The organism is Acidobacteriota bacterium, assembly GCA_016196035.1.
Classification (GTDB): domain Bacteria; phylum Acidobacteriota; class Blastocatellia; order RBC074; family RBC074; genus JACPYM01.
In genome coordinates this window covers 1-57,671 of record JACPYM010000040.1, presented here as the reverse complement: position 1 = coordinate 57,671, position 57,671 = coordinate 1, and the positions used below count along the sequence as shown (strand labels likewise).

The 57,671-nt window shown below is 56.7% G+C and carries 53 protein-coding genes and 1 pseudogene (1 of these 54 running past the window's edge); 32 read left to right on the top strand and 22 right to left on the bottom strand.

The genetic code is table 11. The features are described 5' to 3' along the window. The 7 genes from HY011_13980 to HY011_13950 all read right to left on the bottom strand — a co-directional run. On the bottom strand, nucleotides 1-799 hold the 5' portion of the coding sequence (locus HY011_13980; protein MBI3424039.1) for a response regulator transcription factor. It extends 17 nt beyond the left edge of the window; only the first 799 of its 816 coding nucleotides appear in the window; it begins with the start codon at nucleotides 797-799; the stop codon falls past the left edge of the window. Continuing rightward, on the bottom strand, nucleotides 778-1,965 hold the full coding sequence (locus tag HY011_13975) for a histidine kinase (GenBank protein MBI3424038.1): 1,188 nt from the start codon (nucleotides 1,963-1,965) through the stop codon (nucleotides 778-780). The genes HY011_13980 and HY011_13975 overlap by 22 nt, the downstream gene beginning before the upstream one ends. Before the next feature lie 380 nt (nucleotides 1,966-2,345). Next, on the bottom strand, nucleotides 2,346-2,867 hold the full coding sequence (locus HY011_13970; protein MBI3424037.1) for a hypothetical protein: 522 nt from the start codon (nucleotides 2,865-2,867) through the stop codon (nucleotides 2,346-2,348). Between the two features lie 175 nt (nucleotides 2,868-3,042). Beyond that, the gene (locus HY011_13965) at nucleotides 3,043-3,789 is read right to left on the bottom strand and encodes a TlpA family protein disulfide reductase (protein MBI3424036.1); all 747 of its coding nucleotides are present in this window, start codon (nucleotides 3,787-3,789) and stop codon (nucleotides 3,043-3,045) included. 21 nt (nucleotides 3,790-3,810) lie between these two features. Further along, entirely contained in the window at nucleotides 3,811-3,957 is a 147-nt protein-coding gene (locus HY011_13960; protein MBI3424035.1) for a hypothetical protein, read from the bottom strand. Nucleotides 3,958-3,962: 5 nt separating this feature from the next. Continuing rightward, entirely contained in the window at nucleotides 3,963-4,967 is a 1,005-nt protein-coding gene (locus tag HY011_13955; protein MBI3424034.1) for a hypothetical protein, read from the bottom strand. Nucleotides 4,968-4,996: 29 nt separating this feature from the next. After that, nucleotides 4,997-5,542, bottom strand: a complete 546-nt coding sequence (locus HY011_13950; GenBank protein MBI3424033.1) for a protocatechuate 3,4-dioxygenase — start codon at nucleotides 5,540-5,542, stop codon at nucleotides 4,997-4,999. A 195-nt stretch (nucleotides 5,543-5,737) separates the two neighbouring features. On the opposite strand from HY011_13950, the gene HY011_13945 reads away from it, so the two are divergent. Beyond that, on the top strand, nucleotides 5,738-7,081 hold the full coding sequence (locus tag HY011_13945; GenBank protein MBI3424032.1) for a hypothetical protein: 1,344 nt from the start codon (nucleotides 5,738-5,740) through the stop codon (nucleotides 7,079-7,081). A gap of 128 nt (nucleotides 7,082-7,209) precedes the next feature. Here the strand turns inward: HY011_13945 and HY011_13940 are convergent, their stop codons facing one another. The 3 genes from HY011_13940 to HY011_13930 form a co-directional block, all read right to left on the bottom strand. Then, a complete protein-coding gene (locus HY011_13940) occupies nucleotides 7,210-8,046 on the bottom strand; it encodes an amidohydrolase (protein MBI3424031.1) in 837 nt (278 codons plus the stop codon). 74 nt (nucleotides 8,047-8,120) lie between these two features. Next, nucleotides 8,121-9,794, bottom strand: a complete 1,674-nt coding sequence (locus HY011_13935; protein MBI3424030.1) for a S41 family peptidase — start codon at nucleotides 9,792-9,794, stop codon at nucleotides 8,121-8,123. A 438-nt stretch (nucleotides 9,795-10,232) separates the two neighbouring features. After that, nucleotides 10,233-11,132, bottom strand: a complete 900-nt coding sequence (locus HY011_13930) for a phosphatidylserine decarboxylase (GenBank protein MBI3424029.1) — start codon at nucleotides 11,130-11,132, stop codon at nucleotides 10,233-10,235. Nucleotides 11,133-11,216: 84 nt separating this feature from the next. On the opposite strand from HY011_13930, the gene HY011_13925 reads away from it, so the two are divergent. From HY011_13925 to HY011_13880, 10 genes are all read left to right on the top strand, one after another. Next, nucleotides 11,217-12,437: a 5-(carboxyamino)imidazole ribonucleotide synthase gene (locus HY011_13925; protein MBI3424028.1), complete on the top strand. Its 1,221-nt coding sequence runs from the start codon at nucleotides 11,217-11,219 to the stop codon at nucleotides 12,435-12,437. A 261-nt stretch (nucleotides 12,438-12,698) separates the two neighbouring features. Continuing rightward, entirely contained in the window at nucleotides 12,699-14,099 is a 1,401-nt protein-coding gene (gene lpdA, locus HY011_13920) for a dihydrolipoyl dehydrogenase (GenBank protein ID MBI3424027.1), read from the top strand. Between the two features lie 69 nt (nucleotides 14,100-14,168). Continuing rightward, entirely contained in the window at nucleotides 14,169-14,423 is a 255-nt protein-coding gene (locus HY011_13915) for a hypothetical protein (protein MBI3424026.1), read from the top strand. Further along, nucleotides 14,423-14,827, top strand: a complete 405-nt coding sequence (locus HY011_13910; protein MBI3424025.1) for a PIN domain-containing protein — start codon at nucleotides 14,423-14,425, stop codon at nucleotides 14,825-14,827. Before HY011_13915 ends, HY011_13910 begins: the two co-directional genes overlap by 1 nt. A gap of 196 nt (nucleotides 14,828-15,023) precedes the next feature. Then, nucleotides 15,024-16,451 (top strand): 2-oxoglutarate dehydrogenase, E2 component, dihydrolipoamide succinyltransferase, encoded by a 1,428-nt coding sequence (gene sucB, locus HY011_13905; protein MBI3424024.1) that lies wholly within the window; start codon nucleotides 15,024-15,026, stop codon nucleotides 16,449-16,451. Between the two features lie 135 nt (nucleotides 16,452-16,586). After that, nucleotides 16,587-17,273 carry a lipoyl(octanoyl) transferase LipB gene (gene lipB / locus HY011_13900; GenBank protein MBI3424023.1) on the top strand — a complete coding sequence of 229 codons (687 nt, stop codon included), beginning with the start codon at nucleotides 16,587-16,589 and terminating at the stop codon, nucleotides 17,271-17,273. Between the two features lie 16 nt (nucleotides 17,274-17,289). After that, nucleotides 17,290-18,777, top strand: a complete 1,488-nt coding sequence (locus tag HY011_13895; protein MBI3424022.1) for a cation:dicarboxylase symporter family transporter — start codon at nucleotides 17,290-17,292, stop codon at nucleotides 18,775-18,777. Nucleotides 18,778-18,803: 26 nt separating this feature from the next. Next, nucleotides 18,804-20,918 (top strand): DPP IV N-terminal domain-containing protein, encoded by a 2,115-nt coding sequence (locus HY011_13890; GenBank protein ID MBI3424021.1) that lies wholly within the window; start codon nucleotides 18,804-18,806, stop codon nucleotides 20,916-20,918. 188 nt (nucleotides 20,919-21,106) lie between these two features. After that, nucleotides 21,107-22,045, top strand: a complete 939-nt coding sequence (gene lipA, locus HY011_13885) for a lipoyl synthase (GenBank protein MBI3424020.1) — start codon at nucleotides 21,107-21,109, stop codon at nucleotides 22,043-22,045. Between the two features lie 6 nt (nucleotides 22,046-22,051). Then, the gene (locus HY011_13880; protein ID MBI3424019.1) at nucleotides 22,052-22,303 is read left to right on the top strand and encodes a ferredoxin; all 252 of its coding nucleotides are present in this window, start codon (nucleotides 22,052-22,054) and stop codon (nucleotides 22,301-22,303) included. Here the strand turns inward: HY011_13880 and HY011_13875 are convergent. Both HY011_13875 and HY011_13870 read right to left on the bottom strand, forming a co-directional pair. Beyond that, nucleotides 22,304-22,505, bottom strand: a pseudogene (locus tag HY011_13875) (type II toxin-antitoxin system HicA family toxin). 4 nt (nucleotides 22,506-22,509) lie between these two features. Continuing rightward, a complete protein-coding gene (locus tag HY011_13870) occupies nucleotides 22,510-22,719 on the bottom strand; it encodes a type II toxin-antitoxin system HicB family antitoxin (protein ID MBI3424018.1) in 210 nt (69 codons plus the stop codon). 147 nt (nucleotides 22,720-22,866) lie between these two features. On the opposite strand from HY011_13870, the gene HY011_13865 reads away from it, so the two are divergent. Next, nucleotides 22,867-24,213 (top strand): PQQ-binding-like beta-propeller repeat protein, encoded by a 1,347-nt coding sequence (locus HY011_13865; protein MBI3424017.1) that lies wholly within the window; start codon nucleotides 22,867-22,869, stop codon nucleotides 24,211-24,213. 21 nt (nucleotides 24,214-24,234) lie between these two features. Here HY011_13865 and HY011_13860 read toward each other — a convergent pair whose 3' ends face one another. Beyond that, nucleotides 24,235-25,581 (bottom strand): 1-acyl-sn-glycerol-3-phosphate acyltransferase, encoded by a 1,347-nt coding sequence (locus HY011_13860; GenBank protein ID MBI3424016.1) that lies wholly within the window; start codon nucleotides 25,579-25,581, stop codon nucleotides 24,235-24,237. Nucleotides 25,582-25,729: 148 nt separating this feature from the next. Between HY011_13860 and HY011_13855 the strand changes: the two genes are divergently transcribed. The 6 genes from HY011_13855 to HY011_13830 all read left to right on the top strand — a co-directional run bounded on the left by HY011_13855 (nucleotide 25,730) and on the right by HY011_13830 (nucleotide 31,878). Beyond that, nucleotides 25,730-26,170: a MarR family transcriptional regulator gene (locus HY011_13855; protein ID MBI3424015.1), complete on the top strand. Its 441-nt coding sequence runs from the start codon at nucleotides 25,730-25,732 to the stop codon at nucleotides 26,168-26,170. 73 nt (nucleotides 26,171-26,243) lie between these two features. Beyond that, a complete protein-coding gene (locus HY011_13850) occupies nucleotides 26,244-26,690 on the top strand; it encodes a DoxX family protein (protein MBI3424014.1) in 447 nt (148 codons plus the stop codon). Between the two features lie 25 nt (nucleotides 26,691-26,715). Continuing rightward, a complete protein-coding gene (locus tag HY011_13845) occupies nucleotides 26,716-27,411 on the top strand; it encodes a pirin family protein (GenBank protein MBI3424013.1) in 696 nt (231 codons plus the stop codon). Between the two features lie 439 nt (nucleotides 27,412-27,850). Then, complete coding sequence (locus HY011_13840) at nucleotides 27,851-29,518, top strand: thiol-disulfide isomerase (protein MBI3424012.1); 1,668 nt, start codon at nucleotides 27,851-27,853, stop codon at nucleotides 29,516-29,518. 115 nt (nucleotides 29,519-29,633) lie between these two features. Continuing rightward, nucleotides 29,634-30,086, top strand: a complete 453-nt coding sequence (locus HY011_13835) for a GNAT family N-acetyltransferase (protein ID MBI3424011.1) — start codon at nucleotides 29,634-29,636, stop codon at nucleotides 30,084-30,086. 106 nt (nucleotides 30,087-30,192) lie between these two features. Beyond that, nucleotides 30,193-31,878, top strand: coding sequence for a thiol-disulfide isomerase (locus HY011_13830; protein MBI3424010.1), 1,686 nt, complete (start codon nucleotides 30,193-30,195; stop codon nucleotides 31,876-31,878). Nucleotides 31,879-32,075: 197 nt separating this feature from the next. Here the strand turns inward: HY011_13830 and HY011_13825 are convergent, their stop codons facing one another. Then, nucleotides 32,076-34,961 carry a lamin tail domain-containing protein gene (locus HY011_13825; protein ID MBI3424009.1) on the bottom strand — a complete coding sequence of 962 codons (2,886 nt, stop codon included), beginning with the start codon at nucleotides 34,959-34,961 and terminating at the stop codon, nucleotides 32,076-32,078. 338 nt (nucleotides 34,962-35,299) lie between these two features. Then, nucleotides 35,300-35,836, bottom strand: coding sequence for a BON domain-containing protein (locus HY011_13820; protein ID MBI3424008.1), 537 nt, complete (start codon nucleotides 35,834-35,836; stop codon nucleotides 35,300-35,302). 257 nt (nucleotides 35,837-36,093) lie between these two features. Here HY011_13820 and HY011_13815 point away from each other — a divergent pair, with 257 nt between their 5' ends. The 6 genes from HY011_13815 to HY011_13790 all read left to right on the top strand — a co-directional run bounded on the left by HY011_13815 (nucleotide 36,094) and on the right by HY011_13790 (nucleotide 44,276). After that, nucleotides 36,094-37,128 (top strand): gluconolaconase, encoded by a 1,035-nt coding sequence (locus HY011_13815; protein MBI3424007.1) that lies wholly within the window; start codon nucleotides 36,094-36,096, stop codon nucleotides 37,126-37,128. Between the two features lie 13 nt (nucleotides 37,129-37,141). After that, nucleotides 37,142-37,981, top strand: a complete 840-nt coding sequence (larE, locus tag HY011_13810; GenBank protein MBI3424006.1) for an ATP-dependent sacrificial sulfur transferase LarE — start codon at nucleotides 37,142-37,144, stop codon at nucleotides 37,979-37,981. 129 nt (nucleotides 37,982-38,110) lie between these two features. Next, nucleotides 38,111-39,331 carry a Glu/Leu/Phe/Val dehydrogenase gene (locus HY011_13805; GenBank protein ID MBI3424005.1) on the top strand — a complete coding sequence of 407 codons (1,221 nt, stop codon included), beginning with the start codon at nucleotides 38,111-38,113 and terminating at the stop codon, nucleotides 39,329-39,331. A 296-nt stretch (nucleotides 39,332-39,627) separates the two neighbouring features. Beyond that, nucleotides 39,628-41,970, top strand: coding sequence for a PKD domain-containing protein (locus HY011_13800; protein ID MBI3424004.1), 2,343 nt, complete (start codon nucleotides 39,628-39,630; stop codon nucleotides 41,968-41,970). 138 nt (nucleotides 41,971-42,108) lie between these two features. Further along, nucleotides 42,109-43,707: a TIGR03663 family protein gene (locus HY011_13795; protein MBI3424003.1), complete on the top strand. Its 1,599-nt coding sequence runs from the start codon at nucleotides 42,109-42,111 to the stop codon at nucleotides 43,705-43,707. A 200-nt stretch (nucleotides 43,708-43,907) separates the two neighbouring features. Further along, nucleotides 43,908-44,276 (top strand): sulfurtransferase, encoded by a 369-nt coding sequence (locus HY011_13790; protein MBI3424002.1) that lies wholly within the window; start codon nucleotides 43,908-43,910, stop codon nucleotides 44,274-44,276. A gap of 122 nt (nucleotides 44,277-44,398) precedes the next feature. On the opposite strand, the gene HY011_13785 is transcribed toward HY011_13790, so the two are convergent. The 7 genes from HY011_13785 to HY011_13755 all read right to left on the bottom strand — a co-directional run bounded on the left by HY011_13785 (nucleotide 44,399) and on the right by HY011_13755 (nucleotide 52,414). Then, nucleotides 44,399-45,583: a tetratricopeptide repeat protein gene (locus HY011_13785; GenBank protein MBI3424001.1), complete on the bottom strand. Its 1,185-nt coding sequence runs from the start codon at nucleotides 45,581-45,583 to the stop codon at nucleotides 44,399-44,401. A 115-nt stretch (nucleotides 45,584-45,698) separates the two neighbouring features. Further along, on the bottom strand, nucleotides 45,699-46,841 hold the full coding sequence (locus HY011_13780; protein ID MBI3424000.1) for an MCE family protein: 1,143 nt from the start codon (nucleotides 46,839-46,841) through the stop codon (nucleotides 45,699-45,701). Nucleotides 46,842-46,967: 126 nt separating this feature from the next. Next, nucleotides 46,968-47,774 carry an ATP-binding cassette domain-containing protein gene (locus HY011_13775; GenBank protein MBI3423999.1) on the bottom strand — a complete coding sequence of 269 codons (807 nt, stop codon included), beginning with the start codon at nucleotides 47,772-47,774 and terminating at the stop codon, nucleotides 46,968-46,970. Nucleotides 47,775-47,779: 5 nt separating this feature from the next. Next, the gene (locus HY011_13770) at nucleotides 47,780-48,544 is read right to left on the bottom strand and encodes an ABC transporter permease (protein ID MBI3423998.1); all 765 of its coding nucleotides are present in this window, start codon (nucleotides 48,542-48,544) and stop codon (nucleotides 47,780-47,782) included. A 221-nt stretch (nucleotides 48,545-48,765) separates the two neighbouring features. Continuing rightward, a complete protein-coding gene (locus tag HY011_13765) occupies nucleotides 48,766-50,442 on the bottom strand; it encodes a S41 family peptidase (protein MBI3423997.1) in 1,677 nt (558 codons plus the stop codon). Nucleotides 50,443-50,533: 91 nt separating this feature from the next. Further along, a complete protein-coding gene (locus HY011_13760; GenBank protein ID MBI3423996.1) occupies nucleotides 50,534-51,364 on the bottom strand; it encodes a DUF72 domain-containing protein in 831 nt (276 codons plus the stop codon). A gap of 54 nt (nucleotides 51,365-51,418) precedes the next feature. Then, nucleotides 51,419-52,414, bottom strand: coding sequence for an integron integrase (locus HY011_13755; protein ID MBI3423995.1), 996 nt, complete (start codon nucleotides 52,412-52,414; stop codon nucleotides 51,419-51,421). A 155-nt stretch (nucleotides 52,415-52,569) separates the two neighbouring features. On the opposite strand from HY011_13755, the gene HY011_13750 reads away from it, so the two are divergent. The 8 genes from HY011_13750 to HY011_13715 all read left to right on the top strand — a co-directional run bounded on the left by HY011_13750 (nucleotide 52,570) and on the right by HY011_13715 (nucleotide 57,646). After that, the gene (locus tag HY011_13750) at nucleotides 52,570-52,944 is read left to right on the top strand and encodes a hypothetical protein (protein MBI3423994.1); all 375 of its coding nucleotides are present in this window, start codon (nucleotides 52,570-52,572) and stop codon (nucleotides 52,942-52,944) included. 120 nt (nucleotides 52,945-53,064) lie between these two features. Next, nucleotides 53,065-53,628 carry an ATP-dependent Clp protease proteolytic subunit gene (locus HY011_13745; GenBank protein MBI3423993.1) on the top strand — a complete coding sequence of 188 codons (564 nt, stop codon included), beginning with the start codon at nucleotides 53,065-53,067 and terminating at the stop codon, nucleotides 53,626-53,628. Nucleotides 53,629-54,264: 636 nt separating this feature from the next. After that, entirely contained in the window at nucleotides 54,265-55,179 is a 915-nt protein-coding gene (locus tag HY011_13740) for a tetratricopeptide repeat protein (GenBank protein MBI3423992.1), read from the top strand. Nucleotides 55,180-55,315: 136 nt separating this feature from the next. Next, nucleotides 55,316-55,729 (top strand): hypothetical protein, encoded by a 414-nt coding sequence (locus HY011_13735; GenBank protein MBI3423991.1) that lies wholly within the window; start codon nucleotides 55,316-55,318, stop codon nucleotides 55,727-55,729. Nucleotides 55,730-56,014: 285 nt separating this feature from the next. After that, nucleotides 56,015-56,254, top strand: a complete 240-nt coding sequence (locus HY011_13730; GenBank protein ID MBI3423990.1) for a hypothetical protein — start codon at nucleotides 56,015-56,017, stop codon at nucleotides 56,252-56,254. Nucleotides 56,255-56,259: 5 nt separating this feature from the next. Further along, a complete protein-coding gene (locus HY011_13725) occupies nucleotides 56,260-56,484 on the top strand; it encodes a hypothetical protein (GenBank protein MBI3423989.1) in 225 nt (74 codons plus the stop codon). Nucleotides 56,485-56,783: 299 nt separating this feature from the next. Then, nucleotides 56,784-57,248 carry a hypothetical protein gene (locus tag HY011_13720; protein MBI3423988.1) on the top strand — a complete coding sequence of 155 codons (465 nt, stop codon included), beginning with the start codon at nucleotides 56,784-56,786 and terminating at the stop codon, nucleotides 57,246-57,248. Then, nucleotides 57,245-57,646 carry a transposase gene (locus HY011_13715; protein ID MBI3423987.1) on the top strand — a complete coding sequence of 134 codons (402 nt, stop codon included), beginning with the start codon at nucleotides 57,245-57,247 and terminating at the stop codon, nucleotides 57,644-57,646. The genes HY011_13720 and HY011_13715 overlap by 4 nt, the downstream gene beginning before the upstream one ends. The last annotated feature ends 25 nt before the right edge of the window (nucleotides 57,647-57,671 follow it).

Below are 57,671 nucleotides of genomic sequence, written 5' to 3'. Positions count from 1 at the left end.
CCAGCCATTGCTCCAGCCAGTCTTTGCGGCTGCGGCTCAGCTTTAACTCTGTGCCGTCGCGCAAAATAACCAGGTGCTCGCCATTGAAATGCGGATGCAGTTCCTTGATGCGATCCAGATTGACGATGGTCGAGCGATGAATCCGCGCGAACTGTTCGGGGTTCAAACTCGCCTCCAATTCGTTCATCGTCTGGCGCAACAGATACGCTTTGCCGCCGACGTGCAGCCGGATGTAATTGTCATACGCCTCGATCCAGTCAATTTCCTCAGTGCGCACAAAGATCACGCGGCCTGTCGTCTTGACCATCAGCCGTGTCAGGTAACGCGGCGCATCTGTTTTGAGTTCGCGCGTACCCAGCAACTGCATCAGCTTCTGTCCGAGTTCGCTCGCGTCCTGTTGCGCGATTTGCCGTTTCGCTTGTTCGAGCGCCTTGCGAAAGCGTTCGTCGCTGAACGGCTTGAGCAGGTAATCGAGCGCGCTGACCTCGAAGGCCTGCAACGCATATTGATCGTATGCCGTGACAAAAATGATGACCGGCAGCGGCTGTCCGGCTAGTTGATCCAGCACGGCGAACCCGTCCAGTTCCGGCATCTGCACATCCAGAAAAATCAAATCTGGTTGCCAGGCGCGAATGCTGGCAACGGCCTCTTTGCCGTTGCCGCACTCTTTGACCCACTCAATTTCAGGATCGCGTTTGAGCAGCGCGCGCAAATTGCGCCGCGCGGGCGGTTCATCATCCACGATCAGCACTTTGAGCTTTTTGTCGTTGTTATTGCTCACGATGTTTGCGCGGCGCATTCAGCGGCAGCCCGCCACGGAATAGACACGCGCGCCTCGACGCCGCCTTGCGTGCGATTGTGTATGTCGAACTCGAAGTCCGTGCCGTACATTTGCCGCAGTCGCGCTGCTGTATTCGCCAGCCCCAAGCCTTGTGCTGTTGCCAGCCGCCACTGTTCGGGCAAGCCGACGCCATCGTCGCACACGCGCAATACCAGCCGCCCGTTGGTTCGCTGCGCTGTCAACGAAACCGAACCGGGCGCGGCGCGCGGTGCCAACCCGTGCCGAATGGCGTTTTCAACCAGCGGCTGCGTGATCAGATTCGGCACCAGCGCCTCCAGCGTTTCCGGCGCGGCCTCAACACGCACCTGCAAGCGATCCGAAAAACGCATCTGTTGCAGTTTCAAATACAGCTCTAGCCATTCCAGTTCCTCGCGCAAACGCACTTCCTGCTTGCCCGCGTTATCAAGCGTCTGGCGCAACAGGTCGCTCAACCCCACCAGCATTTGCACCGCCGCCGCATTATCGTTGTCGCGCACCAAGCCTGTGATTCCGTTCAAGGTGTTAAAGAGAAAATGCGGATGCAGTTGCATCTTCAACATCTGCAACTGCGCCTGCGCCAGTTGCGTTTCAAGCTGCGAGGCGCGCAACTCGCGTTCGCGGAATTGCCGGTAGTAATCGAGCGCGCTGGCAAGGCCCAGCACTAGCCCATAAAACAGCGCGCTAGAAGGCATGGTTGATAACCACGAAGCTGCCATCCGCAAAACCAACATCCGCAACGGCAGGCCGCTGTTCATTTGCAGTATCAATTGCGCGATCACAAATCCCAGCACCACTTGCATCGCACACAACCCCGCTACCGCGAATACGTGCACAGGCACCGCCCATCGCAACGCAGTTCGCTCCAAGGGGAACCGGCGGCGCAGGCCCAGCACAATTGGTACCAGCGCTACCCACAAGGCCCAGGCAGACCATTGCGAAAGGAACAGCCACGCCGGCAGGTTGGCCGTTCCAGCCGGCAACGGGCCTCTCGTGCGAGGCAATTGGATGAAGGCGCCCGAAGAAGAAAGCGCCCCAAGCACGAACCAGCCCAACAGCAGCCAAACCCAGATGCGCCAACTCGCGCGCCCAAACCGTGAACTGGACGATGCGTTCCCCAAGCTTTGGTTGTTGTTCGATAATTTCATGTGGTGTTTACCGTTTAGTACGGCTCAAAAGATACCATCGGGCGGCTACGTGCGGTGTGGCTTTGTGGCGAGTGGCGGGAATTTTGCCGCGAAATGCAGCGGGCCAAGGCGTCGGCGGCTTTACTTCACCTTCATCACCAAAAACGTCAGATCGGCATAGGGTGCGCTGCTAGAAACCTTTTCTTGCTGTAAATCTTGCCGGGCTGGAAAGGGAACAAATGTTCAGAGTTCACGCTTCAGCGTGTCTGCTGGCCGCCACGCACACGCTGAAGCGTGAACTCTGAACTGCCGTCACCGGAAAATTTACCGCAAGAATCTTTTTGAAATAGTAACGGGGGGGCGAGCGAGCTGAGCTTTCAATCTCTGAGCCTTACAGTTGCTCATGCTCCCCGCACCGTGTTCTCACGTTGCCGCGCCAGCATCCAACACACCAGTAACGCCGCGCAGATCAAGGCGCCAAACCAACGCGCCGCGCCCCTTTCAAAGACCACCGTGCCGTTGAACAGAATAAAGACAAAGAAGCCATGCCATGCCGCCGTCAGCCACACCGGACGTTGCGCATAACTCGCGAGTCCTTGCGTCCACCAGATCAGCACATCCAGCATCCACAACAGCGTGAACGCATAGCTGACATACACGCCGCCGCCCCAATACCACCCAAACGTCGCACCGGTCTGCCGGGCGGTTTCGCGGTACGCCGCCCAATGGCTCCAGGCGTGATAGAACTGGAAGGCGCAGGCGACATGCACCAGAAAACAACCGCACCCCAACGTCCACGCCCAGCGCGCCGCGCGCAGCCAGGCTGGCCGTCCGTTGCTCAACAAAAAGGCCGCCGCGCCAATGGTGTAGCCGCTCAGCGCGAGCCAAATAAACACGCGTGTCAGGAGTTCGCCGGTTTGCATAGTGCCGGGGATTTTACACGAAACCTTGATGAAGCCGGGGATGAAGCCTGGGTACGCACCGCTTCCAGCGTGCAGACGTGGCGAAGGACGGATTAGGGCCAACAGGGTGACCTGCGGGCCTTGCTCCGCCTCTGCCCACGCCTGCACGCAAGGATGCGTGCGTACCCAGGCGAACTCAGTTCTTCAGCAATGTGCCCAACAAGCGCCCCACCTGGGCGTGCAAATCTTCGGGCGCGCCATAAAAGATGGATACCGTCTGGCCGTGCCGATCGAAGACGTACATTGTCGGCACGCTCGTAATCGTGCCGAAGGGTTTGATCAACTCTTCCTTGCCCAGCACGAATTGCACGGGCAGTTTGCGCGGCCCCATTCGTTGTTCGATGAGTTGCCGGACTTCGGCCTCTTCCGATTCGACCGAGATCGCCACAACGCTGATCTGATCGCCATAACGCTGTTTGACCTCGCCCAGCCATTGCAGCGTCGAACGGCAGGGGCCGCACCAGGTGGCCCAAAACTCTACGATCACGACGCGGTTGCCGAGCGTCGTGGAATCCACTGTGCCGCCGTCCAGGCTAGGCGCGGTGAAAGCAGGCAGCGCCGTCAATTCGCCCAATTCGGTAGAACCGTCAGACGGATTTTGCCCGGCGCGTTTGAGCGCGGCACGATCACGTAGAGCCAGCTTGAGCATGCGCGTCAAATCCTGTTTGAACTTTTCGTGGTTGGCCGGTTCGCGCCAGGGCGTGTATTTGCCTTGCTCGCCCATCCAGCCGAAATCGTTGGGCTTGGCAATGAGCACGTCGTCCACAAAAACAACCGGGTAGCGTTTGATGCCGAAGCGCGCGGCGAGTTTTGACGTGCCCCAATTCTCGTTCACGAAGCGCGCCTGACCGGGGAAATCCTGCAAGACGGTCTTGACCAGCAAACTTGCCGGGTCAGAGAGGCTTCAGGTGTACGGCCAGCGCACCAGCGTGACAGTGATGGGTTTGGGCGTTGCTTTGACGCCGGGTTTTTTGCGGTTGGTTTGAGCAGGGGCGGCCAGACTGAACGTCAGCACGGCGGCCAGCGCCAGCAGGATGGTTCGCAGCTTCATTCGTGTTACTCCGGGATTAGTTGGAAATAGCGCGGCAGCACTTCGTGCAAAAGTACGGCGGCTTGTTTCAAGTTGTCGGGCGAGGCCGTGGACAGCGCGCTCTGGGCGACTTCCCAATACATCTGCGCCAGGCTGTCATCGCGCTGGCGCGCGGCCATTTGCGTTTGGAAAGCCGCGCTCTTGGTTTGCAATTCGACGAGCGTCGGCGGTGTTTCAAGTGCTTTGAGCACGCCCAACACGCGGCGCGCTTCCAGGTACTGAAGCAGCGCGCCGGCGTAGCGCCGTTCCTGATTCAGTTCTTGCGCGGTTTTGAGCGTGGCGTTGAGCTGGTTGTACAGATCTTGCTCGGCGGCGACATTGGCTTGGCTATAAGCGGCGAGGATGTCTTGCTCAAGCTCCGCCAACGCGGGTGCGAGCGAGCGCGGCGTAAAGGCCGGACGTGTTTTGCTGTCTGGCAAGGCAGCGCTAAAACGGGCGAACGCCAGGCTGCCTAGCGCCTGGCCAAGGTAATACAGGCCCGAGGCGATGCTGTCTTCGCGCGAGAATAACCGCCCGGCTAGATAGAGCGGCTTGATCTTGGTGAGCGCGGCTTCGCTCAAGGCGCGCGCGGCCAGACTCGCGTGCAAATTGGGCCGCGCCGCCAGGCGTTTTTCACCGGCAGTCAACGCCGCGCCCGCGCGTTGCCATTCGGCGTCAAAGGCCGCCAGTCCGCCCTGGGCGAGAGCTTTGTGCGTCGCGCCATATTGCAAGGCCAGCAACTGCGGCGTGCCGCGCTGCAAGCGGAAGAGCGTGGCGAAGGTACGGCCTGCTTTCAGGTCCTGTTCAGCTTGCTCCAGCATTGGCCGAAACGCGGCGGCGTCATTTTCAGCCAAGCCGCTTAACGCCTGCTTCAAGCGGGCGATTTCATCCGCGATAGGGTTGCCGCTGTCCTGCGCGGCGCAAGAAATACCCAGCCACAGCGCGAGGCAGGCCCCGCAGATAGGTTTACGGAGTAGATAAATACACTGCATTGAACGCTCCTTCATTGCTGCTGATTGGCTTACTTCCGCAGCGTGACGTTTTGTGTGCAACGCCAGCCGCCTTGTGCTTCACGTGCCAAGGGGCGGATGGAAAACGCGCTGTCTTCCTGCGCGGCCCTGGTGCGGATGTCGGCGCTGATCTTCGGATCGCCTTCAAACACGATCTCGAAGACGCGCTCCTGATAGCCCGGCGCGTTGACGTGGTAATGAATATGCGCGGGTGGGCCATTGCCCGGATAGGGCGCGGGTTTGATCGTGCTGTATTCGTAACGGCCTTGCGCGTCGGTGCGCATGTAGCCGCGCAAACGCGGATTGCGGTTGTCGTCTTTGGGGCCGGGCGTGTAATGCCCGTTGACATCGGTGTGATAGACATACACCGAGGCATTCGCTAGCGGTGTTTTGCCGTCCGCGCCAAATATCACGCCAGACACGGTCAACCGCTCGCCCGGCTCTTCTTTGGTCGCAATCGTGATCTTGGACGGCGCATTCTTTTCCGCCACGGTGGGCGCTTGTGGAACGGTAAAAAGTGACAGTGAGAACACCATCAGCAGCGCAAACAATTTCATAGATGCCTCCGAAGTTTCTCCTGGATGGAAATACACGGTTTTGGTTGCGGGTCAGGCGCGCGAGCCAGGCTTGCCGCTGGCTGTGAGACGCAGTGCTACGAGGGGAACTGAGCCGACCATTGCATTGGCGCATGTGCGCCAGTTGCGCTAGTCTATCGGCTCAATTCACAGCTTCATAATTCGGATGTACGCGGTATGTTTGCAACAGCAGTTTGGAGATCGCTACTCATTACGGCCACCCTGCTCGCCGGGTTTCAATCAATTGCGGCGCAGGAAGACCCCAACGGACAATATGTGGTCATCGCCTCGGCGACGCTCAATGGCGAGACGCGCGAAATCAGCGCGCCGATTGAACCGAGCGTGTTGCGGCTCTTTTTCAACGTCCAGACCCAGGGCGAAATCAAATGGGAAATCATCTCGCCCCTTGGCAAACCGGCGCAGTTGAATGGCGGCAACGTCAGCAGCAGCGAAGCTAATGGCAAGCGTTCGGTGGCCATTTGGGATCCGCGTCCGGGTTTGTGGAAAGTGCGGCTCACCGGGACGGGGTTCTATAGCCTGAACGTCATTTCACAGAGCGAAATCTATGCCTGTTGTATGAATGTCGTGGGGCGGCAATTGCAACCGCTCGAAAAAGTGCAGGCCGCGCGCGGCAGCCGCTTGCAGGCGAACGTTTATGTTTCGGGCGCCAATCTGGAACTGGTGAATTTCATGCTGGTCAACGAACAGAATGAAATCATCGGCCCCTTGCGCTTTCGCCAGGGAGATTTTTCCAACCCCACCAACTTCTTCGTGCTGATCGAAGTCCCGGCGCAACCTTGCCGCGTGATGGTGCGCGGACGCGAACAGAGCGGCGCCAGCTTTCAACGCATCTATCCGCAATTGATCGTGCCCACCGTCACGGCCAGCGCTACGCCCGAAGCCGCCTCACCCACGACCACGCCCGTCGGCGTTGCTGTGGCGGAAGCGCCGGAACGCATGACTGAAGGGGATTACCGCATCATTCGCGCCCAGATCGTGAGTTATACCGACGAACTGCTGTTGACGGAAAGCGGCAACCCGGTGGGTATGCGTTTGCGCTATACCGTGCGCTTTCCGGTGGATGGCTATTATGCGCCGCTGCCGAATCTGTACCCCGAACGCATCGGCAACGGTTATACGGGAGCGCTGAGCATGCGCTTGATCCGCAGCACGGTCGCGCCGCAACCCGAAGGCATCACGCAACCGCAGCAGGTGCTCTATGCTGGGCGCACCATTTACAAACGCGATCAGCCTTATGAATTCACCGTGGATTTAGTCCCGAATTATGTGGTCTATAACGAACAGCAGAAGAAATACTGCTTGCAAACGCGCGCCTTCTCGCAGGGCGACATGCGCGAGCGCTTTGACCGTGAAGTGAAAGGCGAGGCGCGCCTCCGCTATCGTTTTTCGATTTCGGGGACGGATTACGACGGTCGTCAACCGACGTTGACCGAAAAAGGCTATGCGCCGGGCGTGTGGTTTACGAGTTTGTTGAAAGAGGGCGCGGTGGAATGCCAGTGAGGCTCAGACTTCAGACCTCAGACCTCAGACCTGATGCAGGTCATTTCTAACTCAATACTTTTGAGCATCACTGATTTTTGACGGATAAAAGGTCTGAGGTCTGAGGTCTGAAGTCTGAGGTCTGAGGTCTAAATCCTATAAATTCGCTCGGCATTCGTTTTGAAAAGTTTCTGCCGCTGTTCTTCGCCTGCGTCTTTCGTCAAATCCAGTAATGCATCGGCCCACTGTTTCCAGGTTCCCTTGAGCGTGCAGACCGGCCAGTCGCTACCGAACATCACACGATCCCAACCAAAACAATTGATGACGCTTTCGATAGCCGGGCGCAACTCTTCCGCCGTCCAGTCGGGGCTGGCGTTGGTGATCGCGCCGGAGACTTTGCAAACGACGTTGGGGTAGCCAGCGAGTTCAGCCAAGTCGGTGCGCCATTGCGCCAGGTCGTTTTCGGCAATGCTCGGGTTGCCGATGTGGTCGAGGATGAAGGACACGCCGGGACATTCTTTGACCAGCCGAATTGCCAGCGGCAGTTGACGCGCCAACACGCAAATATCAAACGACAGATGGTGCGCTTCGAGCAGGCGCAGATTGGGCACGAAACAGGGCGTCAGCGAAACCTCGTCGGGCACGACGTGCAGGATGCGGCGCAGGCCTTTGAGATTGGGATGCCCGGCAATTAGTGCGAGGTAGTCTTTGAAATCTTCGTGTTCCGGGCGGCAACAGGCGATGACGCCGGCCAGCGGGTTGTCGGGCTGTTCGGACAGGCGCAGGATATGTTGCGTCTCACCCAGCATATCCGGCTCATCCACGTCGCATTCCAGGTGCACCGTCTTGACGACGTCGAAGCCCCCTGTGGCCGCGTAGTAATCGGCTAGACGAAAGCTGCGATTGAGCACCGGCTGACTCGCCGTCCAGGAATACTTGAATAAATCCAAATCCCAAAGGTGTTGATGTGTGTCTACGATCTGCATCACTGGTTCCTACGAAAGAAAAGGCGGCTGGAACTTTCCAACCGCCTTGGTCTGCGTTGATTGTTTGCTCCGCGTTAGCGCCGGTTCATCGCGTTCGATTTGGTGCGCGCCTTGTCATAGAGCGCGGAGGCGTTGGGCATCTCCTGGATGGCACGTTGCAGTTGCAAGTCCAAATCGGAAATGACCTGCTTGGCGCGATCCTGGCCATAGGCGGCATTGAGCACTTCTTCGCGCACGAACTTGCGCGCCCAAATCTTGTTGTCTTCGATTTCGGCGGGCTTGATGGCGAAGTCGGAATGCTCTTTGGCGAACTTGTTCATGTATTCGCTCCAGGCTTTGAGCACTTCATCGTTGACCAGATATTCACTGCCTTTGAGCTTGCTGCTGAAATCCATGCCGCCGAGTTTGTACTGATTGACGCCAGGGATTTGCCCGTTGATGAGTTGCGCGACAAAGAGCCACGAACCCGTGAAGAGTTTTTGTTGCGCGGGCGTCAGGATGTCGGTGAATTCGACTTTGACATCCGGTTCGATGCCGCCGCCGCCATAGACCTGACGGCCTGTGTCAGTTTGTTTCAACTCGGCTTTCGGCCCGGCTTCGACTTTGCCATTCGCGTTGCGCTTGGCGTAATAATCGAACAGCGAACCATTCGAATAATCGCGCTGAATCAGACGTCCGCTGGGCGTGTAGTAATGCGCGATGGTCAAGATCAAGCCGCCGCCGTTCATCGTCGGGAAGATGCGTTGCACCAGCCCCTTGCCAAAACTGGTTTCGCCCACGATCAAGCCCCGGTCGTGATCCTGCACCGCCCCCGCCACGATTTCAGAGGCCGAAGCTGTGTTGCCGTTGATCAACACCACCAGCGGGAAGTTTTCGCTCGCGCCGGTTTCGGCAAAGGCCGATTGATCATTGGCTTTATTGCGTCCGCGCACCGAGACGATGGTCTGGCCGCGTTGCAGCAGTTTGTCAGCGACCAGAATGCCTTGTTCCAGATAGCCGCCGCCGTTGCCGCGCAAGTCGAGGATGAATTGCGTGGCGCCCTGCTCGCGCAATTCGGCGATGGCGTTGGCCATCTCCATCGAGGTCGTGGATTGGAAATTCTTGGTCAGCCCGATGTAGCCGATATTCGGCTTGATCAGGTAGTAGCTGGGAATCGAAGGCAGCGCGATCTGGTCGCGCGTGATGTCGAAGGTTTGCGGTGCTTCAACTCCGGGCCGTTTGATGGTCACGCGCACCTTGGTGCCACGTTCGCCCAATAACAATTCGCGCGTCTTGGTCGAATCCCAGTTGGCTGTGTCTTTGCCATCCACGTTGATGATCTGGTCGCCGTAATGCAGGCCAGCCCGGTACGCCGGGGAACCGTTGAAAGGTTCGGTAATATAGGTCGAACGCAGCCGGGTGCTAATGTAGGCCCCGATGCCGAAATAGCGGCTGTGCTGTTTGTCGTTGAATTCGCGGAAGGCTTTGGCGTCCATGTAATCCGAATGCGGATCGAGGACGTGCAGCATGCCCTGAATGGCGTATTTGGTCAGGTCGTCATATTCGCGGGGTTCGACGTAATTGGCGCGGATGACTTCCATCGCCTTTTCGTAATCCGCCGAAAGTTTTTCGCGGGTGATGAGGTATTGGCCATTATTGCCGCCAACTTTGATGTTCTGGGCTTGCGTGTTGCCAGGCCAACCCAGCAACGCGAAACTGACCGTCAAAGCCAATCCCAAACCAGCAATCTTGAGCCATCCGTATTTCACTACTTGCTCCCTTCAACTAATGCCCTTGTTTGGGCCTGCCACCCGGCTTGCGGGCGGCAACGTGATTTTGCAACTCGTTTTGGTCTCGCACGGCACGTCATGCAGCGACGCCTGCGAAAGTTTGCCCATAGTAGACAGGGCGAGCAGATTGTTCAAGTGCTAAGTCCGGCAGCCACTCCGGCTGAGGCAGAATTAGAGCCAGAGCCGAGCACTGGCTCCAGAAACTTGGAAACGGCGCTCATTTGCGGCGTGGGCGTAATTAGATCGGTTTTCTTTTGCGTGTACGGCAGGGCGCGCCGCACCGGGGCAGTACCGCGCGCGTCAGCAAGCGGCGCGTCAAGTACGGCGGACTGGTGCAGCGGCAAAGTCTCCGCTTGCTGACGCGCGCGGTACCGCCCCGCTACACGGTTTTTGACCTACACCGAAGCGAAACCCGATTTAATTCTTCGCTGTCGCCCGGCTGCCAATTTTTTCCCCATAACGCACCAAGGTTTCGATCCCTTTGGCCGAATAAGTTGCGATGTCGCCGTCCAGCTTCACGAGGCCGGGTTTGAAGAGCAGGATGGAGGTCGAGCCGCCGAATTCAAAATAGCCTTTTTCCTGTCCGCGCTGACAGGGGCCGCCCTGGCGTTGGTGTTGCACGATGCGGCCCACGCCGGTCGCGCCGACATCCACGTGAATGACGTCGCCGAAATTGTGGGTGTGCAAGACACAGGCTTCGCGCTGGTTTTCGCTGAAGACGGGCAACTGCCGCCAGATCGCCAGCGGATTGACGCTGCGGTAAAAACCCTTGATGACCGTGACCGGCGACTGTTCGCCATCATCAATATAGGCGAAGCGGTGATAGTCCACCGGGGCCAGGCGAAAGATCAGGCACAGGCCATCCAGGTAATCGGCGGCAAGGGTTGAACGCAGCAGTTCGTTGAGGGTGAAGGCGCGGCCTTTGACCGGCAACACGGTGTCGCGCTTGATTTCATAAGCCAGCAATCGTGCATCGGCGGGTGAAATCAGGTGCGCCGGGGTTTGATCAATCGGGCGCGCGTCGGCCTTGAGCTTGCGAATGAAAAAGTCGTTGAAGGAAGTGAACGAGTCGAGCGGGCGTTCCATTTCGGCGGTGTTGATGCCGTATTGTTCGACAAATCGTTTGATCTTCGCTTTGGTGAAGGTGCTGTGCTGCCAATGGGCATAGAGCGCCGTCGGCCAACGGTGTTTCAGCACCCTTTCGGCCAGCCAAAATCCTGTGCGGGTGCCAAACAGGAATTCCATCAAGCCTTGTTCAAACACGGTTTCGGTTTCGAGGGTTTGCGTCCGGCGGTTGAAAAGCGGGATGTCATGCATAGCGCCTATCTAAACGTAAGGGCCGGGTTGGCGCAAATTCACGGCGCTGGCTCCCCTTGCCTTTGACAGCGGGCATCGCCCACAATGCGCCACCTCAATTACTCAAGACAAAGGCGGCATTGCAACGTGAAAACCAAGGCTGAGGTGATCATTCCGGGCGCCACCATCGGCGTGCTTGGCAGCGGCCAACTAGGGCGTATGTTCGCCATTGCGGCGCGCCGCATGGGCTACCGCGTGCATACCTTTTCGCCCGATACCGACACCCCAACAGGCCAGGTCGCCGATGTCGAGGTGACCGCGCCGTATGAAGATTTGGACGCAGTGCGCAAATTCGCCAGCCGCGTTAATGTCATCACTTTTGAATTCGAAAATGTGCCTTCCGCGACGGTGGCTGCCGCGGCGGAAATCGTACCGGTGCGGCCTGGCGGAGGAGTGCTGCACATCGCGCAGCACCGGTTGCGCGAAAAGACCTTTTTGCGCCGCCACGGGTTTCCCCTGACGCCTTTCAAGATGATTGCCTCGCTGGTGGATTTGCAAACCGGCTTGCGCGAATTCGGCTGTCCGGCGGTGCTCAAAACCGCGGGGTTCGGTTATGACGGCAAAGGACAGGTCAAACTCGGTTCGGTTTCAGAAGCCGCCACAGTTTGGGCCAAGGCGGGGCGGCAGGAATTGATTTTGGAAGCGCTGGTGGATTTTGCCGTGGAGCTTTCGGTCGTGGCGGCGCGTGGCAACGATGGCAGCTTTGCGCATTGGGGCGTGGTCGAAAATGAGCACCACCGCCATATTCTGGATGTTGCGATTGCGCCCGCGCGCGTGTCGCCAGCGGTCGCGGACGAAGCCCTCGAGATTACGCGCGCCGTGTTGGAAAAGCTGGATGTCGTGGGCGTGCTGTGCGTCGAGTTTTTCCTCACCAAGTCCGGCAAGTTGCTCATCAACGAATTGGCCCCGCGCCCGCACAATTCCGGCCATTTCACCTTTGACGCCAGCGTGACCAGCCAGTTTGAACAGCAACTGCGCGCGGTGTGCGGGTTGCCGCTCGGTTCGACCACGCTGCTGAAACCGGCCGCGATGGCGAATCTGCTGGGCGATTTGTGGCAGTTGGGCGAGCCGGATTGGGCGGCCGCCTGCGCCATGCCCGATGTCAAACTGCATCTGTATGGCAAAGTCGGGCCGAAGCCCGGACGCAAAATGGGGCACTTGACCGCGTTGGGCGAAACCGCCGATGAGGCCTTGAAATTGGTGCAACAGGCCCGCCTGGAACTAACGGCGCAGCATTTGCCGATTCGCCATCTGCCGATGGTTTGAAGCGATGTTGCGCGGCCTGCGGCTGGTTTAGCCAACCCCGCCGCCCTTTTGCAAAAACACTAACCGCCGCTTATTATCCCGGCCTTATTCCAGCAGTCATCGTTTTTGCATTTATTGAATTGGTCAACCGTGCAAGCAAATCACCGTCACAGCGCCGACAAGCAGAGCCGCGCACCGCAGACGCCGCGCTTGTCTGGGCCTTGGTGTGCCGTGGTCGCCGCGCACTGGTTTTTAGAAGCCTATTTTTAGAGAAGGAGCAGAATGGCAGAGCAATTTGATGTCACAGTGATTGGCGCGGGGCCGGGCGGCTATGTCGCCGCCATCCGCGCCGCGCAAGTCGGTTTGAAAACCGCCATCATCGAACGCGATAAAGACCTGGGCGGCACCTGCCTGTTGCGCGGCTGCATCCCCACCAAAGAGTTGCTGCATTCGGCGCACGTTTACGAACTCATCAAGGACCCGGCGGAATTCGGCGTCGAAGTCACCGGCGCAACGCTCAATTTCCCCGCCGTCATCAAGCGCAAGAACGCCATCGTTAGCAAACTTTCCAACGGCGTCGGCTTCCTGATGAAGAAGAACAAAATCACCGTCTTCAAAGGGCAGGGCAAGCTGGAAGGCAAAGGCCGCGTCACCGTCACCGACGACGCCGGGAAAGTCACGGACGTGCCAACCAAGAACGTCATCATCGCCACCGGTTCCGCCGTGCGCCTGCTGCCGGGTCTGACGATTCAGAATCCGCGCATCGTGACCAGCGATGAATTGCTCGACTTTCAGCACGTGCCAAAAAGCATGGTCGTGCTGGGCGCAGGCGCAGTCGGCGTCGAATTCGCCTCGGTCTTCAACCGCTTTGGCAGCGAAGTCACCGTCATCGAAATGCTCGACCGGCTTGTCCCGATTGAAGACGAAGAGACCTCGAAGGAATTGCAGCGCGCCTTCCGCAAACGCAAGATCAACACAATGGTCAGCACCAAGTTTGAAAGCTGCACGGTCAACGCCGATGACGTGACGATCAATTACACCGACAGCAAAGGCAAAGCCGGTTCGATCACGGCAGAAACATTGCTCGTCGCGATTGGCCGCCGTCCCGTCACCGATGGTCTAGGCCTGGAAAATACCAAGTGCGAAGTCGAGCGCGGCTACATCAAGGTGGACGAATACATGCGCACCGCCGAGCCGAATGTTTACGCCATCGGTGACGTAGTGCCTACGCCCTGGCTGGCGCACGTCGCCTCCAAAGAAGGCTGCCTGGCCGCAGAACATATTGCCGGACGCAACCCGCGTCCAATCAACTACAACCTGGTGCCGAATTGCACCTACTGCGAACCCGAAATCGGCAGCGTCGGCTTGACCGAAGCGAAGGCGAAGGCCGCAGGCCATGAAATCAAGATCGGCAAATTCCCCTTCTCGGCGCTGGGCAAAGCAATGATCCTGGGCGAGACCGAAGGCTTCATCAAAGTGATCGCCGACGCCAAGTATGATGAAGTGCTGGGCGTGCACATGATTGGCCCACACGCGACCGACCTGCTGGCCGAAGCCTGCGTGGCGATGGGCCTGGAAGCGACCGCCGAAGAGTTCGGCCACATCATGCACGCGCATCCGACGCTGAGCGAAGCGGTGATGGAAGCGGCGGAGGCAGTGCATGGGATGGCGACGAGCATTTAGTGCTAACATTGTTCGTAGCTGGCGCGCCTGCTGTGCGCCAGCCGGAATCAATGTTTGGAGGTAGTGGTTATGGCAGTCAAAACAGCGAAAGCGGGTAAAGCGGCGAAAGCGATTCGCCAAAACGGTCGGCCACCAGGGAAAAGAAAGCGGGCGAAAACAAAAGATGAGTCGGAGCTTGAGGCGCGCTTGTTGGCCGCTCTGAGTGATCCCCAGACCACGCCGATGATGAAAGCGTTAGCGCCCTTTTTGTTGGCACGGCTGGAGAGCGGTGAGCCATATCTGACGATTGAGCAAATTCAGGAGCAATTGGGGCGGCGAGCATAATGGCGCTGGTAACTTATCTGGATACAAATTGCCTGATTGCGCTTGCCGATGCAGAGCCGCGCCGCAAAGAAAAGGTGCTTGATTTGTTGGATGATCGGCGAAGAGCTTTCATTTACAGCCCGTTCACCACGCTCGAAACGCTCTCACTTGCAATTCACTATGGCAAGAAGGTGAAGGAGCAAGTCTTCCGTCAATACTTTAATCGGTGCCTTTTCATCTCCGATAACCTGAACTTAATTTTGCAAGAAGCGCAGCGACAGGCTGGGAACTATGGCATTGCGAGTGTGGACGCCTGTCATATCGCTGCTGCCGTCGTCGTTTCGGCGGCTGAATTTTATACCTTTGAAAAACCGACCAAGCCGATGTTTCGCACGCGCGAGATCAAGGTCTTCTCGTTATTGTGAACATCCGCGGGGGAATGCAATTATAACGATTTGCACTTGTATGCGACCTGACAAGGCGTAGGGCAGGTTCTCAACCTGCCCTACGCTGGCGGTGGCCGGGCAGGTTGAGAACCTGCCCTACGCTTACCCAACACGTTGCCCAGGTCGCACCCAACTGCAAATCGCTATAAGCGAATAAGCGAAAGAGGAAAAGCGAATGCCAACAGATGTCGTAATGCCCCAGATGGGCGAATCCATTGCTGAGGGAACAATCGTCAAATGGTTGAAGAAAGTCGGCGATACCATCGGGCGCGATGAACCGTTGCTCGAAGTTTCGACCGACAAGGTGGACACCGAAGTCCCTTCGCCCGCCGCCGGTGTGATTACCGAAATTCTGCATCAGGAAGGTGAGACCGTGGCGGTGAATGCCGTCCTGGCGCGTATCGGGGAAGCTGGCGCGGCTCCGGCAGAAGCGCCGCAGGCAGAACCGGCAGCGGCTGCGCCCGTAGTGCCCGGCAAGTCCGAGGTTGGCCCAGCCCGCGAAGAGCCGCTAATTGGCGGTGCGGAACCTGACGCTAAACCTCTTGCCCCACCTGCTATACCAGCAGCACCAGCGACGCCGGCTGCGCCACCTGCCGCACCGCCTGCTGCTGCGCCAGTTTCAGCTTCGGCGGAAGAACACGGCAAAGTTCGCTCGTCCCCGTTGGTGCGTAACATCGCGCGCGAACACGGCGTGAACCTGGGGCAAATAACGGGCACTGGCCAGGGCGGACGGGTGACCAAAGATGACATTTTGAATTTCATCGCGGCTGGTAAAACAGCCGCCGCGCCGGTCGCCGCGCCGGTCGCAGCCGCGCCCACACCCACGGCACCTGCGCCAATGGCTCCGCCGCCTGCGCCTGTGGCCGCGCCTTCCGTGCCCGCGTTCGCAACGGGTGACCGCGTGACGGTCGAGCCGATGAGCAATATGCGCAAGCGTATCGCCGAGAACATGCTCACGAGCCGCCGTACCTCGGCGCATGTGACGACGTTCTTCGAGGCCGACTTCACGAACATTGCGCGCTTGCGCGAGCGCGTCAAAAAGCAATTCGAGGCGCAAAACGGCACCAAGCTCACCTTCCTGCCGTTCGTCATCAAGGCGACGCTGGACGCGCTCAAGGCGCTGCCCATCATCAACGCTTCGGTGGATGGCGACAGCATCGCGTACAAACATGATTTCAATATCGGCATCGCCGTCGCGTTGGATTGGGGCCTGATCGTGCCGGTCATCAAGAACGCCGACATGCTGAGCATCACAGGCCTGGCGCGCGCCTCGCAAGACCTGGCCAATCGCGCCCGCGCCAAACAACTCAAACCTGACGAGATCAGCGGCGGGACGTTCTCGATCACCAACTTCGGTTTGTATGGCGGCTACACGGCGACGCCGATCATCAATCAGCCGCAGGTGGCGATTCTGGGCTTGGGCGGCATTCACAAGAAACCGTGGGTGGTCGAAACCCCGGATGGCGAGGCGCTGGCGATTCGGCACATCGGCGTGCTGAGCCTGTCGTTCGATCATCGCATCATTGATGGCGCGGTGGGCGATCAGTTCCTCGCGCACATCAAGAAGACCATTGAGACGACTGATTTCTCGGCGTTGCTGTAAGCTGCGCAGCGGTGATACACAGTACGGGGAGCGTGAGCGACCTGAGCCTTGGCATTTGAAGTATTGAAGGGAAACCTGGTCGCTTAACGTGAAGGCGCAGGTCGCTCACGCTCCCCGTACTGTATGCTGGTTTCAATGCGAAGTTGTGAAGCGCGTTATCTAGGGCGAGTGAGTTACACCGAAGCTTTGGCGTTGCAGCAAACCTTGCACGAGGCGCGCAAACGCGACGAGGCGCCCGACACGCTTTTACTGGTCGAACATCCACCCGTCATCACACTCGGACGCGGAGCCAACAAAGCGAATGTGCTGGCTGATGAAGCCACGCGGCAACGGTTCGGCGTCGAACTCTTTGAAACCGGGCGCGGCGGCGATGTGACTTATCACGGCCCCGGTCAGTTGGTCGGCTATCCGATCATGAACCTCGCGCCCGACCGGCAGGATGTGCGGCGTTACGTGCAAGACCTGCAAGAAGTCCTGGTCAGAACCGCGCGTGATTTTGGCGTAGCAGCGGAACCGCGCGGCGGCGCATTCGTCGGCGTTTGGGTCGGCAAGGAAAAGCTCGCGGCCATTGGCATTCGCATTTCGCGTTGGGTCACGCTGCACGGCTTCGCCTTCAACGTGACGACAGATTTAAGCTACTTTCAATTGATCGTGCCGTGCGGGATCAAATCACATGGGGCTGATGGCGGACACGGCGTGACATCACTCCAACAACTCACCGGCAAGCAGTTCGCATTACAGGAAGTCGCCGCCAGCGTCACCACGCATTTCGGCGAAGTATTCAACCGCTCTATGTTCGTTGCGGGCATTTCACGCAACTGATCGCACGACAAAAGCTATGCGTAAACTCTCGCTCACCCAACAGATTTTCATCGGACTCGTCATTGGCATTGTCATCGGCTACCTGATTCATCGTTCTGATCGCGCCCCTGCCTTGCAGCAACAGATGGCCGAAGCGGTCAGCCGTCTCGACGCCGAGCCACAAACCAAAGCGGATTTATTGGTGGCGGTCAATCGCGCCGACACACCCGCGAAGGCCACTGAGTTAGTCGAAAAGGTCAATAAAGCCAGCCTGCCCACGTCAGTCAAAGAGCAGGTGCTGGCTTCGGCCAAAGAGCTTGAAGAAGCCCACAAGAGCAAAGACAACCTGATTCAATGGGTGCGCGTTTTGAGTCGCATCTTTCTGAGCTTGATCAAAATGCTGATCGCGCCGCTGATTTTCTCGACATTGGTCGTGGGCATCGCGGGCGCGGGCGACATGCGCAAGGTTGGACGCATCGGCGTGAAAGCGATGATTTATTTTACCTGCGCGACGTTGCTGGCGCTGGTCATCGGTCTCATTGCGGTCAACCTCACCAAACCCGGGAAGGGCATCAATCTGCCCAGCGAACAAAGCGCCGAAGCCAAAGAAATCGCCGCGAATGCCAGCAAGATGACGCCGCAAAACCACCTCGTGAATATCTTTCCGACCAGCCTGATTAAATCTATGGCCGACAACGACGTGCTGCAAATCGTCGTCTTCAGCCTGATTTTTGCGGTGGCGTTGGCGGGCATCGGCGAAAAGGGCAGGCCGATGCTGCAATTTTGCGAATCGCTCTCTGAGACGATGTTCAAGTTCACCAATTACGTGATGAAATTCGCGCCGTGGGGGGTCGGCGCCGCCATCGCGGTCACGGTTGGCGGCAAAGGCTTGTGGGTTTTGTGGAATCTCGCCAAGCTGATCCTCACGCTCTATGGCGCGCTGGCCGCCTTCATCCTGCTGGTGCTGGTGCCGGTCGCCTTTATGATTCGCCTGCCCTTCAAGCGTTTCTTTCAACTGGTCGAAGAACCGGCGACGCTGGCGTTTGTGACAACTTCGAGCGAATCGGCGTTCCCCAAGGCGCTCGAAAACATGGAACGCCTGGGCGTGCCGCGCCGCATCGTGAGTTTCATTTTGCCGTTGGGCTATAGCTTTAACCTGGATGGCTCGACGTTGTACCTCTCGCTGGCCGCGATGTTCGTCGCGCAGGCGGCCAACATACATCTTTCGGTCGGCCAGCAAATCACAATGTTGCTGACGCTGATGCTCTCGACCAAAGGCATCGCCGCCGTCCCGCGCGCCTCGCTGGTCGTGCTGGCCGGGACTCTCGCGCAATTCGGCCTGCCGCTCGAAGGCATCGCGTTGATCTTGGGCGTAGACGAATTTATGGACATGGCGCGCACGGCGACGAATGTGGTCGGCAATTGCCTGGCAACGGCGGTGGTGGCGCGTTGGGAAGGCGAGTTTAACGACGCTGGAAATGAGCTTGTCGCGCCCGTGGATGTGGCCGCAGTCAAGTTGCATTAACGGATAATTCCAAGGAGACCTGCACGATGAAAAACAAACTTGAATTGAACCGGCGCTTAGCCCTGGCGCTTTTGCTGGGGCTGCTTCCGCTGGCCGCGATTGCACAAGACCGGCTCAAAATGATGCCGGGTTACGAGCAGTACCAGAAGATGAGCCGCGAGATTCCCGGCTCAGTCAAATCCGGCGCGGTGCAAGCGACCTGGAAAGACGGCGGCAAGGCGCTGGAATACCGCAAGGATGGCAAGGCGCTGCGCTACGACATCGCAACGAAGCAGGTTTCTGAAGCGACTGGCCCCGCGACCAACGACGGCCCACAAGGCCGGGGCAGGTTTGGCGCAGGTGGCCCGGAGCGTGGCCGCCAATTCGATGCGGCCAATTCACCTGATGGCAAGCTCAAGGCGTTTTACCGCAATAACAATCTGTGGCTGAGCGCGCCAGATGGCGCGAAGGATGGCGCGAATGAGCAGGCGATCACGACCGAAGGCAATGCGCAGAAGCGGATCAAATTCGGCTCGGCCAGTTGGGTCTACGGCGAAGAGCTGAACCAGAACACCGCCATGTGGTGGTCGCCGGACGGCACGAAGCTGGCGTTTTATCGTTTCGACGAGAGCACCGTGCCCGATTACTTCTTGCAACTCGATCAAACCAAGCTGCAAAGCAAGATGGACATCGAGGCGTATCCCAAAGCCGGCGTCGCCAACCCGATTGTCGCGCTTTATGTGTATGACATCGCGTCCAAGAAAACCGTGGAGGTGGACGTGCGTGATGGCAAGCCCTTTGAGAATGGCGTGGTTGGTCATTATGTTTACGCCATTGAATGGTCGCCCGATGGCAGCGAGTTGCTGTTTAACCGCACCAATCGCCGCCAGAACATTCTCGAATTCACCGCCGCCAATCCAACGACGGGCAGGTGCCGCGTGATCGTGCGCGAAGAATGGCCCGCCAGTTGGGTCGAAAATCACCCCGAACATCGTTTCCTGAAAGACGGTAAACGCTTCATTTGGGAATCGGAACGCACAGGCTGGAAGAACTATTATCTGTACGACCTCGGCGGCAAGCTGCTCGCCACGCTGACCAACCATCAATTTGAAACCGCGCGCAGCGCGTTGCTGGACGAAGCCAACAACGCGCTCTTTTACACCGCGCGCAGCGGCGACAATCCGAACAAGCTGCAATTGCATCGTGTCGGCTTGGACGGCAAAGGCGACAAACGGCTGACCGACCCGTCGCTCAATCACACAGTGAGCATCGCGCCCGACGGCCAACATTTCGTAGACGTCGCGCAAACGCACGCCATCCCGCCGGTCACGCGTCTGCTGGATGCGGAGGGCAAAGTCATCGAAGATCTGGGGCAGAGCGATCTGAGCAAATTCAATCAGCTTGGCTTGAAGAAAAACGAAGTCTTCAAATTCAAAGCGGCGGATGGCGTGACCGATCTCTACGGCATCCTGAGCTTCCCGTCGAATTTCGATCCGAGCAAAAAGTACCCGCTGTTGGTCAGTGTTTACGCCGGCCCCGCGACCAACGGCGCGAATGAGAACTTTGCGCCGCCCATGCCGATGGTTGAGTACGGCTTCCTGATTGCGCGGCTCGATTCGCGCAGCGCCGCCGGACGTGGCAAACGTTTCCTCGATTCGATCTACGGCAAACTCGGCACAGTCGAGATTGACGATCAAGCGGCGGGTGTCAAGGCGCTGGCCGAACGTGCCTATGTTGATCGCAATCGCGTCGGCATCTTCGGCACGTCGTATGGTGGCTATGCTTCGGCGATGGCGATCTTGCGGCATCCTGATGTCTTCGCGGCGGCGTCTGCTTCTTCACCAGTGACCGCCTGGAATCACTACGACTCGATTTATACCGAGCGTTACATGTGGATTCCGCAGGAGAACAAAGAAGGTTACGAAGCGGGCAGCGCGATGAATTACGCCGACAAGTTGAAAGGCCGCTTGATGCTGTATTACGGCACAGCAGACAACAACGTGCATCCGAACAATTCGATGCAACTGATCGCGGCGCTGCAACGCGCGGGCAAGAGCTTCGACGTGCAGGTCGGCCCTGATCGCGGGCACTCCGGCATCAACACTGAACGGATGATGGAATTTTTCATCGAGAATCTGGTGCTGAAAACGGCGCAGCCTTGAGCCTTTCCCACGAAGCCATACAAAGAGCACGAAGAAAGGCAGAAACTTGCCACAGAGGCACAGAGGGACAGCGAACCTAAAAAAACAAAATCAATGCTTGTCTTCTCTCTGTGTCTCTGTGGCAAACGCCCTGTCTTCGTGTTTTCTTCGTGTTTTCTTCGTGTGGCTTCGTGGGCGATAATTTCATTATGGCATTACCCAAACAACGAGTTCCCAAACCGGAATGGCTGAAAATTCGGTTGCAAATGGGCGAAGACTATCAAACGGTCAATCGCCTGATGAACAGCCTCAACCTGAACACCGTCTGCCAGGAAGCGCGCTGTCCCAACATCTATGAATGCTGGTCGAATCGCACAGCGACTTTCATGATCGCGGGCGACACCTGCACGCGGCGCTGCGGTTTTTGCGCGGTCAGCAAAGGCGAACCCAAACCGCTGGATGTGAATGAACCGCAGCATGTGGCCGAGGCTGTCAAGACGCTCAACCTGCAACACGCCGTCATCACCGGCGTCAATCGCGATGACAAAGCTGATGGCGGCGCCGAACACTGGGTCGCCACGATTCGCGCCGTTCGCGCGGTCAATCCGCAATGCAAAATCGAAGTGCTGATTCCCGACTTCGAGGGCAATGACGCGGCGCTCGACCTTGTGCTCGACGCCCAGCCGGACGTGCTGAACCACAACACCGAAACCGTCCCGCATCTTTACAAACGTGTCCGCCCGCACGCCAAATACCACGAATGGACGATGAAGTTATTGCGCCGCGCCGCCGCACGCCGCGACGCCGAGCAACGCGGCATGCTCACCAAATCCGGCATCATGGCGGGCCTGGGCGAAACGACCGCAGAGATCATCGAAACGATGCGCGATTTGCGCGCGGTGGATTGCGACATCCTGACCATCGGCCAATACCTGCAACCCGCGCCGCAACGCTTGAAGGTCGAAAAGTTTTATCATCCCGCTGAGTTTGCCGAATTCAAACGGCTGGGCTTGGCGATGGGCTTCAAATACGTCGAATCCGGCCCGCTGGTGCGGTCGAGTTATCACGCGCACGAGCACAAACCGGAGAATGCCTACGTGGCGGCGGCGGTTGAATTGGGGCGACGCGCGTTGCCGGTGCTGCAATAGTTCTTTATGGCTCAACCTGCGTTACAACTTGCTCCGGTACCCGCCAAATTCGTTGAGAACGCACCGGGCCGCTATTCCGTCAACACCGAATGCATTGATTGCGATCTGTGCCGTCAAATCGCGCCTGCCAACTTTGTACGCGAGACGGCGCAAGGGCATTCCTACGTTGCCCACCAACCTGAGATTGCGCGCGAAGAGGCGCAGTGTCGGGAAGCATTGGAGGCGTGTCCGGTGGAGGCGATTGCGGTGACTTGCTGATTAGCGGAGGGCCAGAAACTCTTCGAGCGTCAAGCCGATGTCTCTGGTGATCTGGCGCAACAGCGCTGGCGAGATGTCGCGGCCTTTATGAAAGGGCACTGCGGAATTGTTTGTGAGAACCGCGTTGCCGCACTTAGATAAAGCCCAGCCTGCCTAAAATGGCCGTAACTTCCGCTGGTTTCAAAACAGGCGTATTGCTCATCTGGTTAGGCCACTAGCAAATTTTGTGTGCCGATGAACTCGGTTGCCAGTTGTGGTTCACCGTCTTCCAGCAACATCTCGACCACTTCGCGCAGATTCAGATTGAGTTCATCAAGGGTTTCGCCTTGTGAGTGCGCGCCTGGGAAGCCGGGGATATAGCCGACATACAACCCGGTGTCGGAGCATTTCTCGATGATGGCCGTATAAGTTTTCATAGCTTGCGTTCCGCTTGCGAGCCAACCAAATTCGGTCTCTCGCTGGCAGGTGAATGGACTAAAAGTTTTAGCGATGGGCGGAGTATAATCACCGCCACTGTTCACTGCAATTCGGACAAAACGCTACCCAGAACTGAGGATAACCCTATGCTATTGCGCTGTTGCTTAATTCTCGCTTTTTGCATCTCGTCGCTATTCGCCGTTTCGGCCTCTGACCGTTGGCCCCAATTTCGCGGCCCGCAATCCACTGGCGTCGCCGATGCCAAAGACGAAGCCAGCCTGCCCGACAAGTGGAGTACGACTGAAAATGTCGTTTGGAAGACGGATGTGCCCGGCACCGGTTGGTCATCGCCGATTGTCTGGGGCGGCAAGATTTTTCTGACTTCGGTTGTGAGTACCGGGCCGCAGGAAGCCGTCAAGAAGGGCTTGTATTTTGGCGGCGAACGGCCCGCGCCCAAAGACGACCATCGCTGGATGGTCTATTGCATAGACTTCAAAACCGGCAAGACGCTGTGGGAGCGCGAAGTCTTCAAGGCCGTGCCCGGCTTCTCGCGCCATTTGAAAAACAGCTACGCCTCGGAAACGCCTGTGACCGATGGCGAGCGTGTGTATGCGATGTTCGGCAATGTCGGCGTTTTCTGTTTCGACCTGAACGGCAAGCTGCTCTGGCAACAAAAGATTGAGCCGAAGCAAACACGCTTTGGCTGGGGCACCGCCGCTTCGCCCGTGGTGTACAAAGACAAGCTGTTCATGCTGAACGATAACGACGAATCGTCCTATCTGACGGCGCTCGACAAGCTGACGGGTAAGGAACTCTGGCGCGTAGATCGGGGCAAAGGCACGAATTGGGCGACGCCATACGTGTGGGAATCAGGCGCGCGCACCGAACTGATTGTGCCCGCCACGAAGCGCGTGGTTTCCTACGACCCAAATAACGGCAAGGAACTGTGGTGGTTCGGCGGGATGTCTTCCATTGCGATCCCGATGCCGTTTACCAAGTTCGGTCTGCTCTATGTTGCGTCGGGTTATGTAGGCGATCAGGTGCGACCGGTCTTTGCTATCAAGCCCGGGGCGAGCGGCGACATTTCGTTGAAAGAAGGTGAGACCAGCAATCAGTTTGTCGCCTGGTATCAGCGCCAGGCGGGACCGTATAACCCGTCGCCGATTATTTACGGCGACATCTACTACACGCTATTGGATCGCGGGTTTTTCACCGCGCACGATGCCAAGACCGGCAAGGAAGTTTATGGCCGCCAACGCATTGACGCCGAAGTGCCGGTGGGTGCGTTCACTTCGTCGCCGTGGGCCTACAACGGCAAGATTTTCTGCTTGAATGAAGACGGCGATACCTATGTGATTCAGGCGGGGCCGGAGTTCAAAGTCATCGGCAAGAATTCGCTGGACGAACTCTGCATGGCGACGCCCGCGATTGTGCGCGACAACCTGGTGATTCGCACGGCGTCGAAACTGTATCGCATCGGGAAGAAAGGGTAGGGAAGCGGCGAAGGGGCGAAGTCAATTCGTCCCTTCGCCCATTTTCCCTGTCGGGCCGTCAAGCGAGACATTGCCCGCACGGCGAATGTCGTAGGCAATCGAAGTAAAGGTTTGCAGATAGGCCAGCACGGCGACGGCCAGCGCCACAAAGGCCAGCAACGACAGACGCGAGGCCGCTGTCAGCGCAATTGCGATGGCCAGCACAGCCAACCCAATCAACACCGTCCAGCGGTAAAAGACCACGCGGTTACGCCAGCAAAAGAGCACGATGAAACTCAGCACCGCCGTCAGCGTGCCCAGCGGATGCGGCCACGCCAGCAACAAGGCCAGCGAAAAGTAGTAACTGACCACCAAGCCGCGCACGAACTTTTGCAGCGCGAAATAGTCTTCGTAAAAGAAAGGGAAGAAGGCCGCCAGCGCCGCCAGCGCGAGCCAGGCGTTACGTTCGCCTGCGGGCGTGACGATGGCGCGTGTGAGCGGATAATGCCAAAGCAAAATCAGCCAGATGGGCATCGAATTACGCAACCACTTCGCCGGCCGCGCTGGTTTGATCAGCGTCAGATCCGCCGCCAGATAAATGTAATAACACGCGACCGGCAACAGAATGTCGAAGCTGTGTGCATACAACGTGCCGCGCCGCCAGGCGACCAACACGGCGATGAACGCGGCCAGCAGCGGCGCCCATTCATATGTGCGGATGTTCGAGGGCGGTTGCGCGTACCAGCGTTCGATGTGTGCGGCGACTTGCAGTGCAGGGCGCAGCGAGCGGTTGATGCGCGCGGCAACCTGCTGCATCACTTGCTGATGAAACTCTTTGTCGGCGCGTCGCGCGGCGCATTCGGCGGCGTTCAGTTGCAGGGGCGCGTGAAAGCGCACGACCAGCTTGGCGGGTTTGGGCAGCAGCTTCCACTTCGGCCAGGCGCGCGAAGCCCCGCCAATAGTGATCGGCACGATGGGCGCGCCCGATTCAATGGCCAGCCGCGCGACCCCGGTGCGCAATTCGCCCATCGGCCCCGCTTCACTACGTTGGCCTTCGGGGAAGATGCCCAGCGCGTCGCCGCTGTTCAACACGCGCAAGGCTTGCTGGAAAGCGGCCTCGCCTTTGCCTTTGCGCAAATCCACGGGGAAGGCGCCGAGCGCGCGAATGAGCTGTCCCAGCACGGGAAGCTTGAAAAGCAAATCCCACGCCATGAACTGGATCGGACGTTCGACCGCCAACAACACGAGCAGCGGATCGAGATACGACGGATGATTGCCCGCGAGGATGACTGCGCCGTGTGGCGGCACGTTTTCGACGCCGTGGTATTCAACCGCAAAGAAGATGCGGAAGAGCGGATAGAGCGCCAGTTTGATGAATTTCAGCAGCATAGCGAGGGTGACTCCGAAAAATTGGTTGATTGAAACGCGCGGCATCTTAGTGCGGCGGCGGCGCGGCTGTACAGTCCGGCATTCAGTTGCGCGGTTGAATGTTTCCCAGTTGACAACCTGGCAGGTGCTGTGCATAATGCGCGGCGTGATGACGAAACAACGCGTAAAAATAACCCCGAGCATCGCCGAGCAGGCGCTGATCCGGCTGATGCGCGTGGGTGACCGGATGTGGCGCGCGTCGGATGAGCGGTTCGGCAAGTGGGGCCTGACAGATAACCACTACAACGTGCTGCGCATTTTGAATGGGGCGGCGGAACCGCTGTCGCAATCCGAAATCGGGCGGCAGATGCTTTCAACGCGGGCGAATGTGACGAAGGTGGTGGACGCCTTGGAGCAGAAAGGCTATGCGCAACGCCTCACTTGTGGCGACCGGCGTGTGAATCTGGTCGTGCTGACGGAGGCGGGCGCCAGGTTTTTGCAGGACACGTTGAGCGAAGTGATTGCGGCGGCCAACGCGGCGCTCAAACCGCTGACGCGGGAGGAACAGAAGACGTTGTTCCATTTGCTGGGCAAACTGCTCCACGAGTAGTTTTTTTGCCCCAATTGTCAACTGAGAAACAGTCTGCCGGGAAACGAATGGGCAGGCCGAAGGAGGGAAGAGTATGCTGCGAAAAATGTTGGCGACCACGAATGACATCTTGCCGTTGATCTTGCGGTTGACGCTGGGGCTGGTGATTTTGCCGCACGGCGCGCAAAAGCTTTTGGGTTTGTTTGGCGGCTATGGTTTCAGCGCGACCATGAAGGCGATGACCGGACAGGGCCTGCCCGCCGTCATTGTTTTCCTGGTGATTATGGCCGAATCGTTTGGCGCGCTGGGACTGATTACCGGCTTCCTGACGCGCTTCAGCGCTTTTGGCATTGGCTTAGTGATGCTAGGGGCCGTGGCGATGGTGCACGCCAAAAATGGCTTTTTTATGAATTGGATGGGGCAACCGCAAGGCGAAGGATTTGAATATCACCTGCTGGCCATCGGGTTGGCCGTGGCGTTGTTGATGCGTGGCGGTGGCGCGGCTTCGGTGGACGGCGAATTGCAAAAACGATTGTCGTAAGTTTGTCGAAAGAAGGAGGAACTGTATGCAGATCATCAGAGCGAACGAGCGGTTTCATTTGGAGAGTGATTGGTTGTCGGCCTATTGGCTGTTCAGTTTTGATCGGTACTACGATCCGGCCAATCTGAATTTCGGGCCCTTGCGCGTCTTCAATCACGACACGATCGCAGGTGGCGGCGGCTTCCCGACGCATCCGCATCGCGAGATGGAGATCGTCACTTACGTGCTGAGCGGCGAACTGGCGCACAAAGACAGCACGGGCGGACGCGGCCTGATTCGCGCGGGCGAAGTGCAGCGCATGACCGCCGGGACGGGCATCGCGCATTCCGAGTTGAATGCTTCGGAAACCGAGCCGGTGCGGCTGTTGCAAATCTGGCTATTGCCGGAGCAGGACGGATTAACGCCAGGATACGAACAGCGGCAATTCACAGAGGCCGAACGCGCGGGTAAGCTGTTGCCGATTGTGTCGGGGCAGGCTGCGCCGGGGGTTTTGAAGATTCATCAGGACACGACGTTTTATGTTTCGCGGTTAAGCGCGGGTGAGCAAGTGACGCATACATTGAAGCCGGGGCGGCGCGCGTTTCTTTATGTGATCGAAGGTGCTCTGACATTGAATGGCGAAGTGTTGAATACTGGCGATCAGGCGCGCCTCGTTGGTTTGGAAAATCTGTCGCTGGCGGCCACGCAAGCGAGCGAATTGATCTTGATTGATTTGCCGTAGGCGGTGGCGATCTTGCGGATCGGTCTCTGCCGGTTATGTTGCCCGCCGTGGGAGCGCTAGCGGCAGAGGCGCCAACCAGGCTTTTTAATTTGGGTTGTCTGGGCACGAAAGCCAGGCCTTGCCGTGAAAAGGAGGCAAGCAGGTTTTGCGCTTTTTTCGCTGCGGGGCTTGGCTTTCGCCATCAGCGGGGTTTGGTTTTGAAGGAAATCTGACTGAGGGGTCATTCAGTTTTGTTCGCTGTAACTGTCTGACCGGTCAGCCAATAGCCGAAGCACAAGACAGGATTTGCTGGAAGTTGCTGAATCCATTAGGAAAACTCGCTTGACAGCAGAGGCGGGTATGCATACATTTACGCCCGCAAATCGCTTCACGGGCACAGATCGTGCCGCAACCGGTTTGGGCAAACAACAAGATTTTCAAGAGTGAGGGGACTTTCCAGATGCGGATTCAACGTCGTTTTTCCTTTGTGTTGGCGCTGCTGTTTAGCGTCACGATCAGCCTGGCTTGGCTGGCCAGCACGCACGCCAGTGGCAGCAAAAATGCCAAGGCCGTCACGTTTACCAAAGATGTCGCGCCGATTTTTAATAAGCAATGCGCTGAGTGCCACCGTCCGGGTGAGAGCGCGCCGTTCTCGACCTTGAGTTATAAGGACGTGCGGCCTTGGGCGAAATCCATCAAAGAGAAAGTCTCCAACCGCACGATGCCGCCCTGGCATGCCGATCCACACGTGGGCCAGTTCGCCAACGACCGCACGCTGTCGCAAGCCGAGATTGACACGATTGTGGCCTGGGTGGATGGTGGCGCGGCGGAAGGTGATCCGAAAGAACTGCCTCCCGCGCCGAAATTCGCGGCGGGTTGGAACATCGGCACGCCTGATTTGGTTGTGCAAATTCCCGAGCCTTACACCTACAAGCCAGGCGCGGATGAGTATCAATACTTTGATGTAGACCCTAAGCTGACCGAAGACAAATACATCTCGCGCATCGAAGCGCGCCCGACGAATCCGAAAATCGTCCATCACATTCTGGCCTTCATCGTGCCGCCCGGCTCAGCGAATATGTCGAAGCTGACGACCGAGGCGCGTTACAAGGCGATGGAAGCGCAGTTGAAGGATTCGCCGATGTACCGCGATGGCTTTTTGATCCGCATGAAACCCGATCAGCCGGTGCAAGACGACGGTTGTGCGGCGGGCACGGGCGGACGCGGTGGCACGGGCGGCGACTTGCTCGCAGGGTACGCGCCCGGTCACAACGCTGACTCCTTCCCGGAAGGGATCGTGCGCAAGTTGCAAGCAGGCTCGCTCATCCGTTTCCAGATTCACTATTCAAATCAGACGCTGGGCGGCACGGCGGTGGAAAAAGATCAATCCATGATCGGTTTGGTGTTTGCCAAAGAGCACGGCGACAAGCTGATGACGACAGGTTCCATCGGCAATAACACCTTTAAGATTCCCGCTGGCGCCGACAATCATCGCGTGACGGCGTGCCGCACGTTCAAACGCGCGACGACAATTTATGCCTTCCTGCCGCACATGCATTTGCGCGGCAAGAGCATGGAATACAAAGCGATCTATCCCGACGGCAAAAGCGAAGTGCTGATGAGTTCGTCGAAATATGACTTCGCTTGGCAAACCAATTACCTGCTCAAAGAGCCGAAGCGGTTGCCCGCCGGGACGAAGCTGATGGTGACCGCCTATTACGACAATTCGACGAAGAACAAATTCAATCCCGACCCGACCAAAGACGTGCGTTTCGGCGAGCCGACGTATGATGAAATGATGTTGGGGTTCATGGATTACGTCACCGAGATGCCCCCCATTGCGCAAGTTGACCCGAAGGTGCTGGATAGTTACGCCGGCAAGTACATGCTCGACGCGATGAAGATGAATGTGAACGTGACGCGCAAAGGCAACGCGCTGATCGTCAGCATTCCCTTCCGCGCCACGATGGAATTCGTGCCGCAATCCGAGACGAAGTTTTTCATGCAAGGCAGCGACGCCGAATTCACCATCGTCAAAAACGACAAAGGCGAAGTCATCGGCGCTGAAATGAATGGGCAAAAAGTCAGCAAACTGAAAGAGGACACGGCTGGCAGTAGCGGTCAATGATCTCTTCGTAAAATTTGAAGCGCGGATTGCGGAATGCGCTAATGCATTCCGCAATCCGTTTTTAGCGAGGCCTTTTTTCATCTCGCAGGGGCCGCCAGCGCACTGCACCCGCCGTATGCTTAAACTGACACGCACTCACTCAGGCAATGCTGATTTTCAAGCGCTTGTCCGCTTGCTCGACCAGGACTTGCGCGAGCGCGATGGCGCTGAGCACGCCTATTACGCGCAGTTCAACAAAATTGACCAGCTTCAGCACGTCGTCATGGCGTATGTGAATGACGAGGCAGTCGGTTGCGGCGCGTTCAAGCCGTATGCCGGCAACAGCGTCGAAATCAAACGCATGTTCGTCCGGCCCGCTTGGCGCGGAAAGCGCATCGCCCAAACAATCCTGACGGAATTGGAAGCGTGGGCGGGCGAACTCGAGACTGCTGCTTGCGTGTTGGAGACGGGCAAGCGACAGCCCGAAGCCATTCGCCTCTATCAACGCTGCGGCTACGAAATCATGCCCAACTATGGGCAATACGCCGGTGTCGAAAACAGCGTCTGTATGCAAAAGCTGCTGCGCTGAAATCCGCCGGGGAAAAAAGCTGCACCTTTTCTGCCGCCTTGTGCGTATGCGCAATCGGCACTCTTGCCGCAAGATTCGATTCAACGATCAGAAGGAGCCTCTACCAATGCGCAAACCCTCGCTGCTTTTCGCCGCGCTGTTCATTGCCGGATTGCTGTTCAGCTTGCCCAGCGCGCAAGCCGATTCGACAAAAGCGCCCGCCAAACAAGTCACCTTCACCAAAGATGTCGCGCCGATCTTTTTCAAGAATTGCGCGCAATGCCACCGCCCCGATGACATCGCGCCGTTTTCGGTGCTGTCGTACAAAGACGTGCGGCCCTGGGCCAAATCCATCAAAGAACAAGTCGCCAATCGCCAGATGCCGCCCTGGCACGCCGACCCGCACTTCGGCCAGTTTGAAAACGAAGCGCGGCTGACGCAAGCCGAGATTGACACCGTAACGGCCTGGGTGGATGGCGGCGCAAAAGAAGGCAGCCCAAAAGATTTGCCGCCCGTGCCTGTGCGCAACGCGGCTTGGGAAATCGGTCAGCCGGATGTCGTGTTGCAAATGCCGGAGCCATTCACGCTGTCGGGCAAGAACGCCGACGATTACATTTACATCCGCGTGCCGACTGGCTTTACCGAAGACAAGTGGATTCAGGCGGGCGAGTTCCGCCCCGGCAATCGCAAGGTTGTGCATCACGCCGTCGTGTTTATCGAAACGCCGCTGATGTACCGGCTGGCGCAGGACGATGCCAAAAAGGGCGGCGGCGACGTGCACAATCCGATTTCTGTTTTTCAGTCGCAAAAATCTTCGACCGAATACCGCGATGGCTCGGTCAATCGCACCAAGCCCGACGCGCCAGTCGTCAATGACGCTTGCGGCGCGAAACGCAACAGCGGCGGCGGCGGCACGCCCTTGCTGTCGGCTTACGCGCCGGGCCGCAATGCCGACATCTATCCGGCGGGGATGGCGAAACGAATTCCGGCGGGCTCAAATCTGATCTTCCAGATGCATTACGCCAAGACGAACAGCAACGCCGAAACCGACCGCACCAGCATCGCGCTGGTCTTCGCCAAACAACCGGTCGAGAAAATGGTTGAGACGCTCTTGATCGTCAATGACCTTTTTGCCATTCCGCCCGGCGCAGAGAACCACGAGGCCAACGCCTGCCACACGCTGCGGCGCGATGTCGAATTGATCAATTACATGCCGCATCTGCACGTGCGCGGCAAGGACATGAAATACGAAATCGCCTACGCCGACGGCAAACGCGAGACGCTGATCAACGTGCCCGCTTATGATTTCAACTGGCAGACACTCTACAAACTGAAACAGCCGCTAGCCGTGCCCAAAGGCGCGAAGCTGATCGTGACGGCGCACTTCGACAATTCGGCTAAAAACAAAAGCAATCCTGATCCGACCAAAACCGTGCGCTTTGGCGAACCGACCTACGACGAAATGTTGGTGGGCTTTATGGACACGGCGCGCCCGAAACCAGCGGATCGTCCGGTGGCGAAGCTGAGCACGCAGCAACTGGATGCGTATGTCGGTGAGTATTCGGGCGGCCTGGTCAAATTCCGCGTCGAACGCGAAGGCAACACGCTCTTTTTTGTCATCCCGAATCAGGCTGCGCTGCCGGCGACGCCGGAGTCGGAAACGAAGTTTTACTTCAAGGATGCCGAAGGCGCTGAGGTGAGCTTTACTAAAAATGAGCAAGGCGAAGTGACCGACCTGAACGCGGTCTTCGGCCAGCAAAAGATTGCGGCCAAGCGGGTGGGGAAAGGGCCAGCGGCGGGCGAGAATAAATAGAGCGGTTTGCAATTGCGTTTACGGGAGTCAGTTGACGCTGGGACAGTACCGCGCGCATGAGCAAGCGGCCTATTGGCAGTTCAGCCACTAGGGCAAGCTTGACGCGCCGCTTGCTGACGCGCGCGGTACTGTCCCGCTGCGCGTCGAGGGGTAAGTTGCAAGGGGAGGCGAGGTAACATTCGCCTCCCCTTTTTGCGTCAGCACGTCGGCGGAAACACCGGCACGATCAAACTCGATTCGGTCGTCAGCGTCAGATGATGCAGGTTGTGGCCTTGATTGAAGGCGTTGCTGTTCGTGCCGCTGTTCGGATTGAAATTGAGCGCTGCGCCGACAAACGCGCCATCGCTGCCGCGCGCCAGTTTTAACCAACCGGAGCGGCCCGCCGGAATGATGGTCGGCACACGCGGGGCTGTGCGCGGGAAACTGGCGTTGATGACAGCGCGGAATTGGCGGCGCGTGGTCGAAAATTCAAAGCTGTAGGGCGCTTCGGCATCGTTGTAAAGCACGCCCGTGATCGAACCGAGCGTGTTGAGACCCGTCGCCAGATTGCCGCTCAACCGGTCTAAGATCAGCAAGGTCGCGTTGCCATCCGCCGGGCTGGGCAGGTTATCGAGCGCCAAGGTGCGCGGCGTGGCGTTGTATTGCACGCCATCGAATTTCAGTTCCGCCGTGCTGGCCTGTTCGTCGCAAGGCACCGCACCAAGCGCGGCAAAGGCGATGGCGGGCAGATTGGCGGCGTGGCCCGCTGCCAGCTTCACAAATTCATCCCCGACCAGATAGTTGAAATTGACCGGACAGCCGAGTCGTTCATCGCTGGCGACGGCGATCAAATAGCCCGCCACATCGGGATCGAGATCGGACATCAAAAAGCTAACCGTCTGATTCGGCGTCAGGCACAGATAGCCATCCGCCACGCCGGTTGTATCGTCAGCGATGAAAAAGAGGTGCACTGTCGCGCGGCGCTGCGGATGCAGGTTGGTCAGGCTGATGCGCGTGTTCTCGCGGTTGAGCGCGGCGGGATCGGAGCTATAGAACGGAAAGACCAGCACGGAACCCGCGCGTTGATCGCTCGCTTCGGCTTTGGCGGGGAAGAGTTGGCCCGCCGCGACCGGCTGGCAATTGGCCTGCTGGCATTGGCTGGCCGTCAGTGTGGCGTTGTTGAGGCCGTCGTTGTCGGAATCGTAATTGATCGTCGCATTGAGGCAGAGCAGGGGATCGGTGGCCGCCGCCTCTTTGACCTGAATCTGAAACCGTAACGTCACCGTTTCGCCCAACGGCACCACACCGTTCCAGTCGAGTTGGCCGGCGTTGGTAAGCGTGCAGGTGCCCGTGCCAATCGTGACGCAACTGTCTGGCACAAAGGCCAGCGCGGGCGTGAGTTTGGCGATGAATTCGGAGCCGGGATTGTCGAGTTGGTTGCGCGTGCCGACGTTGGTCAGATTGGCTTCGACCAGCAGCACATCGCCGATGCCGGTGCAATTCGAAAGTTCCTGCACCGCCAGCATCGCATTGTTGTTATCGAAAATTGCGCCGCTGCCGCACACGTTGAAACCCGTCGCCGAATTGCGCGGGAGTGGCGCGCCCGTGGCGAAATTGGCCGTGTTGTTATTCGTATCGCCGCAGCCGTTGCCCGCGCGCCGAATGGCATTGGTGGCGCTGGGCGCGGGGGCAGGCGCTGCGCCTTCAAAACAGGTCGCCGTGTTGCCGTAACCAACGAAATCCACCAAGCCGCCGCCGGACGGACAGCCCGTGCCGTTCGCAATCAACGCTGCATTGTTAAGCAAAGCGACTTTGCCTGCGGTCGCTGCCAATGACAGCGTTCCAGTGACGTTGGGCGTAGGCAGCGGCGCGCCATTCGCTCCGCCCGAATCCTGCTGAATCAGGAAGTACTGGCCGGGTTGCAGGGTGCCGGTGAGGTCGGTCTTTTGCCACGTCCCGCTGGTCGCCGCAGCGTATTGCACCGACCAGCCCGTGATGTCTACGGGTTGATTGCTGCGATTGAAGATCTCGATGAAATCGTTTGTGAAGGGCGCGCCGCTGTTGCCGCCGCCGCCATACACCTGGCTGATGACGATGTCGCCCGCGACGATGGGCGCGCGGACTTGCAGAGAAATGTTGGTCGAACTCGTGCGGCTTTGCGCATCGGCCAGCGTAATCGGCAACACTTTCAAACCAGGCGTGAGGTTGGCTGGAATCGCGGCCTGAAACGAAAAGATGTTGTCATTCGCGGTGGCGTCGCCGTTCGTGCCATTGTCGAAGAAGGTTTGATTGGCCGCGCCGCCAATGCCCGTCAAATCGCCGCGCACAGTGATGCCGGTGCTGGGCGGATTCGCGCCGGGGGCCACTGTGACGGTCAGCAAGGCGCCCGCGCCGGTGAGCACCGGATTGGGTGCGGCGCTGGCATTGCCGGTCGGCGGCGTTGAAGTGCTGCACGGCGCGAGTGGCGAAGCGATGTTGCGCGGATTGGCTGCGGCGGCGCTGAAATCAGTCGCGTTGTTGTCATTGTCGGTGCAGCCGCTGGCCGCGCGAAAAACGGCGTTGGTCGCACTCGGCGCAGGCGTTGGGTTGCTGCCCTCAAAACAATTCGTGCCGCTGCCGTATCCAACCAGATCAACCAGCGATGCGCCACTGGGGCAAGCGGTGCCGCTGGCAATCAACGTTGCGCTATTGAGCAGGGCGACTTTGCCCGCTGTCGCCGCCATTGCAATCGTGCCGGTGACATCCGGCGTCGGTAACACAGCGCCATTCGTACCGCCGGAAGCCTGTTGGATCAGCAGATACTGGCCCGGTTGCAAGCTGCCAGTCAGATCAGTCTTTTGCCAGGTGGTACCCGTTGAAGACGCATATTGAATTGACCAGCCACTGAGATTGACCGCCGCCGGGCCGCGATTGAAAAGTTCGATGAAATCATTGCGCCACGTCGCGCCGCTGTTGCCCCCCGCGCCATAAATTTGACTGATGACGATGTCGGGGGAAGCGGCCAGCCGTGCCGAAATGGGTGGAAACTGAAAATTCAAAGCCAAGAAAAACAAGGCCAAGGCACTGGCCCAAAGACTGCGGCGAATGGAAGCCTGCTGAAGCATGGCGATCCTCCTGATGATATTGGTTGAGTCGTGAACCGGGTTTAGGCTGAACTGCGAACGGTAAAAAACAATGACCGAGAAAATGGCTGGCAATACATCGTTGCCGAGTTGATTTATCGTGGTTGAGTGGCGCTGTCGAATACGACTTCCAAACTGCAATGGCTTGGCGGAAGTGCGTTCAACGTGGCGGAGTCTAGCGCCGAACGGATACGCGGTCAATGCAGTGGCCTGTCAAAAACAAAAAGGCTGGCAAGTTCACCGCTTGCCAGCCATCAAGTTTCCTTCACCTCTCAGGAGGGATCACCAATGGACAGTAGTAACTCGTCGTAACTTGCGTGTTAGTTTCTTTCGATCCGCAAGTTGTTAGTCACCGAGAAAACGTTCGGGACGCCGTTCGCCGCCAGATAAGCGCGCGTGGCATCGCCTTTGTTATTCACCACGCCTTCCAGGGTGACGTTCCCGTTTTTCACGATGATGTGAATCGGGGGGACGGCTTGAATCGAAAGCCGATCCAAGCCAGGTTGGCGATAAATCGCGCGGTAAGTCGCCAACCGAATCCGGTCATCGAAGGACGAGAGCGGGAGCACCTCGATCTTATTCACCACATCTTCTACTCCTGCGACCTTCTCCACTACCCGCTCTGCGTCCTTGCGCAGCGTGGGACGCGCTACCTGACCGTAAAGCGTCACCACACCATCCTCGTATTTGAACGCCAGGTTGTCGAACACGCTGTAGAAGGGCAAGGTGATAAGCTCCTTGCGAATCTTCTTAAGCGTCTTGTCTGTCTCTTCCGGCGTGTTGGATTTCGCCAGCGACGGCAGGGTCGTTGCGAAAGTCAGCATCATCAGAAACGCAGTTGCAATTAATTTTTTCATAGTCCTCTTTGCCTCCCATTTGTTAGTAACAGAGAAACCGCGCATCATTTCAAACATCTTGTCATCAAGGTTCGCGGCCTTAGACGAGACTACCTAGCCGCTGGTTGGTTATTTTGGCGAATGAGAGAAAGAAAATGTACTTGCTGTGTTGGCTGCCGCGTACCGTAGCAAGCGTCGCGTTTGTCATCACCGGATGCCTCGCGTATCATTGTTTTTGCTTGGAATCCAAATGCCAAATCACACGGAGAAAATTGCGGATGGCTGAATTAGGCGAGGCTTCGATCAAACGCTTGCTACCACGCGCTGGCGTTGAAGGCGGCGAGGTAATCGTCTCGTGCGAAGGGTTCGACACGTCGGATTTTACGGCGTGCCGCGCCAGCTTTGCTGGCTTGCGTGGGCGCTTGGTGGGAGCTTCGCCCACGCGCGTGATCGTCGGGGTGCCGGAATATGAGATCGGTTTCAGCGCCAGGGAATTGATTTTGGAAAGCGTCGGCATGGATTTAACCACCGCGTTTACGTTGGGCGAAAAACTGGCCGACAACTTGCACCCGGTTGCGAATCCGGCGGTGGATCGGGATGACGGCAGCATCTATGTAACGCTGTCCGGTTCGCGCGGGCAGAAAGTCCCGGTTTCGATCTATAAAATTGCGGCGGATGGAATGGTGGAGCCATTCCTCTCGGACATCGTCAATCCAACTGGCATGGCGTTTGATAGCGAAGGTGTATTGCATGTAACGAGCCGGTACGAAGGTGAACTCTATCGCGTCACGCCGTTCAAAGAAGTAACGACGCTGGCGACTGAATTAGGCGTGGCCACCGGGATCGCGTTTGACCGGCGCGGGGTTATTTACGTTGGTGATCGCAGCGGGACGATCTTTCAGGTGAACGAATTGGGTGAAGCGCGGCCCCACGCGACGCTGGAACCGAGTGTTTCGGCCTATCATATGGCGTTTGGCCCGGATGGCGATTTGTATGTGTCTGGCCCCACGGTTTCTTCGTTTGAAACGATCTGGCGCGTTGACGCGATGGGCGAGGCGACGAGTTTCTATCGCGGTCTGGGCCGTCCGCAGGGATTGGCCTTTGATGAGGACGGGAATTTGTATGTCGCGGCTTCCTTGCGCGGTCAGCGCGGCATCGTGCGTATTTCACCGGACGGTGAGCGCGCGGAAATGGTCGTGGCGGGTGGCGCCCTGGTCGGGTTGGCCTTCGATGAGCAGGGCAACATGATTGTCGTCAGCACGCAGAAGGTTTATCGCTTGCCGTTGGGCATCAAGGGATATTCGGTTTTCTAACGAGTGAATAGGAATGGATCATTCAACTGCCACTGTGCAGACCTTGAGTTTGGAAGCCAAAGAAGCCGCGCTATGCCGTGTGTTGCGCGAATTGGAATCGGTGGTGGTGGCCTACTCCGGCGGCATTGATAGCGCCTATCTGGCTTACGTCGCGGCGCGTGAACTCGGCGCGCGTGCTTTGGCGGTGACGGGTGAGAGTCCGAGCTATCCTGATTTTCAACGGCAGGATGCGCTCACAGTCGTTGCGCAATACGGCATCCCGCACGAGTTCATCGTGACCGAAGAGATTCACGACGCCAACTATCAGGCCAACCCCGCTAATCGCTGTTATTTCTGCAAGCATGAATTGTTCACGAAGCTGAGCGCGCTGGCTGCGGCGCGCGGGTTCGCCTGGGTTTGCGACGGTAACAATGCTGATGATGTGGGCGATTATCGTCCGGGGCGAAAAGCCGCAGGCGAGTTGAACGTGCGCAGCCCTTTGCTCGAAGTCGGCCTGAGCAAGCATGACATTCGCACGCTGGCAAAAGCGGCGGGGCTGCCGATCTGGGATCGTCCGGCGTCGGCGTGTTTGTCGTCGCGCATCCCTTATGGCATGCCGGTGACGATTGAAAAGCTTTCGGTAATTGAGCGCGGCGAGGCCAAATTGCGGGCGCTGGGATTTAACCTGATGCGCGTGCGACACCACGGCGAGGTGGTGCGCATCGAAATTGCGCCGGAAGAGTTGCCGAAGGCTTTGAGCTTAGAGATGACGCAACGAATTGCTACCGCCTTCAAACAACTTGGGTTTAAGTTCGTGACGCTTGATTTAGAGGGCTACCGAACTGGGGCCTTAAACGAAGTTTTGAAAAACTAAACAGACAGCAAGGCGAGTGAGGCTGATTCACTCGCCTATTTTTTTGAGTAGACACAGGAGCAAGCAGTGCCAGGCCAAGTTTTCGTAGATGATATTCGCGAGATTCGGGAAGAGAATCCGTTTGAATCCATGATGGAGCGCTTCGATCACGCGGCGCAATTGTTGAAACTCGATCCTGATCTGTACAAGGTTTTGCGCGTGCCCAACCGCGAAGTGACGGTTTACATCCCGGTGTTTATGGATGACGGCCACATCGAAGTCTTCACCGGTTATCGCGTCCAACATAATTTCGCGCGTGGCCCAGCCAAGGGCGGGATTCGTTTCGCGCCGAACGTCACGTTGGATGAAATTCGCGCGCTGGCGGCCTGGATGACTTGGAAATGCGCGGTGGTCAACATCCCGTTCGGCGGCGCCAAAGGCGGCGTCATTTGCGATCCGACGCATATGTCGCTGGGTGAATTGGAACGCATGACGCGGCGTTATACCGCTGAATTGATTGATTTCATCGGCCCCGAACGCGACGTGCCCGCGCCGGACATGAACACCAACGAACAGACGATGGCGTGGATCATGGACACCTATTCAATGCACGCGCGTCACACGGTGACGGCGGTGGTGACGGGCAAACCGATTAATCTTTCCGGTTCCAAGGGGCGCCGTGAAGCGACCGGGCGCGGCTGTTTATTCGTGATTGATGAGGCGGTCAAAAAATTTGGCCTGAAGAATGCTGAGACCTGCGTCGTCATTCAAGGATCGGGCAATGTTGGTGGCGTGGCTGCGGAATTGATGCAAGATGCAGGTTACAAAATCGTGGCGCTCTCCGACATTCACGGGGGCATCTATAATCCGCGCGGGTTGGATGTGAAAGATGCGCTCGCCTATTTGGCCAAGCATAAGAGCTATGAGAAATATCCGCACGCTGAACCGGTTTCCAACATGGAGTTGCTGGAATTGGATTGTGACGTGCTCTTACCGGCGGCAACCGAGAATCAAATTACCAGCGGCAATGCTGATCGCATCAAATGCAAAATCCTGTGCGAAGGCGCAAACGGCCCGACCACGGCGGCGGCAGACGACATCCTGGAACGCAAAGGTATCTTCGTGATTCCTGATATTCTGGCCAACGCGGGCGGCGTCACATGCAGCTATTTTGAATGGGTGCAGGATCGCATGGGCTATTTTTGGAAGGAGCAGGTGGTTAATGAGCGGCTCCAGGACATCATCGTGGAAAGCTTTTTAGAGGTAGTGCGCTGCGCCGAAAGTTACAGCGTTAATATGCGCATCGCCGCCTATATGCTGGCGATTGATCGCGTCGCGCAAAGCACCAAAGTGCGGGGAATATATGCTTAAAGCAGTGGTCAGTGGTCAGTGGCCAGTGGGGAGTGGGGAGTTACGGACTGGCCACTGGCCACTGACCACTGACCACTGACCAGCGTCGCTAAGTTGTTGTCCAAAGAGGCAAAATTGAATTGACACCTTGTACCCTATCGTATAGATTTTGCACGCAGTTTTCCTTTTGTCATTCACATTTGCGGTACGATCTGAGAGCAGTAAAAGGGCGAGCTAAGAAGGAAACTGAGATCGTACCGGCAGAGAATACAAACCTAATGAAGTCTATTGTCACCCACTCTTCCAGGAGGAGATATATGAATTTTGCGAGAAAAACGCTCGGTCTGGTGTTAGCGCTCCTGCTCGTGGGGGCTGCTGTCAATGCGCAGACCAAACGGTCAGAAGATGACCCTCGCAACCCGGCCCCAACCGTCAATGGCGGCACTGGCCTTTTTACGGTTTATGATGCCCAGACGTTGCGCAAGGGCGAGTTCAATATCGGGTTCTTCGCCAATCATTTTCATCGCGATCCCGGTGACGTTGCCTGGCAAGTTTATCCGTTTAATTTCACCATCGGTATCAGCGATCACTTCGAATTTTTTGCCAATCTTGAAGCGCAACGCGTCGTTTCGGTCGGCACCCCGGCACTGTTGAGCGGTTTCTACCTGCCGGATGTTCGTACCAAAACCCTGGCGCCAGGCCGTCTGGTCATTGTGCCGGGCACCAACAGCGCCTCGGTTTTGGCGGGCGACCCTTGCGGCAATGGCGGTTTCCCCGGCCCTTGCCGCGTGCCTGGTTCATTAACCGTGATTGGCCCCTTTACCGCGCGCCCGAGTGGCAATAACACGGCGGTCTATGTCGGTCTGGGCGCTCCGGTGGGCGGCATCCTGCCCGCCCTGCTACCCAACACCAGTCCGAATTATTTGCCGAATGCGCCTTTCCTGGCGCGCTTCTCCGATCATCATTTAGGTGATTTGTGGTTGGGCGGCAAAATCCGGTTCACCGGGCCGAACAATCCGTTTGGCCTCTCGTTGATTCCGTTATTAAAAATCCCGACCACGCGCGATCTGAACAGCGGTTTGGAACGGGGCCGCGGCACGGGCGGGTTTGATTATGGTGTAATCGCCGCATTGGATGGCCGGTTGCATAAATACATCAATCTCTCGACCAACATCGGCTTCATCAAAATCGGCGACCCGCGCGCTGAAGACATGAACCTTGGCCCGCTCTGCGTTGGTTGCGGCGTCATTCAGGGCTTTGGCAGCAGCGACCGCGCGCTGGATTTGCCGAATGAATTGCGCGCCGGCATCGGCTTTGACTTCCCGTTAAGCCGGTACTTGCAACTCATCACCGAAGTGAAGGCCACGCACTACGTCAGCAGCCGCACGCCTTCACTTTTGAAAAACAGTCCGGTAGATTTCGTTGCCGGCGCGCGCATCTTCCCGACCCGCTGGATTTCGATCAGCGCGGCCTATCAACGCCATTTGAACTGGATGGACGAAATAGATTCGCACCACAGCCCGAACGGCTTTATCGCCGGGTTCTCAATCGGTCATATGAATGACCGCAAGGAACCTGTGCTGCCCAACCAGCCGCCGACCGTCAACCTCGGTCTCGGTGCGGTGACGCAAGGCTCGTCCGATGTGACGCGTGAATCGGCGGCGACCGTTTGCGCGGGCGACAAGGTGGCGTTGAATGCGTCGGCTTCCGATCCCGATGGCGACACATTGCTTTATTCGTGGAATGCCTCGGGTGGCCGCATCGTCGGCGACGGCGCGAATACGTCGTTCGATACGACGGGTTTGGCGCCGGGCGAATACACGATCACCGTGCAAGTGGACGATGGTTGCGGTTGCGTCGCTTATGACTCGAAGACGATTCGCGTGACCAACTGCCCGCCGCTGGCGATCTGCTTCGATCCGAACATGAGCGTGACGGCGGACAAGACCTCGATTGATGCCGGTGAAGCGGTCAACTTCTCGACCAATGGTGTGACGGGTGGCCGCAACTACGGCGACGTGCGTTACGAATGGTCGTCCACCGCAGGCACGATTGCCGGCAACGGCATGAGCGCGCGTTTGGACACGACCGGTGTCGCGCCAGGTACGAACATCAGCGTGACCGTCAAGGCCACGTCAAGCGGCGGAGTGAATTGCTCGGCCAGTGGTTCGACGAACATCAGCGTGAAGGTGCCGCCGCCGCCGCAGCCAACACCGGTACCGCGTGAACTGGCACCGTGCAATACGTTCAAGCTCAACAATGCGCGTGTGGACAACGCCTGCAAGAGCGTGTTGCAGCAAACGATCATTCCGGCGCTTCAAAGCGAACCGCAATCCGCCATCATCATTGATGGTTATCGTGCGGCGGACGAGAAACCGGAGGCGCTGAGCATGCAGCGGGCGAAGAACGCGCGTGACCGTTTGGCCGATGGCGGCCTGGGCACGGCGATTGACGCCAACCGCATCACGGTGCGCGACGGCGGCGTTTCGTCCGACGGTTCGCAAATCCGCATCTGGCTGGTTCCGCCGGGCGCGGCTACGCCTGCTGGCGGCACGGTCGTGGATGCCGGCCAAGTCGAACCGGAGAAGAAAGCTCCGGTGCGGCGTGTCAAAGGCAAAGGCAAAGGCAAGCCCAAGGCGAAAGCCAAGAAGAAGATGTAAACTCGTGTTTGGCTGGTTCGCTTGAACATGGAGGCAGGTGGTCTATAGATCACCTGCCTCTTTTTGCGTGCGCTGATCGGGCCTGGTTGTCGTGGTCTAACGGCAATGCAAGACACCCCGCACGGTTGGTACGTTCACATGATTGAAATCAGAAGAAACGAAAAGCTGGTGAGTGTGGGTTTGTTCGTACTAGCCGTCCTCGTGGGCGGTTGGTTCCGCTTTGCCCAACTTTCGCTCAAGCCGTTTCATCACGACGAAGGTGTCAATTCTTATTTCCTGCTGGCGCTCGCCAAACAGGGCAGTACCGCCTACAAATACAACCCCGAAAATTATCATGGCCCGACGCTTTACTACTTCGCGTTGATGGCGCTGCGGGCGTTTGGCGAGAGCGATTTTGCTTTGCGCTTCTGGCCCTGCCTGTTTGGCGTGCTGTCCATCGTGTTGCTGTGGTGGTGGCGCGAACATCTGGGCACAGTCGGTTTGCCGGTGGCGGCGTTTTTGATGGCGCTATCGCCCGGCCTGATCTTTTTCTCGCGGTACTTCATTCACGAAATGATGTTCGGCTGGTGCTCGCTGGCGATTGCGGTGGGCGCGTGGCGTTATGCCGCGACCAAGGATTTCAAATGGATGGCGCTCGTGGCGATTGCCGCCGGGATTTTGTTCGCCACCAAAGAGACGGCGTTGATTACGGCGGTCGTGCTGCTGGTCGCACTCATTTGCGCCAGCCTGTGGGATATTGTGCGGATGCTCTTGCACGAGCATCGGTTTACGCCTGCGGCTTTGGTGAAACAGCTTCGCCGCGACTGGGCGGCTGTGCGGCCCTCGCTGGATCACGCCCTCTCGGCGCTGATTATCTTCATTTTCATCAACGTCTTTTTCTATTCCTCGGCCTTTACCAACTGGGGCGGCGTCGCGGATGCGTTCAAGGCCATCATGCATTGGACGAAGGAACGCAGCGGCACCGACCACGTGCATTCAACGTTTTACTATCTGGGCATCTTGCTCAAACTCGAATTGCCGTTGCTGGTTGGCGGCGTACTGGCCGGGCTGGTCATCCTCTGGCGCGGCACGCGCTTCTGGTTGTTTGTGGGCGCGTGGACGTTCGGCATCACGCTGGCCTATTCCGTTATCCCTTACAAAACGCCCTGGCTGATGGTTAGCATTCTGTTGCCGCTGGCGTTGGTGTGTGGCTATGCGGCTGAACAGTTGTATGGATTGTTCGCGCCCTTGACCTGGCGCGTAGTGTGGCTGGGCCTTTTACTTTTCACCCTGATTATCTGTTGGCGCATGGCGCGCCTCGTCAACTTCGAAAAGTACGAAGACAATTCCAACAGTACGGCCTATTTCGCCGACTGGGGCAAGCAACTCAAACTGACGCCCTACTTGGATGGACAGTATGGCTACGTCTACGCACAAACCGACCGCGACTTTCTCGAATTTGTGCGGACAGTCAAACAGGCTGCCGCACAATTCCCGACGCAAAAGGAAACCGGCATTCACGTCGGCTCGCCCGAATACTGGCCGCTGCCCTGGTATTTGCGCGACTATCCCAACGTCGCCTATTCGGGCACATTGCCAGAAAAACTGGATGAAGGTGCGCTCGTCCAACCCATCGTGATTGCGCGCGCCGATCAGCAACCACGTATGCAAGAGGCTCCCGGTTGGCGGCAAGTCGGGCGCGAGTACACGTTGCGTCCGGGCGTGCAGTTGTTGGTTTATGTGCGGGATGAGCAATGAAACAATTTAGGCCAGTTTTTACTTTGGTAGAAGGGAAAACTGGGTGCCGGAACGGTACCGCGCGCGTGAGCAAGCGGAGACTACGCCACTGTACCAGTCCGCCAGACTTGACGCGCCGCTGGCCGACGCGCGCGGTACCGCCCCGGCGCGGCAACTGCCCCTAAACGTATTTGCAAACCGTTCTAGAAAAGGAGCAAGCAATGATCCATTCAGCAGCATTTGAACAACTCTGTGCCGACGCGCGCAGTCGCGTGCGCGAGATCACGGCGAGCGAAGTCAAAGCCCAATTGGCGGCAGGCGCCTCCTTGCATTTCATTGATGTGCGCGAAGATCACGAATGGGAGATTGATCGAGCCGCCGGCGCTCAGCATCTTGGGCGCGGCATTCTCGAACGCGACATCGAAAAACTGGTGCCGGAAAAAGACGCCGAGATCGTGCTCTATTGCGGCGGCGGATACCGCTCAGCCCTGGCGGCGGATAATTTGCAGCGGATGGGGTACACCAACGTGCACTCAATGGCGGGCGGCATCAAAGCCTGGCGCGAGGCGGGGTATCCGTTGGAGAAATAACCGATCAGGCTATTGTTCATTGTTCATTGTTCATCGGTTCGTTGTCATTGCAGGAAGCACAGGCTCTTCACGATAACAAATGAACAATGAACAATGAACCTATCCTCAATCAATCCTGTCAATCAATCCGGCGGCGGCGGCGGCGGCGGCGGCGTTGGCGCAACGCTTGGCTCCTGCATCAGCTTGCGCGCCTGTTCCAATTGCTGGCGAATCTTATTGCTGTCAATTGAGGAATCCGTCGTTGCGCCGAGGCTCAGCACCAATTCAAATTCCTGCACGGCGCGCGCGTAATCTTTGCGGCGCATGGCAATCTCGCCCAGCCAGGCGTGCGGGCGCGGCCAATTGGGGGCGCGTTCGATGGCCTTGTTGTAATTCTCTTCGGCCTGCGTGTCGTCTTTTGCCAACAACCAGGCCGTGCCGAGGTTGTTGTAGGGCAGGGCCGAATCCGGTTCGCGTTTGAGCGCTTCCTGCAAGACCGCACGCGCGGCGACGTAGTTTTTGCGTTCGTTGTAAATGATGCCCAAGCCATTCGCCGGTAAAAACCAAGTCCTGTCCTGATCATAGGCCTTCTTCCACCACTCCAACGCTTTGTCCTTTTCGCCGCGCAAATAGGCCGCGCGCCCGGCGGCGTAACTGGCCTGCGCAACCAAGTGTTTGTCGGTTGGCTGAATCTCGCTGGCCCAGGCGAGCATGCGTTGTGCTTCCTCCCAGGCTTCGGCGGGGGCATCGCGTTTGCCGGGCGCGGCGATGTCGGCGAAAAGCTGTTGCGGCTTGGCGGTCAATTGCGGCACCAGCGGTTTGGTGAATTCCGCCAACTGCTCAGGTGTTTTGCCTTCGCGTTTGAGTTCTTGATACAGATCGTAGGCGCTCGTCCCGGCAGGCGAAACGAGCTTGCCCGACTGGATGGCTTGCGTAAATTTCGACTGCGTCGAGTTGGTGAAAAAGTAAAACGCGGTTGCGGCGGCGATGATGGCGACGAGCGCCAGGCTCAGCAACAGCCAAAGCCAGGTTTTGGAACCGGCGGTTGTTACTACGGGCGCGACCCAGGCTTCGGTAGCGGGCGCGAAATTTTGCGCCGTGGGTTGAACGGGTTGCTGGATGGTCAAGGCCGGTTCGACCCGTTGCGTGGCAATCTCGATGCGATTGGTCGGCTGGCTCAACGGCACGGCGCGTTGGACGGGTTGCGTAGTCGGCGCCGAAAAGCTGGGCGGCGGCGGTTGCACGATTTCCTGCAACCGCGCGCCGTCGCGCTGACAGAAGGCCAATTGATCGGGGTATTGCGTGTGGCAAGTGGGACAGGTTTTCATCGTTGCCGACCTCGCTTGATTAGGTTGCCGCGCTGCAAAAAAGCGCAAAAGACAAAAAAGAACTGACTCTTCTTTGCGCCTTTTGCGCCTCATTGCGGCCTTTCAGATAGATGAATCAGAAGACCGCCAGCTTGATGGAGAGATACTTCTTCGGATTCTGCCGGAAATCGTAAAGCAGTTTGGTGACCTCTGCCGAAACGTTGTTGACGTTGTTGTAAAGCTTGTCGTCTTTGAGCAACAGGCCGGCAGTGCCTTCGCCGCGTTCCAAACGTTCAGAGATGCCCTTGAGCTTGGCGACGGTGTCGCGCGCTTCACGATACAGCTCTTCGTCGCGGATCAGCTTGCCCAGATTGCCTTCGCCGGCTTCGACGCTCGCCATCGTGCGATCCAGGCGGGTCGAAGTCTGTTCGAGTTTGGAGATCAGGGAATTGGCCTTGTTATAAATCTCTTCGTCCTTGAGCAGCTTGCCGATGGTGCCCTTGCCGTTGTTGAGTTGCTGATTCAGACCGTCGGACAGCGCGCGCAATTGCGTGATGGTGTCGCTGAACTGATTGTAAAGCGCCGGGTCTTTGACCAGACGGCCCACGGTGCCATCGCCTTCTTTGAAATCTTTGAGCAGGCTTTCGGTTTGCAACACAGTCTTGTTCAAGTTGACGTAGAAGGCTTCATCGTTGAGAAAGCGGCCCAGCGTGCCGTCGCCCTTCTTCAGTTTGCCAGTCATGGTTTTGATGTCGTCTGAGATGACATTGAGGTTGCTGACGGCGGTTTGGGCGGCATTGATGATGTCGCCGACACTCTTTTGCGCCTGGCTGTTGATGCGGTCGCCGTCTTTGATCGGCGAGCCTTTCAGTGTGCCGGGCACGATGTCAATGACGTTATCGCCCAACACGCCAGCGCTTTTGAGCACAGCCAGCGAATCGGTGCGAATGCGTTCGATGGCTGGACGCCCGTCGAGCTTGCCATCAATTTCCATCACGATCTCGACGTTGTTTTGCGCATTGGCGTCGTTGGGAATCTGCGTGCTGAAATTGATGACTTTGACACTGCCGATCTTCTTGCCGGAGAGGCGCACTTCGGCCCCTTTGTGCAAGCCATCCACCTGGGACATCTCGGTTTTGATAATCGTCTTGCGATTTAGCCACGGCACTGAGATGTCACCGCTCACGGTAAAAATGACGACCGCTAAAATCGCCAGCGCAGCCAGCACCAGCAATCCGACGCGCAACTCGGACAAACGCGGTTGAGTGGTTTGCGGCATATTTCCTCCAGAATGGGGTAGGCAACGTAGGGGCAGACCTGCGTGTCTGCCCCGGTGGCAGCAGACGGCAGCGCTGGCGTCAAACCCGGCTGGGGCAGACACGCAGGTCTGCCCCTACGTTGCCACCTAGCTCAGAAACTTCTTGATATAAGGATCATCGGACATACGCATTTCTTCATCGGTGCCGTTGAAGATAATGTTGCCATCGCGCAGCATAATAAATTTCGTATTGATCAGGCACAACGTATCGCCTTCGTGTTGAAAGACCAAATTGCCCAGGTCGTCGCGGATGACATATTCGCTGGCGAGGACTTCGATGTCCTGCAAGCGGTGCGTGACGAAAATCGAAGAGACTTCTTCGAGGTCGCGCAACTTCAGCGCCAGTTCATTGATCGTGCGCGCCGTGATCGGATCGAGGCCGGCGGTCGGCTCGTCATACAAAATGATCTTCGGGCTGCCGACCAGGGCGCGCGCAATGCCGACGCGGCGGCGCATGCCGCCCGAAAGCTGGTTGGGCATCTTGTCAATCGCGTGCTCTAAATCAACGAAGCGCAGCATGCGGCGCACCACGGCATCCACTTCAGCTTCGGGCCGCCGCTGTTCGCGCAAGCGATAGGCGACATTGTCATACACCGAAAGACTATCGAACAACGCGCCTTCCTGAAAAACCATGCCGAGTTTCTGGCGCACCTTCATCAACGCTTCTTCTTTCAGATGCGTGATGTCTTCGCCGTCCACGAGAACCTGTCCCGCATCGGGTTTGAGCAGCCCTAACACCAAGCGGCAGATCGTGGATTTGCCCGTGCCCGAACCGCCCATCACGATCTTTGATTCGCCATAACGCACCTTGAAGCTGACGTGATCGAGGATCACGCGGTCGCCAAAGGCGAGGCAAACATCCCGAAATTCGATGGCGTTCAGATTCTGTTTCATCACACTTAAGGAGCAAGCAGCGTCGAAAGAATCAGCTTCGACAGCACAAAGTCTACGGCAATAATCAAAATGGACGAAACGACGACGGATTGCGTCGTGGCGCGCCCCACGCCCACGGTGCCGCCGGTCGTACTCAGGCCTTTGTAACAGCCGATGATCGCGATCAGATAACCAAAGACCGTCGGTTTGATCAGACCGCTGATGATCTCGTTGAGCGACACAGCCTTTTGCGCTGAGGCCAGATAGACCGACGTGGGTTGATGCAAAAACGCGATGGAAGAAAGCATCCCGCCCAGCGTCCCGATCATGTCGCAGATCACCGTCAATATAGGTGCCATCACCACGAGCGCAATGACACGCGGCGCGACCAGTTTTTTGATGGGGTCGGTGCCCAGCGCGCGCATCGCATCAATCTGTTCGCTGACCAGCATCGAACCCAACTCCGCCGCGATGCCCGAACCGACACGCCCCGCCAGCATCAAACAGGTCAACACCGGCCCCAATTCGCGAATCAAACTGGTCGCCACCAACTGGCCCGCGACGCTTTGCACGCCGAAACTTTGCAAGGTGCTGCCGGTGTTGAGCGCCAACACGCCGCCCGTAAAAAAACCGGTCAACAGAATAATGGCCAAACTGCCGAAGCCCAGCACATCCATCTGCCGCACGACTTCGACCCAATAACGCGGCGGACGGGTCAGGCCGCGCAAAACGCGCCAACTGAGGACAGCAATTTCCTGGATTTGGAAGACAGCACGGGTGATCGGATTCATCAGCAGATTTCAGCCGGTGTTAAAGCGGGCATTTTCAGCATCTGTTTTGCTTTTGGGGAGCCGCGGCTCCGGCGCACAAACCACTCGTTGATACAGCATTTGAAAGCACTTGCACGATGATTTTGGCTTTGCCAATTACGCGGCCAATGATGCGGGTTTTGCGCAGACAGGTCAAGGTGGAAGCCTGGCGGCCAGGCCCATTTCAGCGTTCCGGGACAGGGTTAATTTCGAATTGACACACTGGGTTTGAATAAACGCGCGCGTTCGTTGAGCAACTTCGCTTTGGGGAGTTCTTCGATGGCGTGCAGCGCTTGCGGATCGCTTTCCATCAGGAATTGCTCACCCGCTTCAACGCCATACGCGGCGGTGATGAGTTCCGCGCGCAAGCGGCGGCGCACATACTCCGTTTGCTCGCCGAGTTTGGTTTCCAACGCGCGGAATTTGGGCCGTTCGCGCCAGAACCCGCGCAAGGCATTCAGGATGGGTTCGTTGATGGGAAATTCATTGCCGCGCAATTGGTACTCGTAATTCGGTTGGGCCAGTTTGTATTCGGGCAAGCTGGGCACCATGCCTGCGATCAACTGCCGCACGAATTCAAAGCAGGCGTCACGCAACTGCCAATCCTCTTCGGGCAAGTTCACCAAAACGTCCGGCGTGATGCCGCCGCCGCCGCGCAAGACGCGTTTGGTCGGTGTGTAAAACGCCTCTTTGCTATTCGGCATTGGCTTGAACTTGGCGGGCGGGCGGATGCCCTCGCGGTAGTAATCATAAAGACTGACGCCCGTATATTCGCGCTGTATCGAACGCCCGCTGGCGGTGTAATACTTGGCCGTCGTCAGCGTCAGGCCCATGCCCCAGGGCAAGCGAAAGACGGTTTGCACCAGCCCTTTGCCAAAACTGGCGGAGCCGACCACCAACCCGCGATCCTGATCTTGCATCGCGCCGGCCACGATCTCTGACGCCGAAGCCGTCTCGTGATCAATCAGCACGGCCAGCGGCATCGTTTCAGGTTCGGGATTGTCCGAACGATAAACCTGTTTGGGGGCGCGCGCGCCTTTGACGCTGACGATTTCGCTGTCGGTGGGCAGAAAGATTTCGGCGACTTGCACCGCCTGTTTCAAGAGACCGCCCGGATTGCGCCGCAGATCCAGCACGAGCGCCGTCATCCCGTCCTTTTTCAGCTTGGCGATGGCCTCGCGCAACTCTTCACTGGTCGCCTGGTTGAAGCCCCCCGTCAACCCGATGTACCCAATGTCGGGCCGCAGCATGAAACGATTGCGCACCGACGGATAGGGAATTTCATCGCGTTCGATTTGAAAGGTCAGCGTCTTGGTCAAATTACGCTCGGTATTGCGTTCGGCAGGGCGCTCATTGGTTCGCTCAACCACGCGTTCGACCGTGACCTCGACGGTCGTGCCGCGATTGCCGCGCACGTGTTTGAGCGCGTCGGCGTGCGTCCAATCTTTGGCCGGTTTGCCGTCCACAGCCAGCAACGCATCGCCATAGCGCAGCCCGGCCTTTTCCGCCGGCAAGCCCGGATTGACGCCCAAGATATAGAGCCGCCCGTTGCGCTGGTTGACGGTGATGCCGATGCCGTAAAACTTGCTGGACTGCTCATCCTGCATTTCATTAAATTCCTGCCGGTTGAAAAAGCTCGAATGCGGATCGAGCGTGTGCAACATCTTCGAGACCGCGCCGCGCGTCAGCCGTTCGTTATCGGGCAACGCTGCATGGTTCTCTTCAACCAGCTTCAACGCGTCGGCAAAGGCGCGTACCACCGGATTGTCCGCCATCGCATCGCTCGGTTGCAGCGGCGTCGGCTGTTTGCCCAACAGCCCGCCTGCCACTGTGGCGGCAGTGAGAATCAGGCTGGCAATGATGACGAAGTAACGCGACATAACAAGACTTTTACCACGAAGAAGCGCCGCGAGAAAGGCAGCGCAATGTTTCAGTAGCGCACGCGGGGCGACTGGCACAGACCTTTTCAACTCAAAACAACGACGGTTGCACAATCAGCTCTGCCGGATCAACCACCGGCAATCCTAACAGTCGTTTGAACTGCTGGCACGACGCGGGCGAATGGCCCTGATAGTGATTGTTGAAATAGCCAAAAATCTGCCCCGTGTAAGCTTGCAACTGCGCGAACGCGGCGGCCCAGGCTAGCAGTTCACGCTCACGCGCTAGCTGCACGCGCGAAAAATCCGTCAATTCGCGCGGCCCGACCCAGCGCACATAGGCGAATTCGGGAATCGCCCAACGTTCCAATCGTTCAATCAGCTTGAAGGTCAATTCGCGCGGAATCCATGGACTATCCACCAGCGCCAGCGCCACACCGTTGTCGCGCAACAGCGGCAGCGCGCGTTCGCCATTGGTTTTGTTCAACCAATGGCGATCCCGGAACTCGATGGCAAAGCGCAAATCGCGCGGCAGCAGGGGCAGAAACTGCGCCAACGCGTCAAAGGCCAAGGGTGAGAAATCAGGCGGCATTTGAATCAGGATCAGCGCCAGCGTTGCGCCGAGTTCACGCGCCCGCGTACAGAAGCGTTCCAAAATCTCGGCGCTGTCGCGCAGCCGGTGCCGGTGCGTGATTTCTTGCGGCAATTTCAGCGAATAGGTAAAACCATTTGGCGCGCGTTTGCGCCAGCCTTCCACTACCGCCGCCGCCGGAATGGCATACCAGGTCGAATCAATCTCGACCGTGTCAAAGACCTTGGCATATAAATCCAGATACTCCGCCGGGCGCGAGCCGGTGGGATAGAACGGCCCTAGCCAATCGTCATAATTCCAGCCTTGTGCGCCGATGTGAACTTCGTTTTGCATAGCCTGTTTGCGGTGCGGAATGACAAGGCATTGTAGCCGACCGGCCACAACTGCTCATAGCCGATCCAGCGGGCTGTTGACGCCGAGGCCGCCGCGATTGAGCACGTGGGTATAAATCATCGTGGTGCTCACATCGGCGTGGCCGAGTAACTCCTGGACAGTGCGGATGTCATAACCGGCTTCTAACAAGTGCGTGGCGAAGCTGTGGCGCAAGGTGTGGCAACTGCCGTGTTTTGTGATGGCGGCTTGGCGTATGGCTTCCTTGACGGCTTTTTGTAACACCGAAGGATCGAGGTGATGCCGCCGTTCGATTTGTGTGCGTGGATCACGCGAACGTTTAGGGGCGGGGAAGACGTATTGCCATTTCCATTCGGTGGCGGCTTGCGGATATTTCTTTTCCAGTGCGTAAGGTAACGCAACGTTGCCAAAGCCTTCGCGCAAATCTATTTCGTGAGCTTCTTTTACCGTGACCAAATGTTGTAGCAGCGCTTCTTTCAATCTCAGCGGCAACATCGTGACACGGTCTTTGCCGCCTTTGCCCTGGCGGACGGTGATTTGGTGTTGCGCGAAATCAACGTCTTTCACGCGCAGCCGCAGTAACTCACGCAAACGCATGCCGGTGCCGTAAAGCAGGCTGGCCATGAGTAACTTGCGCCCATCCATTTGCGCCAGCAGTTGTTCCACCTCAGCGCATGTAAAAACAACCGGCAAGCGCGGCTGTTTCTTCGCGGGTTGTAAATCGCCGATTGACGGTAACTCAATTTGTAACACCTCGCGGTACAAAAACAGGATTGAATGCAGCGCGACGTTTTGCGTCCCCGCCGCCACGTTGTTGTCATTGACCAGATGCGCCAGAAAGTCGCGCACCTCGGGCGCGCTCATTTCTGCCGGATGGCGTTTGTGGTGAAAGAGAATGAACCGTTTGATCCAATCGGTATAGGTTTCTTCGGTGCGGTAACTCATGCCGCGCAAACGGATGGTTGTGCGAACTTGATCGAGTAGTTTGGGCGCCGGGGTCGCCGCGTCACTGGGTTGCTGGGGTTGACTCATAATCACCTCGCTGCTGGGCACTCAGACTTTGTTCCGATTTTATTGCCCGCCAAGGGCCAGGCAATTATACTGCGCCTGCCTTTGAAGTAAATCACTCGGTATGGATCAGTCCAAGGCGGCACGCATTTTCGACTTTCAGCAAAGGGAGCGGCGTCATGCTGGCAAAGAAAAAACTAAAACCCGGCCAGAACGGCACCAAAGCGATGCTCGACCAGTATGGCGAACAATTGGTTTGTGTGCGCTATCGTTATGACCGCGCGCGCCAGTTGCGCCTCAAAACCGTCGAATTGATTGTCGAAACCGCGCCCTGGATTCATCCCGCCGATCAAATCGCCCCGGCTGCCATCGTCGGCATCAGGGTCGCATTGGCAGAGGCTGATTTGCAGCGGCAAGTCAAACAGGCTGGCGGCAAATGGAATCGAGAACGCAGGCTCTGGGACATCCGCTACGATCAGGTTGTAGCCTTAAACCTCACCGAGCGTATCGAGCCATCCACCATGCCTAATAATGGAAAGGTCGCACATGCCTAATAGTGGAAACCAACTTATGCCTAATACTAGGAACGCATGCCTAATACTAGGCATCGTGGTTGATACTAGGCATGAGTGATGTCCATCGAATTCATGTTCGACTCTAAACCGTAATAAGTTATGAAAACACCAGTATTTTACCTTAACTTTCCTGATGCTATCACAGTTAACACTGTAAAAATTCTTATGTCAGCTTGCACTGAAATAATAAATAATCAACATCCCGCAACCTTATATTTATCAATGTCATCTCGCGGTGGCGACATTGCCGCTGGAATAACACTATTTAATTATTTGCGGGCATTACCACTTGACCTTATTACACACAATATTGGTGTTGTTGATTCAATTGCAACCATCATTTTTCTAGCCGGTAAGGAACGATTTGCATCTTCAAACGCAACATTTTTATTTCATGGTGTTCAACTCAGCATTCAACAACCTACTTTACTATCAGTTACTCAAACTAGAGAGTTATTAAGTGGAATTGAAGCCGATGAAAATAAACTAGCAAATATTTATCAGACTTTTTCCAGACTTACTGAAACCGAAGTTAGAGAGCTTTATACACAAGGGGCAACAAAAGATGCTAAGTTTGCATTGGATAAAGGGGTCATTGATGAGATTAAGGATTTCATCATTTCTCCAGGCTCTAGTCTGATATCCTTGAACATTGCCGCCTGAAAACCGTTCCAAACTTGGGGTCTCACCAACTACCGTATATTTTGAGTTATAAATATTTGACATGCCGTTAACCGAGTCGAACATCCGTTGCACCGGAGCCGCTTTCCGTAGCTTGATGTTTCGGGAGCAAAAACGCGGCCCGTTGAACGCGGTGTTAGGCGAGTAACACGCAGCGGAAATCAAGCAATTAACTGACAGACTGGGAGAATCCTATGACAACACGTAATCTGAAATGTCCTAAATGTAAAGTAGATATGGAAGAGGGCTATATTTTAGATAAAGGGGATTCTGGATATCTACAGAGTCGGTGGGTGGAGGGAGAACCAGAGAAAAGCAATTGGTTTGGATGGTTTGGAGTTAAAACAAGCGGGAAAGAGATCTTACAGGTTACAACATATCGATGTAGAAGATGCGGATTTCTTGAGTCATATGCAGCACAGGCTGAGTAGTATGACTCCTCGAAACAATCAGGTTACGAAGCAGAAGTAATCGAGACGGTCAGTTCCAACGAAGCAGCGCCTAACATCGGTTGCAGCGGAGGCGCTTCTCCGTTCCATGGTTCTGGTAGTGAAACACGCGCCCCGCTGAACAGCGCCGTTAGGCTTCGTTTTGTTAGCAACGAATCGGAGGTAGCGTATGAAATTGATAAATATCATCAGGGCAAAATTTCACGCTAGCCAAGGCAAATTATTAGGGCAAAAAGAGTTGCTTTTTGATGCCGAAAATGAGCTTCGTACTGCTATCGAAATATATGAGGGGTTGAAGGAGGCGTATAATGATCTAGGTCTTGTATTGACAATGCAAGGTAGGTTATACGAAGCAATCGTTACCCTTAAAAAGGCAATTCAGATCGACCATAAATATGCTGATGCAAGGTATAATTTGGCAAATGCATATTTTGAAGCTGATATGTTTAATGAGGCTATAAGACATTACCAAGCAGTTATTGTCCTTCAGCCAAAAGCCGCTGATGCTAAAAATAACTTGGCCAGGTCCTTTCAAAAAGCTGGGAGAATTGCGGAGGCTGAAGAGGTATTGGAAGAAATCGTAATAGCTAATAGGGGATATTCACTTGCAAAAGAAAACTTAGAAACATTACGAAATAATTGCCAGCGAGCAAAGACAAAAATTGAAAGCATACGATTAACACTTGACTCAGGCAGTCTGGATGCGGGTTTGTATAATGAGCTTGGAACTGCTCTATACAATCTCGGCCAATGGGAAGACGCGATTGCAGCTTATAGGATGGCTATTAAGCTAAACCCTGATTTGAAAAATGCCAGCAATAATCTCGGAGCATTACTAGCAGATCAAGGTAAATATAATGAGGCTATTTTAGCGTATGAAACTGCTTTAGGAACTGATCCCGAACACTCAGGAGCACAGCGTAACCTTGCGATCGCTTATGAGTCATTAGGGCGTTATGCCGATGCGCTCAAAGAATGGGAGAAATACCTTCAACTTCAAATAGACTCCAATGATAAAAAATGGGCGATTGCTCGAATTAAGGATGTGAAATATTTGATTGATAACAATGTCAGTATTCAGTGAGAACACAGCCTAACATCTATTCAACCGTAGCCGCGCCAACGAGTGATGTGGTCAGTTCCAATGTTACAGGCGCGGCACGGTTAATGCGGTGTTGGGCGGACGCAAAACTTCCGCCACAAAACAAAGGAGGTTCAGCATGTGGAGCTTTTGGGGGCCACCTGGGGTTGGCGAATTTGACGGCGTAACATTTATGGCGCGCACCCTTTCTCGCGATTGGGAGAACTACCCGAAAGATGAGTTTCTTGAAAAAATGCCCGGAACTTGGCACGGTGCGACAGTAGAAGACAGCGGAGATTATGTCATCGTCCCTAATCCGGGACTTTACTTGTATTTTGAGTTTCATTTCTTCTTTCCCGAGAAAAGAGGCACTCGAATGGAGTTCCTCATTGTTCGGGGGCGCGACGAACTGAGAGATCTCTGGATCGTTGGGAAATCGGGTGACCTTGCATGCCGTCTTAAGTCGGCAAACGAGACATCTATTTCCCGTGATGCCCAGAAAGCAGCAAAAATACTTGCGAAGCAGTTTGGTGTGAAACAGGTCTCTGGGTAAACCTTTATTAAGAGATGCGACCCACGCATGGTTGCTGGGAAAAGATCATAGCCAATAAGCCCAATTAATGGCCCGCTGTGAAATCGAAGTCAGGGCGGGGATGCGCCCAACTGGTGGTTGCCCCAGACGGCGTAAACACAGATACTCGCATTAGGAGATTGCATGAGCTTGAGCAAAGAATCAGGGATTCACGTCTCATTCAGTTTGCTTGGAAAGATCATTGTCTTTGTAGTGATATTGATGGTCATAGCATATGTTGTGGGTTATAACTCTAAATAAAATCCAGTGAGCCTATTTGAAGTCATCAGCAAAATTGAAGACATTGAGATTATCGCTGTTGGCAGCAAAATCCGTGACCTCGAGTGGTTGCAGAAAACTTATGGCAACGGGCGCTGGCGTAAATTGAAAGGTTTTGCTCGCATTCGCTTTCTGGATGACGGCGAAGAGTTTGAAGCTGAAGTGCATTGGTACGAAGCACACGGCATCGGCAAGGTAGAAATGAAAATTAAGGAGCTTCTCGATTAAAGCTTATGAGTACAAAACCGCAATTTGTCATTTGCATTAAGAACGAAGATTACCCCGCTTCGTTACAGTTATGGAAAGTTTATCGTGTGCTACCCGATGAAAAAGGTGCCCGTCACAATATGATTCGAGTAGTTGATGAATCGGGCGAAGATTACCTTTTTTCTGCAAGTTATTTCGTTCCGGTAAAATTGCCACAGGCAGTGAAATCAGCGATTCTGGCAACGGCTTAAAAGTATCCAGCAGCCGCCCAACATCCATTCCACACGGAGCGGCTCCTCGTAGCCAACTTGCTTGGTAGCGAAGGCCGCCGCCCGGTGAACGAGGCCGTTAGACACTCGCAGGTTTGCGTGGACGGGCGTAACAGGCATGGGCGTAAAAAGTCATAGAAGCAAATTTTGAGATCATTAGACTTGTTGCGACGGGGTGAATCTGTATAACCTGATGCTGCTCAGAGGCTTGCAGTCTTTGGCGCAAATCGCTAGCCTCTTGACATGAAACTGCAAATTTCGGAGTTGACCACAGCTCGTCAATGGAGCGCTTCTACCGGATGTGTACCCAAGCTCAATTCCAGAAGTTACTGGTTCTGTTTACCACAAGCTACCTGGAGCTACACGGGAAATCCGTCGCTGAGCGCCAAGCGGAAATCGAAGTTACTCCGAGCTTAGCTTCAGAAGAAGAGTTGTTATTCTTCACCTTGTTTAACCTCAAAGTCGGGTTGACTTATGACGTGCTAGGGTTTGTCAGTGGGCTGGACGGCGCCAATGCCAAACGCAATCAAACCAGCGGGCTGACGGTCTTAGCACACGCCCTGCAATCCGCCCAGTGTTTGCCCCGTCGCAAGTTCAAGGACACGGCAGAATTTGCTCAATACTTGCAGCAGGAAGAAACTTTGATCTTTGACGGCCTGGCGCAAAGAATGCGAAGACCCGCTGACGACGAAGTGCAACGCGCTCACTACACGGGGAAAAAAAGTGCCACACCGTCAAAGCCGTGACGCTGCGCAATCCTTTGTGGCGCATTTTGTACTTGAGCGAATGTTGGGTCGGAAAAACGCACGACTACAGGATGTTCCAACTCGAGTTTCCTCCGGTAGAAAATTGGTTCGCCGAGTGCCGCGTCCGCGTGGACATGGGTTTTTTAGGAATCGAAAAGGATTACACGTGCAAAGAACTGCTGATACCACACAAAAAACCGAAGAAGCAGGAGCTAACTCCGGAACAAAAAGCAGAAAACAAGTTACTGGCGCGCGCGCGCGTTGTCGTCGAGCATAGCATCGCCGGATTGAAGCGCTATCGAATTTTATCAGATCGTCTACGTATGCATGACCTTGATTTATACAACGTTACTTTAGGGGTCTGCGCGGGACTCTGGAATTTTAGGCTAAGTTGTTGAACGCAAACATCACAATAACTCTATT

Bases quoted from the DNA above. Each gene is read 5' to 3' on its own strand.
- HY011_13970 (MBI3424037.1), bottom strand. From the start codon at position 2,867: ATGCAAACCGGCGAACTCCTGACACGCGTGTTTATTTGGCTCGCGCTG.
- HY011_13765 (MBI3423997.1), bottom strand. From the start codon at position 50,442: ATGTCGCGTTACTTCGTCATCATTGCCAGCCTGATTCTCACTGCCGCC.
- HY011_13930 (MBI3424029.1), bottom strand. From the start codon at position 11,132: ATGCATGACATCCCGCTTTTCAACCGCCGGACGCAAACCCTCGAAACC.
- HY011_13820 (MBI3424008.1), bottom strand. From the start codon at position 35,836: ATGAAAAAATTAATTGCAACTGCGTTTCTGATGATGCTGACTTTCGCA.
- HY011_13815 (MBI3424007.1), top strand. From the start codon at position 36,094: ATGGCTGAATTAGGCGAGGCTTCGATCAAACGCTTGCTACCACGCGCT.
- HY011_13945 (MBI3424032.1), top strand. From the start codon at position 5,738: ATGTTTGCAACAGCAGTTTGGAGATCGCTACTCATTACGGCCACCCTG.
- HY011_13800 (MBI3424004.1), top strand. From the start codon at position 39,628: ATGAATTTTGCGAGAAAAACGCTCGGTCTGGTGTTAGCGCTCCTGCTC.
- HY011_13915 (MBI3424026.1), top strand. From the start codon at position 14,169: ATGGCAGTCAAAACAGCGAAAGCGGGTAAAGCGGCGAAAGCGATTCGC.
- HY011_13870 (MBI3424018.1), bottom strand. From the start codon at position 22,719: ATGAAAACTTATACGGCCATCATCGAGAAATGCTCCGACACCGGGTTG.
- HY011_13745 (MBI3423993.1), top strand. From the start codon at position 53,065: ATGAAAACACCAGTATTTTACCTTAACTTTCCTGATGCTATCACAGTT.
- HY011_13740 (MBI3423992.1), top strand. From the start codon at position 54,265: ATGAAATTGATAAATATCATCAGGGCAAAATTTCACGCTAGCCAAGGC.
- HY011_13725 (MBI3423989.1), top strand. From the start codon at position 56,260: ATGAGTACAAAACCGCAATTTGTCATTTGCATTAAGAACGAAGATTAC.
- HY011_13775 (MBI3423999.1), bottom strand. From the start codon at position 47,774: ATGAAACAGAATCTGAACGCCATCGAATTTCGGGATGTTTGCCTCGCC.
- HY011_13845 (MBI3424013.1), top strand. From the start codon at position 26,716: ATGCAGATCATCAGAGCGAACGAGCGGTTTCATTTGGAGAGTGATTGG.
- HY011_13890 (MBI3424021.1), top strand. From the start codon at position 18,804: ATGAAAAACAAACTTGAATTGAACCGGCGCTTAGCCCTGGCGCTTTTG.
- HY011_13880 (MBI3424019.1), top strand. From the start codon at position 22,052: ATGGCTCAACCTGCGTTACAACTTGCTCCGGTACCCGCCAAATTCGTT.
- HY011_13825 (MBI3424009.1), bottom strand. From the start codon at position 34,961: ATGCTTCAGCAGGCTTCCATTCGCCGCAGTCTTTGGGCCAGTGCCTTG.
- HY011_13755 (MBI3423995.1), bottom strand. From the start codon at position 52,414: ATGAGTCAACCCCAGCAACCCAGTGACGCGGCGACCCCGGCGCCCAAA.
- HY011_13960 (MBI3424035.1), bottom strand. From the start codon at position 3,957: ATGAAGCTGCGAACCATCCTGCTGGCGCTGGCCGCCGTGCTGACGTTC.
- HY011_13850 (MBI3424014.1), top strand. From the start codon at position 26,244: ATGCTGCGAAAAATGTTGGCGACCACGAATGACATCTTGCCGTTGATC.
- HY011_13720 (MBI3423988.1), top strand. From the start codon at position 56,784: ATGGAGCGCTTCTACCGGATGTGTACCCAAGCTCAATTCCAGAAGTTA.
- HY011_13840 (MBI3424012.1), top strand. From the start codon at position 27,851: ATGCGGATTCAACGTCGTTTTTCCTTTGTGTTGGCGCTGCTGTTTAGC.
- HY011_13795 (MBI3424003.1), top strand. From the start codon at position 42,109: ATGATTGAAATCAGAAGAAACGAAAAGCTGGTGAGTGTGGGTTTGTTC.
- HY011_13805 (MBI3424005.1), top strand. From the start codon at position 38,111: ATGATGGAGCGCTTCGATCACGCGGCGCAATTGTTGAAACTCGATCCT.
- HY011_13760 (MBI3423996.1), bottom strand. From the start codon at position 51,364: ATGCAAAACGAAGTTCACATCGGCGCACAAGGCTGGAATTATGACGAT.
- HY011_13790 (MBI3424002.1), top strand. From the start codon at position 43,908: ATGATCCATTCAGCAGCATTTGAACAACTCTGTGCCGACGCGCGCAGT.
- larE (MBI3424006.1), top strand. From the start codon at position 37,142: ATGGATCATTCAACTGCCACTGTGCAGACCTTGAGTTTGGAAGCCAAA.
- HY011_13865 (MBI3424017.1), top strand. From the start codon at position 22,867: ATGCTATTGCGCTGTTGCTTAATTCTCGCTTTTTGCATCTCGTCGCTA.
- lipB (MBI3424023.1), top strand. From the start codon at position 16,587: ATGCGAAGTTGTGAAGCGCGTTATCTAGGGCGAGTGAGTTACACCGAA.
- sucB (MBI3424024.1), top strand. From the start codon at position 15,024: ATGCCAACAGATGTCGTAATGCCCCAGATGGGCGAATCCATTGCTGAG.
- lpdA (MBI3424027.1), top strand. From the start codon at position 12,699: ATGGCAGAGCAATTTGATGTCACAGTGATTGGCGCGGGGCCGGGCGGC.
- HY011_13975 (MBI3424038.1), bottom strand. From the start codon at position 1,965: ATGAAATTATCGAACAACAACCAAAGCTTGGGGAACGCATCGTCCAGT.
- HY011_13860 (MBI3424016.1), bottom strand. From the start codon at position 25,581: ATGCTGCTGAAATTCATCAAACTGGCGCTCTATCCGCTCTTCCGCATC.
- HY011_13750 (MBI3423994.1), top strand. From the start codon at position 52,570: ATGCTGGCAAAGAAAAAACTAAAACCCGGCCAGAACGGCACCAAAGCG.
- HY011_13855 (MBI3424015.1), top strand. From the start codon at position 25,730: ATGACGAAACAACGCGTAAAAATAACCCCGAGCATCGCCGAGCAGGCG.
- HY011_13735 (MBI3423991.1), top strand. From the start codon at position 55,316: ATGTGGAGCTTTTGGGGGCCACCTGGGGTTGGCGAATTTGACGGCGTA.
- HY011_13835 (MBI3424011.1), top strand. From the start codon at position 29,634: ATGCTTAAACTGACACGCACTCACTCAGGCAATGCTGATTTTCAAGCG.
- HY011_13830 (MBI3424010.1), top strand. From the start codon at position 30,193: ATGCGCAAACCCTCGCTGCTTTTCGCCGCGCTGTTCATTGCCGGATTG.
- HY011_13925 (MBI3424028.1), top strand. From the start codon at position 11,217: ATGCGCCACCTCAATTACTCAAGACAAAGGCGGCATTGCAACGTGAAA.
- HY011_13770 (MBI3423998.1), bottom strand. From the start codon at position 48,544: ATGAATCCGATCACCCGTGCTGTCTTCCAAATCCAGGAAATTGCTGTC.
- lipA (MBI3424020.1), top strand. From the start codon at position 21,107: ATGGCATTACCCAAACAACGAGTTCCCAAACCGGAATGGCTGAAAATT.
- HY011_13780 (MBI3424000.1), bottom strand. From the start codon at position 46,841: ATGCCGCAAACCACTCAACCGCGTTTGTCCGAGTTGCGCGTCGGATTG.
- HY011_13910 (MBI3424025.1), top strand. From the start codon at position 14,423: ATGGCGCTGGTAACTTATCTGGATACAAATTGCCTGATTGCGCTTGCC.
- HY011_13955 (MBI3424034.1), bottom strand. From the start codon at position 4,967: ATGCAGTGTATTTATCTACTCCGTAAACCTATCTGCGGGGCCTGCCTC.
- HY011_13950 (MBI3424033.1), bottom strand. From the start codon at position 5,542: ATGAAATTGTTTGCGCTGCTGATGGTGTTCTCACTGTCACTTTTTACC.
- HY011_13895 (MBI3424022.1), top strand. From the start codon at position 17,290: ATGCGTAAACTCTCGCTCACCCAACAGATTTTCATCGGACTCGTCATT.
- HY011_13940 (MBI3424031.1), bottom strand. From the start codon at position 8,046: ATGCAGATCGTAGACACACATCAACACCTTTGGGATTTGGATTTATTC.
- HY011_13785 (MBI3424001.1), bottom strand. From the start codon at position 45,583: ATGAAAACCTGTCCCACTTGCCACACGCAATACCCCGATCAATTGGCC.